The sequence below is a fragment of the Corynebacterium sp. 21KM1197 genome (assembly GCF_033783015.1).
Taxonomy (GTDB): domain Bacteria; phylum Actinomycetota; class Actinomycetes; order Mycobacteriales; family Mycobacteriaceae; genus Corynebacterium.
Genome location: NZ_CP123907.1, coordinates 1 through 56,983 on the forward strand (window position 1 = coordinate 1; position 56,983 = coordinate 56,983).

52 protein-coding genes, 3 tRNA genes and 2 pseudogenes (1 of these 57 cut by a window edge) are annotated in these 56,983 nt (G+C 63.3%); 30 read left to right on the forward strand and 27 right to left on the reverse strand.

The window, feature by feature from the left end; translation table 11 throughout:
- The 5 genes from dnaA to gyrB all read left to right on the forward strand — a co-directional run bounded on the left by dnaA (position 1) and on the right by gyrB (position 8,075).
- Positions 1-1,599: a chromosomal replication initiator protein DnaA gene (dnaA, locus tag OLW90_RS00005; RefSeq protein ID WP_319650247.1), complete on the forward strand. Its 1,599-nt coding sequence runs from the start codon at positions 1-3 to the stop codon at positions 1,597-1,599.
- A 771-nt stretch (positions 1,600-2,370) separates the two neighbouring features.
- Positions 2,371-3,558 carry a DNA polymerase III subunit beta gene (gene dnaN / locus OLW90_RS00010; protein WP_319650248.1) on the forward strand — a complete coding sequence of 396 codons (1,188 nt, stop codon included), beginning with the start codon at positions 2,371-2,373 and terminating at the stop codon, positions 3,556-3,558.
- A gap of 113 nt (positions 3,559-3,671) precedes the next feature.
- Entirely contained in the window at positions 3,672-5,099 is a 1,428-nt protein-coding gene (gene recF, locus OLW90_RS00015; protein ID WP_413464477.1) for a DNA replication/repair protein RecF, read from the forward strand.
- On the forward strand, positions 5,092-5,811 hold the full coding sequence (locus tag OLW90_RS00020) for a DciA family protein (RefSeq protein WP_319650249.1): 720 nt from the start codon (positions 5,092-5,094) through the stop codon (positions 5,809-5,811). Before recF ends, OLW90_RS00020 begins: the two co-directional genes overlap by 8 nt.
- 203 nt (positions 5,812-6,014) lie before the next feature.
- Entirely contained in the window at positions 6,015-8,075 is a 2,061-nt protein-coding gene (gyrB, locus tag OLW90_RS00025; protein ID WP_319650250.1) for a DNA topoisomerase (ATP-hydrolyzing) subunit B, read from the forward strand.
- Between the two features lie 13 nt (positions 8,076-8,088).
- Here gyrB and OLW90_RS00030 read toward each other — a convergent pair whose 3' ends face one another.
- Entirely contained in the window at positions 8,089-8,865 is a 777-nt protein-coding gene (locus tag OLW90_RS00030) for a hypothetical protein (protein ID WP_319650251.1), read from the reverse strand.
- Positions 8,866-8,880: 15 nt separating this feature from the next.
- Between OLW90_RS00030 and OLW90_RS00035 the strand changes: the two genes are divergently transcribed.
- Entirely contained in the window at positions 8,881-10,338 is a 1,458-nt protein-coding gene (locus OLW90_RS00035) for an NAD-dependent succinate-semialdehyde dehydrogenase (RefSeq protein ID WP_413464478.1), read from the forward strand.
- On the opposite strand, the gene OLW90_RS00040 is transcribed toward OLW90_RS00035, so the two are convergent.
- The 4 genes from OLW90_RS00040 to OLW90_RS00055 form a co-directional block, all read right to left on the reverse strand.
- Positions 10,335-10,775, reverse strand: a complete 441-nt coding sequence (locus OLW90_RS00040; RefSeq protein WP_319650253.1) for a DUF6918 family protein — start codon at positions 10,773-10,775, stop codon at positions 10,335-10,337. The genes OLW90_RS00035 and OLW90_RS00040 overlap by 4 nt on opposite strands.
- A 242-nt stretch (positions 10,776-11,017) precedes the next feature.
- Positions 11,018-12,406: a YPDG domain-containing protein gene (locus OLW90_RS00045; RefSeq protein WP_319650254.1), complete on the reverse strand. Its 1,389-nt coding sequence runs from the start codon at positions 12,404-12,406 to the stop codon at positions 11,018-11,020.
- A 75-nt stretch (positions 12,407-12,481) separates the two neighbouring features.
- On the reverse strand, positions 12,482-12,796 hold the full coding sequence (locus tag OLW90_RS00050; protein ID WP_319650255.1) for a hypothetical protein: 315 nt from the start codon (positions 12,794-12,796) through the stop codon (positions 12,482-12,484).
- Positions 12,793-12,996 (reverse strand): CopG family transcriptional regulator, encoded by a 204-nt coding sequence (locus OLW90_RS00055; protein ID WP_319650256.1) that lies wholly within the window; start codon positions 12,994-12,996, stop codon positions 12,793-12,795. Before OLW90_RS00055 ends, OLW90_RS00050 begins: the two co-directional genes overlap by 4 nt.
- A 100-nt stretch (positions 12,997-13,096) precedes the next feature.
- Between OLW90_RS00055 and gyrA the strand changes: the two genes are divergently transcribed.
- The 7 genes from gyrA (at position 13,097) to OLW90_RS00090 (ending at position 18,589) form a co-directional block, all read left to right on the forward strand.
- Positions 13,097-15,694, forward strand: a complete 2,598-nt coding sequence (gyrA, locus tag OLW90_RS00060; RefSeq protein WP_319650258.1) for a DNA gyrase subunit A — start codon at positions 13,097-13,099, stop codon at positions 15,692-15,694.
- A gap of 12 nt (positions 15,695-15,706) precedes the next feature.
- Positions 15,707-16,048, forward strand: coding sequence for a DUF3566 domain-containing protein (locus OLW90_RS00065; RefSeq protein WP_319650260.1), 342 nt, complete (start codon positions 15,707-15,709; stop codon positions 16,046-16,048).
- A gap of 242 nt (positions 16,049-16,290) precedes the next feature.
- Positions 16,291-16,367 (forward strand) — tRNA-Ile (locus tag OLW90_RS00070).
- Between the two features lie 9 nt (positions 16,368-16,376).
- Positions 16,377-16,449: transfer RNA gene (locus OLW90_RS00075), tRNA-Ala, on the forward strand.
- Positions 16,450-16,573: 124 nt separating this feature from the next.
- On the forward strand, positions 16,574-17,230 hold the full coding sequence (locus tag OLW90_RS00080; protein ID WP_319650261.1) for a Fic family protein: 657 nt from the start codon (positions 16,574-16,576) through the stop codon (positions 17,228-17,230).
- Positions 17,231-17,282: 52 nt separating this feature from the next.
- Positions 17,283-17,651 carry a DoxX family protein gene (locus OLW90_RS00085; protein WP_319650262.1) on the forward strand — a complete coding sequence of 123 codons (369 nt, stop codon included), beginning with the start codon at positions 17,283-17,285 and terminating at the stop codon, positions 17,649-17,651.
- A gap of 152 nt (positions 17,652-17,803) precedes the next feature.
- Positions 17,804-18,589 (forward strand): SDR family oxidoreductase, encoded by a 786-nt coding sequence (locus OLW90_RS00090; protein ID WP_319650264.1) that lies wholly within the window; start codon positions 17,804-17,806, stop codon positions 18,587-18,589.
- Here the strand turns inward: OLW90_RS00090 and OLW90_RS00095 are convergent.
- Positions 18,586-19,869, reverse strand: a complete 1,284-nt coding sequence (locus OLW90_RS00095) for a DUF3500 domain-containing protein (protein WP_319650265.1) — start codon at positions 19,867-19,869, stop codon at positions 18,586-18,588. The genes OLW90_RS00090 and OLW90_RS00095 overlap by 4 nt on opposite strands.
- Before the next feature lie 160 nt (positions 19,870-20,029).
- Between OLW90_RS00095 and OLW90_RS00100 the strand changes: the two genes are divergently transcribed.
- Positions 20,030-20,827: an SDR family oxidoreductase gene (locus tag OLW90_RS00100; protein ID WP_319650267.1), complete on the forward strand. Its 798-nt coding sequence runs from the start codon at positions 20,030-20,032 to the stop codon at positions 20,825-20,827.
- A gap of 12 nt (positions 20,828-20,839) precedes the next feature.
- On the opposite strand, the gene OLW90_RS00105 is transcribed toward OLW90_RS00100, so the two are convergent.
- Positions 20,840-21,124, reverse strand: coding sequence for a hypothetical protein (locus OLW90_RS00105; RefSeq protein ID WP_319650269.1), 285 nt, complete (start codon positions 21,122-21,124; stop codon positions 20,840-20,842).
- Positions 21,125-21,146: 22 nt separating this feature from the next.
- On the opposite strand from OLW90_RS00105, the gene OLW90_RS00110 reads away from it, so the two are divergent.
- The 4 genes from OLW90_RS00110 to OLW90_RS00125 all read left to right on the forward strand — a co-directional run bounded on the left by OLW90_RS00110 (position 21,147) and on the right by OLW90_RS00125 (position 24,428).
- Positions 21,147-21,515 (forward strand): hypothetical protein, encoded by a 369-nt coding sequence (locus OLW90_RS00110; protein ID WP_319650270.1) that lies wholly within the window; start codon positions 21,147-21,149, stop codon positions 21,513-21,515.
- A 38-nt stretch (positions 21,516-21,553) separates the two neighbouring features.
- A complete protein-coding gene (locus OLW90_RS00115) occupies positions 21,554-22,522 on the forward strand; it encodes a substrate-binding domain-containing protein (protein WP_319650271.1) in 969 nt (322 codons plus the stop codon).
- Between the two features lie 224 nt (positions 22,523-22,746).
- Positions 22,747-23,700: an ABC transporter permease gene (locus OLW90_RS00120; RefSeq protein WP_319651887.1), complete on the forward strand. Its 954-nt coding sequence runs from the start codon at positions 22,747-22,749 to the stop codon at positions 23,698-23,700.
- A complete protein-coding gene (locus OLW90_RS00125; RefSeq protein ID WP_319650272.1) occupies positions 23,697-24,428 on the forward strand; it encodes an ATP-binding cassette domain-containing protein in 732 nt (243 codons plus the stop codon). Before OLW90_RS00120 ends, OLW90_RS00125 begins: the two co-directional genes overlap by 4 nt.
- On the opposite strand, the gene OLW90_RS00130 is transcribed toward OLW90_RS00125, so the two are convergent.
- A complete protein-coding gene (locus OLW90_RS00130) occupies positions 24,425-25,138 on the reverse strand; it encodes a hypothetical protein (RefSeq protein ID WP_319650273.1) in 714 nt (237 codons plus the stop codon). The two genes, OLW90_RS00125 and OLW90_RS00130, sit on opposite strands and share 4 nt — an antisense overlap.
- 59 nt (positions 25,139-25,197) lie before the next feature.
- On the opposite strand from OLW90_RS00130, the gene OLW90_RS00135 reads away from it, so the two are divergent.
- Both OLW90_RS00135 and OLW90_RS00140 read left to right on the forward strand, forming a co-directional pair.
- Positions 25,198-25,722: a peptidylprolyl isomerase gene (locus tag OLW90_RS00135; RefSeq protein ID WP_319650274.1), complete on the forward strand. Its 525-nt coding sequence runs from the start codon at positions 25,198-25,200 to the stop codon at positions 25,720-25,722.
- Positions 25,723-25,821: 99 nt separating this feature from the next.
- Entirely contained in the window at positions 25,822-26,487 is a 666-nt protein-coding gene (locus OLW90_RS00140; protein ID WP_319650275.1) for a rhomboid family intramembrane serine protease, read from the forward strand.
- Between the two features lie 652 nt (positions 26,488-27,139).
- Here OLW90_RS00140 and OLW90_RS00145 read toward each other — a convergent pair.
- From OLW90_RS00145 to OLW90_RS00185, 9 genes are all read right to left on the reverse strand, one after another.
- Positions 27,140-28,483: an IS256 family transposase gene (locus OLW90_RS00145; protein ID WP_319649700.1), complete on the reverse strand. Its 1,344-nt coding sequence runs from the start codon at positions 28,481-28,483 to the stop codon at positions 27,140-27,142.
- Between the two features lie 340 nt (positions 28,484-28,823).
- A complete protein-coding gene (gene crgA, locus OLW90_RS00150; protein ID WP_319650276.1) occupies positions 28,824-29,096 on the reverse strand; it encodes a cell division protein CrgA in 273 nt (90 codons plus the stop codon).
- Positions 29,097-29,208: 112 nt separating this feature from the next.
- A complete protein-coding gene (pknB, locus tag OLW90_RS00155) occupies positions 29,209-31,188 on the reverse strand; it encodes a Stk1 family PASTA domain-containing Ser/Thr kinase (protein WP_319650277.1) in 1,980 nt (659 codons plus the stop codon).
- A complete protein-coding gene (locus OLW90_RS00160; RefSeq protein WP_413464515.1) occupies positions 31,185-32,684 on the reverse strand; it encodes a protein kinase domain-containing protein in 1,500 nt (499 codons plus the stop codon). Before OLW90_RS00160 ends, pknB begins: the two co-directional genes overlap by 4 nt.
- Before the next feature lie 91 nt (positions 32,685-32,775).
- The gene (locus OLW90_RS00165; RefSeq protein ID WP_319650279.1) at positions 32,776-34,212 is read right to left on the reverse strand and encodes a penicillin-binding protein 2; all 1,437 of its coding nucleotides are present in this window, start codon (positions 34,210-34,212) and stop codon (positions 32,776-32,778) included.
- Complete coding sequence (locus tag OLW90_RS00170; RefSeq protein ID WP_319651888.1) at positions 34,213-35,604, reverse strand: FtsW/RodA/SpoVE family cell cycle protein; 1,392 nt, start codon at positions 35,602-35,604, stop codon at positions 34,213-34,215.
- A 7-nt stretch (positions 35,605-35,611) separates the two neighbouring features.
- Positions 35,612-37,120, reverse strand: coding sequence for a PP2C family protein-serine/threonine phosphatase (locus OLW90_RS00175; protein ID WP_319650280.1), 1,509 nt, complete (start codon positions 37,118-37,120; stop codon positions 35,612-35,614).
- Positions 37,120-37,581 (reverse strand): FHA domain-containing protein, encoded by a 462-nt coding sequence (locus OLW90_RS00180; RefSeq protein ID WP_319650281.1) that lies wholly within the window; start codon positions 37,579-37,581, stop codon positions 37,120-37,122. The genes OLW90_RS00175 and OLW90_RS00180 overlap by 1 nt, the downstream gene beginning before the upstream one ends.
- Positions 37,582-37,599: 18 nt before the next feature.
- Positions 37,600-38,496 (reverse strand): DUF3662 and FHA domain-containing protein, encoded by an 897-nt coding sequence (locus OLW90_RS00185; protein ID WP_413464516.1) that lies wholly within the window; start codon positions 38,494-38,496, stop codon positions 37,600-37,602.
- A 332-nt stretch (positions 38,497-38,828) separates the two neighbouring features.
- Here OLW90_RS00185 and OLW90_RS00190 point away from each other — a divergent pair.
- Positions 38,829-38,913: transfer RNA gene (locus OLW90_RS00190), tRNA-Leu, on the forward strand.
- Between the two features lie 99 nt (positions 38,914-39,012).
- On the opposite strand, the gene OLW90_RS00195 is transcribed toward OLW90_RS00190, so the two are convergent.
- Positions 39,013-39,183 carry a hypothetical protein gene (locus OLW90_RS00195; RefSeq protein WP_319650283.1) on the reverse strand — a complete coding sequence of 57 codons (171 nt, stop codon included), beginning with the start codon at positions 39,181-39,183 and terminating at the stop codon, positions 39,013-39,015.
- A 300-nt stretch (positions 39,184-39,483) separates the two neighbouring features.
- Between OLW90_RS00195 and OLW90_RS00200 the strand changes: the two genes are divergently transcribed.
- Entirely contained in the window at positions 39,484-39,798 is a 315-nt protein-coding gene (locus OLW90_RS00200) for a CHY zinc finger protein (RefSeq protein ID WP_319650285.1), read from the forward strand.
- A gap of 33 nt (positions 39,799-39,831) precedes the next feature.
- On the opposite strand, the pseudogene OLW90_RS00205 reads toward OLW90_RS00200, so the two are convergent.
- From OLW90_RS00205 to OLW90_RS00220, 4 genes and pseudogenes are all read right to left on the reverse strand, one after another.
- A pseudogene (locus OLW90_RS00205) lies at positions 39,832-41,581 on the reverse strand (DUF5635 domain-containing protein).
- 90 nt (positions 41,582-41,671) lie between these two features.
- Entirely contained in the window at positions 41,672-42,991 is a 1,320-nt protein-coding gene (locus OLW90_RS00210; protein WP_319650286.1) for a M20/M25/M40 family metallo-hydrolase, read from the reverse strand.
- Between the two features lie 40 nt (positions 42,992-43,031).
- Positions 43,032-43,451, reverse strand: a complete 420-nt coding sequence (locus tag OLW90_RS00215) for a hypothetical protein (RefSeq protein ID WP_319650287.1) — start codon at positions 43,449-43,451, stop codon at positions 43,032-43,034.
- Between the two features lie 49 nt (positions 43,452-43,500).
- A pseudogene (locus tag OLW90_RS00220) lies at positions 43,501-44,980 on the reverse strand (peptide MFS transporter).
- A 40-nt stretch (positions 44,981-45,020) separates the two neighbouring features.
- Between OLW90_RS00220 and amn the strand changes: the two are divergent.
- Positions 45,021-46,406: an AMP nucleosidase gene (gene amn, locus OLW90_RS00225; RefSeq protein WP_319651889.1), complete on the forward strand. Its 1,386-nt coding sequence runs from the start codon at positions 45,021-45,023 to the stop codon at positions 46,404-46,406.
- A 4-nt stretch (positions 46,407-46,410) separates the two neighbouring features.
- Here the strand turns inward: amn and OLW90_RS00230 are convergent, their stop codons facing one another.
- Positions 46,411-46,728, reverse strand: coding sequence for a hypothetical protein (locus OLW90_RS00230; protein WP_319650288.1), 318 nt, complete (start codon positions 46,726-46,728; stop codon positions 46,411-46,413).
- Between the two features lie 380 nt (positions 46,729-47,108).
- Here OLW90_RS00230 and OLW90_RS00235 point away from each other — a divergent pair, with 380 nt between their 5' ends.
- The 7 genes from OLW90_RS00235 to OLW90_RS00260 all read left to right on the forward strand — a co-directional run bounded on the left by OLW90_RS00235 (position 47,109) and on the right by OLW90_RS00260 (position 54,017).
- Complete coding sequence (locus tag OLW90_RS00235; protein WP_319650289.1) at positions 47,109-47,882, forward strand: enoyl-CoA hydratase; 774 nt, start codon at positions 47,109-47,111, stop codon at positions 47,880-47,882.
- An 85-nt stretch (positions 47,883-47,967) separates the two neighbouring features.
- Positions 47,968-49,560 carry an AbgT family transporter gene (locus OLW90_RS00240; protein ID WP_319650290.1) on the forward strand — a complete coding sequence of 531 codons (1,593 nt, stop codon included), beginning with the start codon at positions 47,968-47,970 and terminating at the stop codon, positions 49,558-49,560.
- A 58-nt stretch (positions 49,561-49,618) separates the two neighbouring features.
- On the forward strand, positions 49,619-50,947 hold the full coding sequence (locus tag OLW90_RS00245) for an ATP-binding protein (RefSeq protein ID WP_319650291.1): 1,329 nt from the start codon (positions 49,619-49,621) through the stop codon (positions 50,945-50,947).
- Positions 50,948-50,953: 6 nt separating this feature from the next.
- The gene (locus OLW90_RS00250; RefSeq protein ID WP_319650292.1) at positions 50,954-51,553 is read left to right on the forward strand and encodes an RloB family protein; all 600 of its coding nucleotides are present in this window, start codon (positions 50,954-50,956) and stop codon (positions 51,551-51,553) included.
- Between the two features lie 50 nt (positions 51,554-51,603).
- Positions 51,604-52,932, forward strand: coding sequence for a M20 family metallopeptidase (locus OLW90_RS00255; protein WP_319650293.1), 1,329 nt, complete (start codon positions 51,604-51,606; stop codon positions 52,930-52,932).
- Positions 52,933-52,939: 7 nt separating this feature from the next.
- Positions 52,940-53,188: a hypothetical protein gene (locus tag OLW90_RS11615; RefSeq protein ID WP_413464517.1), complete on the forward strand. Its 249-nt coding sequence runs from the start codon at positions 52,940-52,942 to the stop codon at positions 53,186-53,188.
- An 82-nt stretch (positions 53,189-53,270) separates the two neighbouring features.
- Complete coding sequence (locus OLW90_RS00260; protein ID WP_319650294.1) at positions 53,271-54,017, forward strand: MBL fold metallo-hydrolase; 747 nt, start codon at positions 53,271-53,273, stop codon at positions 54,015-54,017.
- Here OLW90_RS00260 and OLW90_RS00265 read toward each other — a convergent pair.
- From OLW90_RS00265 to OLW90_RS00280, 4 genes are all read right to left on the reverse strand, one after another.
- The gene (locus tag OLW90_RS00265; protein WP_319650295.1) at positions 53,991-54,569 is read right to left on the reverse strand and encodes a DNA-3-methyladenine glycosylase; all 579 of its coding nucleotides are present in this window, start codon (positions 54,567-54,569) and stop codon (positions 53,991-53,993) included. The genes OLW90_RS00260 and OLW90_RS00265 overlap by 27 nt on opposite strands.
- A 78-nt stretch (positions 54,570-54,647) precedes the next feature.
- Positions 54,648-55,040, reverse strand: a complete 393-nt coding sequence (locus tag OLW90_RS00270; RefSeq protein WP_319650296.1) for a phage holin family protein — start codon at positions 55,038-55,040, stop codon at positions 54,648-54,650.
- On the reverse strand, positions 55,037-55,579 hold the full coding sequence (locus OLW90_RS00275) for an N-acetyltransferase (RefSeq protein WP_319650297.1): 543 nt from the start codon (positions 55,577-55,579) through the stop codon (positions 55,037-55,039). The genes OLW90_RS00270 and OLW90_RS00275 overlap by 4 nt, the downstream gene beginning before the upstream one ends.
- A 108-nt stretch (positions 55,580-55,687) precedes the next feature.
- Positions 55,688-56,983 carry the 3' portion of a dicarboxylate/amino acid:cation symporter gene (locus tag OLW90_RS00280; RefSeq protein ID WP_319650299.1) on the reverse strand. It continues 15 nt past the right edge of the window, so 1,296 of the gene's 1,311 nt are visible here — the last part of the coding sequence; its start codon lies beyond the right edge, outside the window; the stop codon is at positions 55,688-55,690.

Genomic DNA, 56,983 nt, shown 5'->3' on the forward strand with positions numbered 1-56,983 from the left:
GTGACAGATGACGCCGCGGCGCTGCACCACACATGGCACGAGGTACTAGCGGAATTGCTCCGCCAAGCAGATCTTCCCGATTCCGCAATCCCCACGCTGACCGCCCGCCAACAGGCATTTTTGAATCTGGCCAAGCCCATCACCATCGTTCAGGGGTATGTGCTGCTGGCGGTGCCCCACAAAATGGCCAAGGACGTGGTGGAAAACGAGTTGGGCCAGTACATCACCCAGGTATTCTCCGAGCGGATGAACCAGCCTTGCGGCCTAGCCGTCAGCATTGATCCGCAGAGGGCCGGAGAATCCGCCCCGGCATCTCCCGCCACCCCACCCGCACCCAGCACACCGGTGGAACCGACCCCCGCTCCTCAGCAAGAGCCCCCGACCACCACCAGGGAATTTGAGCCGTATTACCGCAGCAGCCAGGAGTGGCAGACCAGCCACGCCCCGGCACAACCTCCCCAAATGGCTCCCCACCAAACCATGGTGGCACCCGGAGACCCCACTCAAGCAGTCACCGGGCAGAGAATCCCCCGTGAGACTCCCGCTCATAATCCCAATAAGGAAAATTCCCTCAATCCCAAGTACACTTTTGAATCCTTTGTGATCGGTTCCTCCAACCGCTTTGCCAATGGTGCCGCCGTGGCCGTGGCGGAAAATCCTGCCCGGGCCTATAATCCCCTTTTCATCTCTGGGGGTTCCGGCCTGGGAAAGACCCACCTCCTCCACGCCGCAGGTAATTATGCCAAGGTCCTTCAACCCACCCTGCGCATTAAATACGTTTCCAGTGAGGAATTTACTAACGACTATATTAATTCCGTCCGAGATGACCGCCAGGAATCCTTTAAACGCCGTTACCGGAACCTCGACATCCTGATGGTGGACGATATTCAGTTCCTCCAGGGCAAGGAGGGAACCCAGGAGGAGTTCTTCCACACCTTCAACGCCCTGCACCAGGCAAACAAGCAGATCATCCTATCTTCGGACCGCCCACCCAAGGAACTCACCACCCTGGAGGATCGCCTGCGCACCCGGTTCCAGGCCGGACTCATCGCGGATATTCAACCGCCGGACTTAGAGACCCGCATTGCCATTTTGATGAAGAAGGCTGCGGCCGACGGCACCCGCGTGGATCGCTCGGTTCTGGAACTCATCGCCTCCCGGTTTGAATCTTCAATCCGTGAATTAGAGGGTGCCCTCATCCGTGTTTCCGCATATTCCTCTCTCACCAATGAACCCATTGATATGCAGATGGCAGAAATCGCCTTGCGCGATATTCTCCCCGAGGCTGCCGATGTGGAAATCACCCCCACCACGATCATTGAGGTCACGGCGGAATACTTCGGTATCACCACGGAGGCCCTGTGCGGCGTGGGAAAGACCCGCGCCGTGGCTCATGCCCGCCAGCTCGCCATGTATCTGTGCCGGGAACTCACGGATCTCTCACTGCCGCGCATTGGCGCTCAGTTCGGGGGCAAGGACCACACCACCGTTATGTACGCAGACCGCAAGATCCGCAAGGAAATGAAGGAAAAGCGCGATACATACGATGAGATCCAGCAACTCACCCAAACCATCAAGTCCAGGGGGCGGGGTATCTAGGCAGTATCTAGCCGCCACCTAACGCCCCGACCGAGCCTCTGCGGCAGGATCACGCAGAGGCTCTTCCCTTGCACGGCCCCATACCGAGAGCCTCCCTCGCTGCCGGGGAATCACACGTTCCACCCAATCCCACTCCGAGGCTCCCATAAGGGCTTTCCACCCCCATTAAAAGCCCCTCAGCAGGGGCATCATCGCCCTATCCACAGTCTCCACAGGCCTATCCACACCTGTGTAATTACAAGAATGTAACTCCATGACGTTCATCACCTTGACACCTCGCTAACCTTCACCCCAACCATGTGGATAACACCCCTGAGCACTGTGAATGATCTGTGTACAAGGAAGCCCATCGTGGGGATAAAATCCGTCGCTTCAGAGTTATCCACACTCGCCCCTAGTTATCCACAGTCGCTTCACACTGCGCTTCACACCCGGGAATCACGGCACTACCTTGTCATTTACGGCCTCATCCACAGAGTTCACAGGACTTACTGCTGTTGCTCTTTTATTTCTTGTACTTACCTAGAGGAAAGAGGGGGTGTGAGGAAATGACAAGAATCCTCGCTCCAGGCGCGCTCCCAGCGGCGCCTTGGCGCCGCGCCTGGAATAACAAGACTTGCTCACCCCCGGGAGTGTCCCGGTACTTTGGAGATGTTGTTATTCACCGCGCGTCGCGCACGATCCCCGCGCACTGCCCGCGCGGCACAGGATCGTGTGATTCGCTTACCCGCCCACCCGAATCACACGTTGTGGTCAAGGAGCTGAGAAAACATGGAATCAGAGCAGGTTTCCTTCCGAGTAGCCAAGGATGACCTCGGAGATGCCGTGGCATGGGTGGCGCGTAACTTGCCCTCTAAGCCAGCCCAGCCGGTACTTCGTTCCTTGGTGATTCACGCGGACGAGGATGGTTTGGAGCTAGCAGGCTTCGATTATGAGATTTCCACCAAGGTTCGGCTTTCTGCCGAGGTCATGAGCCCTGGACGAATCGCCGTGGCGGGCAAGCTCATCGCGGAAATCGTTGGCAGCCTGCCCAACAAGCAGGTGGACATGACGGTAGATGGCTCCAAGGTGTTGATGACCTGCGGGCAAGCGCGTTTTGAGCTGCCGCTGATCCCCTTGGACGATTACCCTCAGTTGCCCGCCTTGCCGGAGGTCACGGGCACCATTGATCCTCGGTTGTTCACGGAGGCTGTCACGCAGGTCGCCGCGGCGGCGGGCAAGGATGACACGGTTCCCATGCTCACGGGTGTGAACATGAAGGCCACGGGTAAGAGCATGACGCTCACGGCTACTGACCGCTTTCGACTGGCATTGCGCAAGTTGGAGTGGAACCCGGCTTCGGAGGACGTGGAGGTAAATCTCCTCATCCCGGCCAAGACCCTGCTGGATAATGCCCGCACCCTGGACTCTCATCGCAACGATCCCATTGATTTTGCCGTGGGCACGGAGGATCAGGTGGGCCGCGAGGGCCTCTTTGGCATTCACACGGATAACCGGGAGACCACCACGCGCCTGCTCGACGCCGAGTTTCCCAACGTTCAACCCCTGTTGCCCAAGAACCACACCTCGATGGCACTGGTAGAGATCGCTCCGTTGCAGGAGGCCATTCGTCGCGTTTCCCTGGTCACGGATCGCAACGCGCAGATTCGCATGCAATTCTCTGAGGGCCAGGTGATTCTTTCCGCCGGTGGTAATGATTCCGGGCACGCGGAGGAGGTAGTTCCCTGCACTTTCCAGGGCAGCGAGGAACTTCTCATCGCCTTCAACCCGGGCTATCTCAAGGACGGCCTGGCCGTGGTGAACACGGAACGAGTGGTCTTTGGCTTCACGGAGCCTTCTCGCCCCGCGATTATGATTCCGGAGCCCGAGGAGATGCCGCAGCGCAATGAGGAGGGGGTTTTCCCCACTCCGGATACGTACTTCACGTATCTGCTCATGCCGGTGCGGCTGCCTCAATGACGCAGTAACGCGGTACTTCGAACATTGCAGGCACACGGCGCGCGGTAACCCACGCCCGGCGAAATAACCAGGGCAAGCATTCTGACCAGGAAAAATGAGGGGAGGATCGGAAGTTGTATCTATCTGAGCTTTCCCTGCGGGATTTCCGTTCCTGGCCGGAATTGTCCCTGAGCCTTCAACCCGGCGTCACCCTTTTTGTGGGCCGTAATGGCTTTGGCAAGACCAACATCGTGGAGGCCGTGGGCTATCTGGCTCACTTATCCTCTCACCGGGTCAGCCATGATGCCCCGTTGGTGCGGGTAAACGCCAACAATGCCAGGATCTCGGCTACGGCCATCAACCAGGGTCGGGAACTCACCGCCCATGTGTTGATTAAGCCACATGCGGCCAATCAGGCGCAGATCAATCGCACCCGGCTCAAAAGCCCCCGGGAGATTCTGGGCGTGGTGCGCACGGTGCTTTTTGCACCCGAGGATTTGGCTCTTGTGCGCGGCGAGCCAGCGGAAAGGCGCCGCTACTTGGATACCATCATTGCCACTCGTTCCCCGCGCCTGGCGGGAGTCAAGGCGGATTATGACAAGGTGTTGAAGCAGCGCAATGCGTTGTTAAAGTCCGCGCAGTATGCGCTGCGCCGGGGTTATTCCTCGGAGGAGGGCGCTGCGGCCCTGAGCACGCTTGATGCCTGGGATGGCCACCTTGCGTATCTGGGCTCGCAGATCATCGTGGCCCGCCAGGAGCTGGTCCATCGTCTTAATTCCGAGGTCCACGAGGCTTATGCGTCCCTCGCCCCGGAATCTCGTCCGGCTTCTTTGAGTTATAAGAGTTCGGTTACTCAAAGTACCCAGAACATCCAGCGCTCTGACAAAGCCGACAACGCCGACAAGACCGGTAAAGCCGATAACACAGATAACGCCCATGAGCACACGGAGAATCACCGCGAGGTGGTTGAGGCCGCCATGCTCGCGGAACTCGGGGTTAAGCGTCAGCGCGAGATCGAGCGGGGTATGTCCCTAGTGGGGCCGCATCGCGATGACCTGGAATTGCTGCTCGGGCAGCAGCCCGCCAAGGGGTTTGCCAGCCACGGGGAAACCTGGTCTTTCGCCATTGCCTTGCGTTTTGGCGAGTTTTCTTTGTTGCGCAGCGAGGGCTCGGACCCCATTCTCATCTTGGACGATGTTTTCGCGGAACTTGATGCCAAGCGGCGGGTCAAGTTGGTCGATCTTGCCGCCCAGGCGGAGCAGGTGCTTATCACGGCAGCGGTGGACGAGGATTTGCCAGAGAATCTCAGCCGCAAGGTGGTGGCGAGACACCGGATCGAGGTGCGCACGGAGCAACCCGCGCCAGGGGCAGCAACAACGGCAACAACAGCAACAGCGGAAACAACCGAGGTCACCGGAGAACCCCACCACACAGCGGCGCAGCGATACTCGGTGTTGGCGAGTACCGCCGAGGCCACTGCGAAACAGCAGGAAGAACCACGCAGCGGTCACCCACCGCACGCTCACCCAGCGGCGGAAGAAGGGGGAGAGAGCCATGTCTAGCGATTCCCTCGATCCCATCGGACAGGCCTTTGAGGCCATGCGCAGCGCGGCGCTCAAGCGCAATGGCTCGGTGCCCGATCTCTCCCGCCAATCACGCCGGGGCAGGGGAAATGGTTGGGGCAAGAAGAGTGGTGGCAATATCCTCGGTGACCCCACCTCGGAAGCCGCCGAGCAGGTGCGTGTGCCGGGATTGACTGGTGATTCTTCAGATCAGGGCGTACACGCCCAGAGTGCGCAAACACGGGGCGTGCCCCTCAACGCCGCACAACAGGGCACCACAGAACAAGGCAACACGCAGCAGCGCCGCAGGCGGCGCGGCATTCCCACGGGCCCGGACGGGCGCAGGCTCCCGCGCCGTCGGGACGTCGATAGGCTGGGCAGCATTGTGAACCGGGAGATTCGCCATCGCGGGTGGACGCGGGAGATCGCCGGTGGGTGGGTCACCGGGCACTGGCCGGAGTTGGTGGGGGAGAAGATCGCCGCGCACACCAAGGTGGAGATGCTCAAGGGCAGCACGCTGTTTATTTCCTGCGATTCCACCGCCTGGGCTACTAATCTGCGCATGATGCAGCGCGAGATTTTACGCACCATCGCCGCCAAGGTGGGCCCGGATGGGATCACGGAGTTGAAGATCTTTGGCCCCAAGGCACCCTCGTGGCGGCACGGGGCGCTGCACGTTGCGGGTCGGGGCCCGCGCGATACCTACGGCTGAGGCGGTCTATGGTCAGGATGTTTATGGTTACGGCGCGCACCGTGCCTGCGAACTGCGCCACCCGCACCGTCTCAAGGGCGATCACCGCGCAGCCGGGCGAGAAAGCCGCTGCAACGCACCGATGGCGCGGTTCCGGGGCGGGGTACGTGCGTGTAGAATGAAACGGTCTAGAACCCTTTTAATGCGAGGAGTGCACGTTTCACGTGGCTACCACCGAACACGAATATGGCGCCTCATCCATCACGATCCTTGAGGGGCTCGAAGCCGTCCGTAAGCGGCCCGGCATGTACATCGGCTCCACGGGCACCCGCGGCCTGCACCACCTGGTGTGGGAGGTCGTGGATAACTCCGTGGACGAGGCGATGGCGGGTTACGCCACCAAGGTGGACGTCACCTTGCTCGCCGATGGCGGTGTCCAGGTCGTCGATGATGGTCGCGGTATTCCCGTGGAGATGCACGCCTCCGGCATACCCACCGTCCAGGTGGTGATGACGCAGCTTCACGCCGGCGGCAAGTTCGATTCCGATTCCTATGCCGTCTCTGGTGGTCTGCACGGCGTGGGTATTTCCGTGGTGAATGCCCTGTCCACCCGCGTCGAGGCCAAGATCAAGCGTGACGGCAAACACTGGGAGCAGAACTTCACCAACGCCATCCCCGAGGACCTCATCGAGGGCGGCAACGCTCGCGGCACCGGCACCTCCATCCGTTTCTGGCCGGACGCGGAGATCTTCGAGACCACCACCTTCGATTATGAGACGATCTCGCGCCGTCTCCAGGAGATGGCCTTCCTCAACAAGGGTCTCACCATTACGCTTACCGACGAGCGTGCCACCGCCGAGGAGGTAGAGCTAGAAGCCCTTGCGGAGGCGGGGGAGAACGCCACCTCCCTGGAGGATCTTGATTCCGCTGCCGACGCCGCCACCGGTGAGAACAACGCCGATGAGACCGCCGAGGCCACGCCCAAGAAGCGGGAAAAGAAGCGCGTTTTCCACTATCCCAACGGGCTAGAGGATTACGTCAATCACCTCAATAAGTCCAAGAACCCCATCCACCCCTCCATCGTTTCCTTTGACGCCAAGGGCGACGATCACGAGGTGGAACTGGCCATGCAGTGGTCCTCCGGCTTTAACCAGTCGGTGCACACCTTTGCCAATACCATCAACACCATTGAGGGTGGCACCCACGAGGAGGGTTTCCGCTCCGCGCTGACCTCCTTGATGAACAAGTACGCCCGCGAGCACAACATGCTCAAGGCCAAGGACAGCAACCTCACCGGCGAGGACTGCCGCGAGGGCCTGGCCGCCGTGATCTCCGTGCGCGTGGGCGATCCCCAGTTTGAGGGCCAGACCAAGACCAAGCTGGGCAACACGGAGGTGCGCTCCTTTGTGCAGCGCATGACCAACGAGCACGTGGGCCATTGGTTGGAGGCCAACCCCGCGGAAGCCAAGGCGATCGTGAACAAGGCGATCTCCTCCTCCCAGGCCCGCCAGGCCGCGCGCAGGGCGCGCGAGATGGTGCGGCGTAAGTCCGCCGGAGATATGGGTGGCCTGCCCGGTAAGTTGGCGGATTGCCGTTCCAAGGATCCGGTGAAGTCCGAGCTTTATATCGTGGAGGGTGACTCCGCCGGTGGCTCCGCCAAGGGTGGCCGCGATTCCATGTACCAGGCCATTTTGCCGCTGCGCGGCAAGATCCTGAACGTGGAAAAAGCCCGCCTGGATAAGGTGCTCAAGAACGCCGAGGTCCAGGCCATCATCACCGCCCTGGGCACGGGCGTGCACGATGAGTTCGATATTGCCAAGCTGCGCTATCACAAGATCGTGCTCATGGCCGACGCGGACGTGGATGGCCAGCACATCGCTACCCTCCTGCTCACGCTGCTCTTCCGCTTCATGCCGCAGTTGGTGGAGGAGGGCCACGTCTACCTGGCCAATCCGCCGCTGTACAAGCTCAAGTGGCAGAAGGGTGAGCCGGGCTATGCCTTCTCCGACGCCGAGCGCGACGAGCAGTTGGCCGAGGGCCTGGAAAAGGGCCGCAAGATTAACAAGGATGACGGCATCCAGCGCTATAAGGGTCTGGGTGAGATGAATCCCAGCGAGTTGTGGGAGACCACCCTCGATCCCACCACCCGCATCCTGCGCCGCGTGGATCTGCACGATGCCCAGCGCGCCGATGAACTCTTCTCCGTCCTCATGGGCGATGACGTGGTGGCTCGCCGCTCGTTCATCACCCGCAACGCCAAGGACGTGCGCTTCCTCGACGTCTGATGGCTAGGGGCGACTATTGCCCGAGGCGAGCCAGGAGTTCCTCCCGCTCATCGCAGGAGAACTCCACCCGCCGCACCTCGACCTCCCCGAGGAAGAGATCCCGCGCCCTCGCGGGTTCCGCGAGTTCCACCACGGTATTGACCTGGTTGAGAATGGGGAGGCGGCACAGCCCCGCCTCGTCCACGCTGATATTTGCCCCGTCGCCGGGCCGTTGGGCCCCGGAGCGGGCGATGAGGTTCCGGGGAATCGCCAGTTCAAAGCGGTGCCCGGAGCGCAGGATCAGTGCCTCCTCGGTGAGGCTGTGCGGCTGCTGGCGCAGGGAGGCGTAGAATCCGAGCAATACCATCAGGCCGTAGACGCTGAGCACGGCGAGGATAACTCGCCAGGTGGCACTGGGTAGGACCAGGTGCACCACCACGATCTCCACGATGACCAGCGCGCTGATCGCCCACACGATGGTGCGCAGCGGGCCGGAGTAACCAAAGGTCGCGCCACCGGGCCGCTTGCGCGCAAAGCCGCCGAGCATGAGTATCTCGGATACCCAATAGCTCAGAGCCTTGCGCGGCAGCCCGAAGCGGGAGGCGGTGGCGTCGATAGCCACCAGCCAGTCCCGTTCCCTGTGCGCGGTGAGCAGCAGCCAGGAAAGCGGAAAGGCCAGAGCGGAGAGTATGAACCCGAGGACGAGGAGGAAGGTCCACGCGGGCGGGGAGTGATTGGTCAGCGTGAGCGTGACCAGCAGAATCTCGCCCGCGATGGCCCCTAGGAGGACTGTGCGGAATAAGGCCTTCATAAGCACAAGCGTACAGTGGGCCCCGTGACACTCTTAGCTGCCGATACGCCCACCAATCTCTGGATCGGCGCCCAATCGCGCCCGGCCCTCAGCGGAAAGACCTTCGAGGTGCACAACCCCGCCACCCAGGAGGTTCTGGCGGAGGTGGCAGACGCCGCCGCGCCCGATGCCCTCTTGGCTCTCGACGCCGCCGTGGCTGCCCAGCAGCGATGGGCGCAGGTGCCTCCGCGAGAGAAATCTCGCCTGCTCAGCGAGGTTTTCCAGGGTATAGAAGAACGCAGCGAGGACTTCGCTCGTACCATGACGCTGGAGATGGGCAAGCCCCTGGCGGAATCGCGCGGGGAGGTGGCCTATGGCAACGAGTATTTCCGCTGGTTTGCGGAGGAGGCGGTGCGCTGGCCCGGGCGTTTCCAGCATGCTCCCTCGGGTAGCGGATCGATCCTGGTCACTCGGGCATCCGTAGGCCCGGTGCTGGCCATTACCCCGTGGAACTTTCCGCTGGCTATGGCCACGAGGAAGATCGCCCCGGCCCTGGCTGCCGGGTGCCCCATCATCCTCAAACCGGCCAAGGAAACCCCTTTGACCATGCTCTTATTGGGGCAGGTGCTCAGCGAGGTCCTGCCCGAGGACTGCTCCGGCCTGGTATCCATCCTGCCCACCACGGATTCCTCCGGGGTGGCCTCCGCGCTCATGGCGGATAAGCGCCTGCGCAAGATCACCTTTACCGGTTCCACGGGGGTGGGCAAGCACCTGGTCAAGCAGTCCGCGGAGAATCTGCTGCGCACCTCGATGGAGTTAGGGGGCAACGCCGCCTTTGTCGTGGCGGAGGACGCGGACATGGATATGGCTATCGACGCCGCTATGCAGGCCAAGATGCGCAACGGCGGGGAGGCATGCATCGCGGCCAATCGCTTCCTGGTACACGAGGAGATTGCCGAGGAGTTTAGCCGCAGGCTGAGCACCAGAATGGCGGCTATACGCTGCGGAAATGGCCTCGAAAAGGGCGTGGGATTGGGGCCCATGATTAGCCGCGAACAGCGCGATAAGGTGGCGGAGCTGGTCCAAGAGGCCGTGGCGGAGGGGGCCACCCTTACTACCGGTGGGGAGATTCCCGATCGACCGGGGTGGTTTTATCCGGCCACCGTGCTCGTGAACATTCCCGAGGGGGCTCGGATCCTCCGCGAGGAGATCTTTGGGCCGGTGGCCACGGTGAGTACCTTTGCCACGCTGGAGGAGGGGGTGGCCAAGGCCAATGACACGGATTTTGGTCTGGCCGCCTATGGGTTTAGCCGCAGCCTGGAGGGGGCTCGGTACCTTGCGGAGAACCTCCGGGCGGGCATGGTGGGGATCAATAGGGGTGCTATCTCCGATCCCGCCGCCCCCTTTGGGGGCATAAAAGAGTCAGGTTTTGGCCGCGAGGGCGGCACCGAGGGGATAGAAGAATACCTGGATACGCGGTATATTGCGCTTTAGACCGCGTGCTTTTCCAGGATCGCGCCTAGTTCGGGCAGGGTGGGCTCGATGATCTTGCTCGCCTTGCCCCGGAGGGCGGAGTAGGCGGTGCCCAGCGGCCCGCCCAGTTTTTCTGCGTGGCGGTCGGCCACGGCGAGTAGGGCATCAATGGCCTGGGCGGAGTGGGCGCCCAGGTAGACGCCGAAGTCTTGTTCTTCCGCAGAATCTGAATAGTCCTGCCACAGCGGATTGAGGGCCTCCACCACGTCCGGCAGGAGGCGAGTGACGCCGCGCGGCACGATCTCAGAGTCCACCTTGCGGGCGGCCTTGAGACCGGTTTTGAGGGTCATTCCCGTCATTCCAGATTGGTTCTGGGCCGTCTTTTCCGCGAAGGTGGAGAGGTCCGCGATGGCGACCGAACGCTGGGGATCCTCAAGAATGGAGTTGAGGGTGGGCATGGGTGCTCCTAGTGATAGAGGAAAGAAAAAGGCGATTCCCACAGTTGAACCCCCTATGGTGGGGAATATCAACAACGGAAATCGCTGATGGTTGTGGACCTTCCGCCACAGTAAATGTCACAAGAATTAACTGTAACCACAACAACCTCAATTCTACCTAAGCGCTACTCAAGGAACAAGTGTGTGCATGAAAAAACCGCCGCGCTCAGCGCGGCGGTTCCTCTGTGTGGTGAAGGTGGGTATTACTTCACCGTGGCGGTGAAGCGCACGGACTCGGTGGAGCCATCGGCGTACTTCACGATCACCGGGATGAAGAGCTTGGAGCCCTTCACGGTACCGGCAGGAGCCGTCACAGTGGCGGTACCGTCCTCGGCCACGGCCACGGTCCAATCGGTGCCCTCGGTGGTGGGAGCGATGTACCGGGTGCCCTCGGGGACGGAGCCGCTCTGCTTTACCTCCACGGACTCACCGGCGGCAACCTCCACGTCCTCGTAGGCGGGGGCGTTCTCGGCGGCATCGGCCATCGGGTTCTCCGGGGCACCGATGGTGGCGTGGAACACCACGTAGTTCACGGAGCTATCGGAGTAGGTGACCTTGATGGGAACCCACACGCCGGTGCCGCGCTTGGCCTCGCCGGACTTCACGGTGAGGGCGCCGGTGGAGGAATCAATGGCAAAGTCCATGCCTGCGTAGGACTCGTGCACCAGCTCGAAGGTGGCACCGTCAAGGTTGCCGCCCTGGACGGTGAGATCCTTGGTCACCTCGCCGCCAAAGGGAACCTCAATGTCCTCGTAGCTCAGTTCCAGCTGCTTGCTGGGGGAATCCTCGGCGGCCACGGCCTTCACCGGCACCTTGTGCTCCTGGGTGGTGCCGTCGGGGAACACCACTACCAGGCCCATGTTCCAATTGCGGCCCACCTTGGCGTCCGCGGGCAGGGTGGCGGTCACGGCACCCTTATCGTCCACCTGGAAGGTCCAGTTGTCCTTGTTCTTCTCGTTCATCACGAACTTGGTGCCGGAGGGAATGGTGCCCTCCACGGTGGGCGTGATGGTGGCGGACTCGCCGGGGGCGATCTCGGTGGCCTCGGTGGGGTAGGTGAGGGTCACGTCATCGCTCTGGGAGGTATCGCCCTTGACCACGGTGGCCACGATGTTGATCTGGCTGTAGTTGGTGGTGGTGCTCACCAGGATCGGCAGGCTCAGGGTGGAGCCGGGGCGACGGCTCTCCTCCGCCTTGATGGTCAGCTTGCCGGTCTTTTCATCGACCTTGTACTCCCAGCCCTCGATCTTCTGATCCGGGGCGATGAAGCGGGCGTTGGGGGCAACGGTGCCCTGGATCTCAAACTCCTGCTCGGTGTTCCAGGGAATCTCCACCTTGTTATCGGTGCCGTAGCTCAGGGTGTCATCGGCGGCGTAGGTGGTAACCTTCGGTGCGTCCTCGGTGGCTTCGACAGCCTCCACGGCCTCGGGGGTTACCTCGGCAACTTCCTGGGTAGCCTCCTCGGCGCCCTCGCCCTGGGTGACTTCCAGAACCTCAACGTCGGTTTGATCGTCGGCAAAGGCCAGGGGGGTGGCAAAGGCCGACCCTGCCAGCGCGAGGGAAATGGCGGCGGCGGAAACGCGCTTGCGCATGTATTTCTTCCTTTTGGGTCGAATTAAAGAGTCAAATGTACTGTTAGAGAATAATAAACGTCAGACCTGCGCTTGTCACGCTGAGCGTGAGGGATAATGAGCAGGTGACGGGGGTGTGGGCGGGGATACAGCGTTGAGATCTTGCAAAATATCCGCTACCACGTGGGAAAACACATCGTTGTGATGCGTGAGCGGGCGCAGCGCGCGGATATGGTCTTGGAGGGTTTTGATCATCTGCGTGAGGCGATGATGCAAAGGTACTCCGTGGAGGCGGGCGCTCGTGGTGGCCGCGCAGGCGGCAAGGGAGGGGTAACTGCGTATGCGGGAATCGGTGTGCGCGCACACCTCGTCCGCGATGAGCACCATCTGTTCAAAACTAAGACCCCTCATGGGTGCAGGCGCCGTTCCGCGTCGAGGTATTCCCGGAGGGATTGGCGGGCGAGGTGGGCCACGTGGGCGTTGTCAAGCATCCTAGTGGCGGCGGCGAGGATGGCGCGGGTGGCGGCCTCCTGTTTGCTGCAATTCTGGGTGCGGGCGAGGAGGCTGAGGGCGCGGTCCTGCTCGTCGGTGAGTCTTAATGTCATGGCCACGGTATCAAGATGATACCGCTAGCGGGGGAGGAATGAGCGTAAAAGGCACTGAGGGCACTAAACTAGGCCGGAGAAGAATCATCATTAAGAAAAGGTGAGTATGAGCGACGATCTGTTTGATCGCGTCCATCCCATCGACATCAATGAGGAAATGCAGTCGAGCTATATCGACTACGCGATGTCGGTGATCGTGGGACGCGCCCTGCCCGAGGTGCGCGACGGCCTCAAGCCCGTGCACCGCCGTATCCTTTACGCGATGTTTGACTCCGGGTACCGCCCGGAACGCGGCTACGTGAAGTCCGCGCGCCCTGTCTCGGACACGATGGGTCAGTTCCACCCGCACGGCGATAGCGCCATCTATGACACCCTGGTGCGCCTGGCGCAGAGCTGGAACATGCGCTACCCGCTGGTGGATGGCCAGGGTAACTTCGGTTCCCGCGGTAACGACGGCCCCGCCGCCATGCGTTATACGGAGTGCAAGCTCACCCCGCTGGCGATGGAGATGGTGCGTGACATTCGCGAGAATGCCGTGGACTTCTCCCCGAACTACGACGGCAAAACGATGGAACCGGACGTGCTGCCGTCGCGTGTGCCCAACCTGCTGATGAACGGCTCCGGCGGTATCGCCGTGGGCATGGCCACTAACATTCCCCCGCACAACCTCAACGAACTAGCCCAGGCGATCTACTGGCTGCTGGAAAACCCGGAGGCGGGGGAGAAGGAGGCCCTGGAGGCGTGCATGAAGTACGTCAAGGGGCCGGACTTCCCCACCGCGGGGCTCATCGTGGGCGATCAGGGGATCAAGGACGCCTACACCACGGGGCGCGGCTCCATCCGTATGCGCGGCGTGACCAGCATTGAGGAGCAGGGTAGCCGCCAGACTATCGTGATCACGGAGCTGCCGTACCAGGTCAATCCCGATAACCTGGTGTCCAACATCGCGGAGCAGGTGGCCAACGGCAAACTCGCCGGAATCTCCAAGATCGACGATGAAACCTCCGACCGCGTGGGCCTGCGCATCGTGATCACCCTCAAGCGCGACGCCGTGCCGCGCGTGGTGCTCAATAACCTCTACAAGCACTCCCAGTTGCAGACCAACTTCGGCGCCAACATGCTCTCCATCGTGGACGGCGTGCCGCGCACCCTGCGCCTGGATCAGATGCTGCGCAACTACGTGGCGCACCAGATCGATGTCATCGTGCGCCGCACCCAGTTCCGCCTGGAAAAGGCCGAGGAGCGCGCCCACATCCTGCGCGGCCTGGTCAAGGCCCTCGACGCCCTCGACGAGGTCATCGCGCTGATTCGCCGCTCCGCCACCGTGGACATCGCGCGCACCGGCCTGATGGACCTCCTGGACGTGGATGAGGTGCAGGCCGATCACATTCTGGCTATGCAATTGCGCCGCCTAGCGGCCCTGGAGCGCCAGAAGATCATTGATGAATTGAACGAGGTCGAGGCGGAGATCGCGGATCTCAAGGATATTCTGGCCTCCCCCGCGCGCCAGCGCAGCATCGTGCACGACGAGCTGGCGGAGATCGTCGATAAGCATGGCGACGAGCGCCGCACGCAGATCGTGGCCGCCTCCGGCGATGTGTCCGAGGAGGACCTCATCGCCAGGGAAAACGTGGTGGTGACCATCACCTCCACCGGCTACGCCAAGCGCACCAAGGTGGACGCTTATAAGTCCCAAAAGCGCGGCGGCAAGGGAGTGCGCGGCGCGGAGCTGAAGTCCGACGACGTGGTGCGCCACTTCTTTGTGTGCTCCACGCACGACTGGATACTCTTCTTCACCAACTTCGGCCGCGTGTACCGCCTCAAGGCCTACGAGCTGCCCGAGGCCTCCCGCACCGCGCGCGGGCAGCATGTGGCGAACCTGCTGGAACTCCAGCCGGAGGAGCGCATCGCCCAGGTGATCCAGATTCAGTCCTACGAGGACGCGCCCTTCCTGGTGCTTGCCACCGCGCAGGGCCGCGTGAAGAAGTCCCGCCTGGAGGACTATGAGACAAACCGCTCCGGCGGGCTCATCGCGATCAACCTCGGGGAGGGCGACCGCCTCATCGGCGCGGCCCTCTGCGGGGAGGAAAGCGACCTGCTGCTCGTCTCCGAGGAGGGTCAGGCGATCCGCTTTACCGCCGACGACGAGCAACTGCGACCGATGGGCCGCGCCACCGCCGGTGTGAAGGGAATGCGCTTCCGAGGCGAGGACCAACTGCTGGCGATGTGCGTGGTGCACGACGGCAACTACCTGCTGGTGGCCACCTCCGGTGGCTACGGCAAGCGCACCGCCATCGAGGAATACAACTCTCAGGGTCGCGGCGGCCTGGGCGTGGTGACCTTCAAGTACACCCCCAAGCGCGGCAAACTCATCGGAGCCATCACCGTGGACGATGACGACGAGATCTTTGCCATCACCTCCGCGGGCGGCGTGATCCGCACCGAGGTGGCGCAGATCCGTCCCTCCTCCCGAGCCACCATGGGCGTGCGCCTGGTGAATCTGGAAAAGGACGTGGAACTGCTGGCCATTGACCGCAACGTGGAAGGCGAGGGCGAGGAAGAGGCCACCGCCGTGGCCACCGGCAAGGTGGGCGGCCCCGTGCAGCAGCAGGCCGCCGCCGAATCCTCTAGCGCGCCGAGCGGGGTAGAATCTGATTCCAACTCCGGCGCTCCTACCTCCGATAGCTCCGACGGCGAAGAGTAGAGGAACAATCAGATGGCATACAGAGAAGTAGTGGTATCGCGCATACCCCCCATGGCGGCCTTTCGCGTGGCCCTGGCGCTCTCCCTCGTGGGGCTCGTGGCGTGGATCCTGTGCGTGGTGCTCCTTTACATCGGGCTCAACGCCGCCGGGGTATGGGACAGCCTCAACTCTGTGATCGGCGGAATCGGTGGCGATGGGATCATCAGCTTTGGGGTGGTGATCAGCGTGGCCGCGCTGGTGGGCGCCCTGGGTGCCATCCTCACCACGCTCCTCGCGCCGCTGTGCGCGGTGATCTATAACTCCGTGGTGGACCTCTTTGGTGGGCTCGCCGTGGAGGTGGAGGATATTCGCTAGGGGTTTGGCGGCTTTCGTGTGGTCTTGATGGAAGCCGCCCTTTTTTGTGGAGCCGGTTTCGCACTGGTTTCGCACCGTTTTCGCACGAGGCGGACACGGGTGACTGAGGTTGTTGCCTGGTGCCGCTGCGGGCGGAGCCGGGCAGGCGCCGGGCACCGCTCGTGCTGCGGGCACAAAACCCTGGGTGACCTGGTGATTTGTGCCCCCGGAGGGCGGGTATGTAAAGTACATACTCGTTCCAAGGGCCTATAGCTCAGTCGGTTAGAGCGCATCGCTGATAACGATGAGGTCGCAAGTTCGATTCTTGCTAGGCCCACCAAGGGACAATGGGGCATTAGCTCAATTGGTAGAGCATCTGCTTTGCAAGCAGAAGGTCAGGAGTTCGATTCTCCTATGCTCCACAGTCATGTAGGGCCTTGCGGAAAAATCCGTGAGGCCCTTTTGTGTTGATCTGCGGAGCTGATGGGTATGGCGCGTACTTTCCGGGATTTCTCTTACCAGGGGGATCTCCCCAAACTGCCCCACGTGGGTTTTGGGTCGGCTTATCACGCGCTATTGAAGAATCATCCCTTTGCTACCTGGTCCACGGCCCGCCTTGAGGGATTGAACTTCACTTTTCCCGAGGTGCAGACCATCGTGTCCGGTATGACCGTGGGTGGCCACCCCCTCCATGACCTTGATGAGGTACGTGCCATCGCGGCGGGGTGGGGTCTGGTGGTAGGGGCGGCTAAAGAACAAAAATCGGTGACTCGGGAACTGGTGGAGGAAATTAACGGTACGGTTTCGCGCACCGTGTCCCTTGACCCCGGTACCTTTCGTTCACGTTCCCACATCGGGGGAGCGGATGGAACGGTGCGCACCCCCGAGGGGGATTATCGGGCCCCGGGCCGCGAGGAACTGGAGGATCTCTGGGAGTGGTGGGAAGCCCATGCACCGGGGGAAGTGGTAGAGCGGGCGCTGATCCGGGTGCCTTTCATGGCGCGCTCACAGTTTTTCTGGGACGGGAATAAGCGCACGTCGGTGATGGCGGCCAGCCTGGAATTGGTCACTCATGGTTTTATGCCCCTGACGGTATCGGGCAACCGGCAGTTGGAATGGCACCAGGCCCTCACGGAACTGTTTATCCGGGACGACGCCACCGACCTCATCAGTGTGCTGGGCGACTCCGCGCAGCCTCTGTGAGGTACGGCTGATATGCTGCGGTACAGGTATATCCGCCGATCAGGAGGGGTCTATGACCACCATCAGTATCGTTCTCACCTACGTTCTTGCGGCCGTGCTGGCCGGGGACGCGCTGCTTTCCATTAAGCCGCCGGCTTTCATCTCCCGGTGTCTTTCCGGGGTGAACTTCCCCAGGGATTGGTGGTGGGCGCTCATCGGAATCAAGACGCTCGCCGCCTTGGCCCTGGTGGTCGGTGCGTTGCGTCAGGATCCCAGTATCGCGGCCACGGCCTCCCTCGGAGTGGTGGGGTACTTCCTCTTTGCCATCGTGGCGCATATCCGGGCGAAGTTTCTGGGCAGCGAGTTCTGGCTTAACTGTTTGGGCATGACGGCCCTGAGCGCCGTGGTGGCGGCCGTGAACGTGAGCCAGGTTCTTTCCTAAGGGAAAAATCGCTGCGATCCGCAGTGGATGGCTAGATATTTTCTAAGAAAAATAGAGAATTTCCGCAGGTGAGAGCGAATATTGCCTGCGGGGCAGGATATTTTTTTCTCAAAAAACTCCCGGGGGAGCGCTGAGGAAGTTATGGTGAATACATGACTTCCTCAGTTTTTATTTCCGGGGCCGCCCGTGGCATTGGCCGCGCCACGGCCCTGATCCTCGCCCGCCGAGGTTGGATCGTGGGTGTATATGACATTCTGGATGATTTTGGCTGGGCCCAGGGCGAGGGGAATATCCACACCGGGTACCTGGACGTGACTAATCCCGAGTCCTGGGAGGAGGCGCTGGCGGACTTCACCGCGCACACCGGGGGGAGGTTGGACGCGATGGTCAATAACGCGGGGATTCTCTATGCCGGTTCATTTACGGGAGCTGGTTCCTACGCTCAGGATTCCACCACCGTGGACGTGAATGTGAAGGGCGTGATGTATGGGGCGCGGGCGGCGTATCCGTATCTGCGGCAGGTGAGGGGTTCTCGGCTGGTTAATTTGGCCTCCGCCTCGGCTATTTATGGGATCCCGGACCTCGCGGTGTATTCCGCCAGCAAGTTTGCGGTGCGGGGTATCACGGAGGCCCTGGAGCAGGAGTGGGAGGAAGAGGGGATCATTGTCTCCGACGTGTGGCCGCTCTTTGCCCGCACGGCGCTGCTGCACGGGGTATCCACCACCAGCACCTCGCGGCTGGGGGTGCGGCTGGAGGCGGAGGATGTGGCCTTGGCCGTGGCTAACCGGGTGGAGGAAAAGCGTTCCCGCCCGGTGAAGGTGCACCAGCCGGTGGGGTTGCAGACGAAGATCCTTTACGCGCTCTCCAATTTCAGCCCCAACTGGCTGGTGCGGTACGTGAACGCCAAACTCACCACGGACAGGAAGATCAAGGTTTAGCGTCGGGGAGCGCCGCTGGGCGGGGTGCCGCCCTCGCTCGGGGCACCGGGTCCACCGGCACCGGGTCCACCGGCGCCGGGCCCGCTGCCCTCCTGCTGCTCCACGGAGTTGGCGTAATCGTTGCTGGGGTCGCGGTAAATGGTGTGCACGTGCCCCCAGCCGGCGGTGATCACGCCCTCCACATCCGCCCCGGCGGAGCCGTTCTGGTTGGCAAACTCGATGTACACCTTGGGGCCGCTGATCTGGAAGTAGATTCCCTCGCCGGTGCTGGTGTCATAGGTGGTGGCGCCGGACCAGTTCACGTAGGTGTCGTCGAGGGTGGCGCGGATGGCGTCGAGTTGCGTGGCGGTGGTTTCCTCGTCGGCCATGCCTGCCCAGTTCGCCACGACGTCGATAAGCAAATCCTTTTGCTCATCGGTGAGGTCGGAGCCCTTGAGCCCGGTGCCGGTGGGGTAATCGCAGGTGCTGCCGGGGGCGCAGACCATCGTGGCCACCTGTTCGCCCTGGTAAAGCTGGTTTTTCTGCTCCTCGCTGAGGCTATCGTAGAAGGCAAAGGCGCTGGTGTACGTCTTGTCCATCGTGGTGATGGTCTGGCCTTGTTCATTGATCCACTCGGTGGGTTGGGTGCCCAGGTGGGTGGGGGCGAAGGTGAGGGAATCGGTGTCCATGGTGGCGTTGAGGCCCAGGTGGTGCCCGCCGAATTGCAGCGTCCACGCCTCGGTATCGCTGGGGTTGCCGTAGAACGCGATGTAATACTGCCCCAGGGAGTCCTCGGTGGTGTTGCTGTTGTTCAGCAGGTACTCATCGCCCGCCATGATGTTGGTGACGGTGGCGTAGGCATCGTCGTTGAGCAGCGCCTTGAGCACGTTCATGGCGGCGGCGCGCTGCTCCTCGCTGAGGTCCTTGAGGTTGATTCCGGCGCGCTCTACGAAGGTGACGGGGAAATTGGACCAGGTGATGGACTTATCCTCGTCCGCATAATCCTTGACCACGGTGGCTTTTTGTTCCTCGGAGAGGGTGTTCAGGAAGTCCTGGGCGGCGGTGGCGGTGGCCTGCACCGTGGCCTGGGTGCTGGTGTTGCTGCTTGCCGACGCCGCACCGGTGGCGGCGATATTTGACGTGCTTGCCGTGGTGGACGTGCTCGTGGCGGCGAAATCAGTGGAGGTGTTTGTGGTGTTCGCAGTGTCCGCAGTATCCGCGGAGGAACAGGCGCCGAGCGTGAGGCCCACGATGAGGGCGGAGGCGGCGAGGGGCAGGAGGCGACGGTTCTTTGATGTCATGTCCACCACTATGCGGCATGATCCTAGGTAGATACAGGGTAATTCCTGTGAGTTAGCGGAATGGTTACGGTGCGTTTACTTGATGGAAATTACCCCCTGATGGGGGAACTTTTCCACAAGGTCTCCCGCCGATACGTGGGGTATGCCTAATCTGGGAGGCATGTCTCCCTCAGTATTCATTTCTGGTGCGGCCCGCGGAATTGGTCGCTCCACCGCCCTGACCCTTGCCCGCCGAGGTTGGACCGTGGGTGCCTATGACCTCGCGGATGATTTTGGCTGGACCACCACGGAACATCTGGGCCACGGAAAGGTCTATTCCGGCTCCCTGAACGTGACCGAGCCGGAATCCTGGACCAAAGCCCTGGAGGACTTCACCTCCCACACCGGCGGCAGGCTGGACGCCGTGGTGAATAACGCCGGTATTCTCTACGCTGGCCCCTTCATGGAGGAGGGTTCCTTTGAGCGCGACGCCGCCCTGGTGGACGTGAACGTCAAGGGCGTGCTCAACGGCTCCCGGGCCGCCTACCCCTATCTGAAAAAGACCCCCGGTGCTCGCCTGGTGAACATCGCCTCCGCCTCCGCCATCTACGGCACCCCGGACATGGCCGTGTACTCCACCACCAAGTTTGCGGTGCGCGGTCTCACCGAGGCGCTGAACCTGGAGTGGGAGCAGGATGACATCACCGTCTCCGCCGTGTGGCCCCTCTACGCCAAGACCGGCATGCTCGACGGCGTGGCCACCAGCGGCACCAAGAAGATGGGCATTAGGCTCACCGCGGATGACATCGCCGTGGCCGTGGCCGACGTGGTGGAGCGCGAGCGCGGCAAGGTGGCCAAGGTCCACCAGCCGGTGGGCTTGCAGGCCAAGATCATGTACGCGGGCTCGCACTTCTCCCCGGCCTGGCTCACCCGCTTTGTGAACGCCAAGCTCACCACCGATCGGCCGGTGCGCCCCTAAAGCTTTAGCGTTTTAGGCCCATTGCAGGGCCGCGACGACCCCGATCATGGAGCACGTCCACACCAGGTGCGCGATGATCGGGGCGATGAGCCCGCCCGTGTGTTTGCGCAGCAGGTGCATGGATAGCGCCAGGAATATCGCTGCCAGCGGCAACAGGATCACGCCAAAGACGGTGGTCATGGCCGCATAGAGCGCCGTGGGGGCGGCGATGGGGTGCCGGGGAAAATAGCGGGAGGGTGCCTCGGAAGAATAATTCCTCCCCCGTGGCGTTGAGGAGAACCACGGCGAGCAGGCCAAGGGCCGTGACCGTGCTGGGTGGGTGATCGCCAAGGAGGCCGCTCACCTGGGCGGCGAGGGGCGCAAAGATCGGGACCTTCCACAGCAACACCGCTCCCAGGGCGGAGGGAAGCAGGAGGAGGACGCCTACGGCGAGCCCGAGGGGGACGTCGATAAGCCGCGCGGAGCGCCGAGAATCCACCGAACCCAGGAGCAATGCGAAACCACAGGTGATGGTGGCGGGGAAGAACCAGGGGCCGCCGAGGCCCGAGCGTCCGGCGAGGAAGAGGCAGGCGGCGGCGAGGAGAAAGCACAGGGCGGGGCGCATGGGGATAGTATTCCACCCCCGGATACCCCTTCTGTAACGATCAAGCAGCGGTGGGATCAGGGTGATTCCGTGCTGACCTGCTAATACGTTAATGGGTGAGATCATCAACCTTAAGGCGGTACGTGGGTGCCGTCCTCGCCTGCCTCTGCCTCACCGCCTGCTCCGCCACGGGCGGGGCACCCCGCTCCACCCCGGGGGAGGAGGGCGTCGCCGGGACGGTGGACACCCCGCGCCTGGTGGTGGCGATGGTCAGCCACGGGGCACCCGGCGATACCTTCTGGGACCTGGTGCGCAAGGGCGCGGAGGACGCCGCGCGTAAGAACAACATCGAACTGCGCTACAGCGCCGACCCGCAGGCCCCCAACCAGGAAAACCTGGTGCGCACCGCCATCGACTCCCACGTGGACGGCTTGGCGGTGACCATGCCCAACCCCGACGCCATCGGGCCCGCCGCCCGCGCCGCGATCGAGGCCGGGATCCCCACCGTGGGGCTCAACGCGGGCATGAGCCGCTACCGCGACTTTGGACTCTCCGCATTCTTTGGCCAGGAGGAACGCGCGGCCGGAACCCAGGCCGGGCAACGGCTGGGCGCGGAAGGGGCGCGGCGCGTGCTGTGCATCATTCACGAGCAGGGAAACTCCTCCCAGGAGGAACGCTGCGCGGGAGTCAAGGAGGGCACCCAGGGGGCCGAGGTGGAAACCCTGTACGTCAATGGCATGGATCTGACCAGCGTCCACTCCACTGTGCAGGCAAAGTTGGCCCAGGATAAGGCGATCGACTGGGTGATGGGTCTGGTCACCCCCGTGGCGCTCACCGCCGTGGACGCGGCGCGGGCGGCGGGCTCCCAGGCCAAGATCGCCACCTTTGACACCAACGCGGAACTGGTACCCGCGATCCGGGAGGGGGAGATCCAATTTGCCGTGGATCAGCAGCCCTACCTCCAGGGATACATGGCGGTGGACGCGCTGTGGCTGGCGCACCGCAACGGTTCCACCGTGGGTGGCGGGAGGCCCGTGTACACCGGGCCGAGCTTTGTGGACGCCACGAACATCGACGTGATTGCGGAGGCCGCGGAAAAGGGGCTGCGATGAGTGCTGGTGGTGCGGAAAACCCTGCGGGTGTGAACGGCGCGGGTGACGCGAGCGATGGGGGCCGTGTGGGCGGTGCGGGTGGTGCGGGCCGCATGGACCCGGTGGGCCGTGCGAACGGCGAGGGAAGCGCGGCGGGAGGCCGCGTGGCGTCGAAAGTAGCGGGTGGGGGTGCACGAGGTACGTGGTGCGGGCCCTGGGTGCAGGGCCTCAGCCGCCGCCCGGAGATGGCGGGACTGATGGGATTGGTGCTGGTGGTGGCGCTTTTTACCGTGCTGGCCCCGGCCATGCGCTCCCTCGATGCGATGTCCACGGTGCTTTACGCCAGTTCCACGATGGGCATCATGGCCCTGGCGGTGGGGCTGCTGATGATCGGCGGGGAGTTTGACCTTTCCTCCGGCGTGGCGGTGACCAGCACGGCGCTGGCGGCCACCATGCTCAATTACAATTTCTGGCTCAACTCCTGGGCGGGCGCCGGACTCTCCCTGCTGCTGGCCCTGGGGATAGGGGCGTGGAACGGCTTTCTGGTCACCCGCACCGGAATCCCCTCCTTCCTCATCACCCTGGCCACTTTCCTCATGCTTCAGGGCCTCAACCTGGCGCTCACCAAGTCCGTGACCGGGCAGGTGGCCACCCCGATCATCTCCGATATGGAGGGCTTCCCCTCCGCGCGGGCGGTCTTTGCCTCCACCATCGAGGTGGCCGGGGTATCGGTACGGGTGACGGTGCTGTGGTGGTTGCTCTTTGTGGCCCTGGCCACCGTGATGTTGCTGCGCACGCGGTGGGGCAACTGGATCTTTGCCGTGGGCGGCGATGAATCCGCGGCCCGCGCCTCCGGGGTGCCCGTGCGCCGGGTGAAGATCGGCCTGTTCATGCTGGTGGGCTTTGCCGCCTGGTTCATGGGAATGCACAACCTCTTTGCCTTTGATTCCGTGCAGGCGGGTCAGGGCGTGGGCAACGAGTTCCTGTACATCATTGCCGCCGTGATCGGCGGTTGCGCGCTCACCGGTGGCCGAGGCAGCGCCGTGGGCACGGCCCTGGGTGCGCTGATCTTCGGCGTGATCAACCAGGGCATCGTGTACGCGGGCTGGAACCCGGACTGGTTCAAGTTCTTCCTGGGAGGCATGCTGCTCGTGGCCGTGATCTCCAATACCGCCGTGACCAAGGGGGCCAAGCGATGACTGCCATCGAACTCCGCGACGTCACCAAGGCCTACGGCGCCGCCGCACCCGCTCTGCGCGGCGTCAGCCTCACCATCGCCCCCGGCGAGGTCACCTGCGTGCTCGGGGATAACGGCGCGGGAAAATCCACGCTCATCGGTATCCTCTCCGGGCTACACCAGCCCACCGAGGGCACCATGCTTATCGACGCCACCCCCGCCCACTTCTCCTCGCCCCGCGACGCCCTGGCGGCGGGGATCGCCACCGTGCACCAGAACCTAGCGGTGGTGGGCGACATGAGCGTGTGGCGCAACTTCTATCTGGGCCGGGAAAGCACCAATCGCTGGGGAATCCTGCGCGCCGCGCACATGAAACGGGAAACCCGCCGAGCCCTGGCCGAACTGGGGGTGAGAATCGAGGACGTGGACGTACCGATCTCCGCGCTCTCCGGGGGACAACGGCAGGTGGTTTCCATCGCCCGCGCCGTACACAGCGGGGCCAGGGTGCTGATCCTCGACGAACCCACCGCGGCCCTGGGCGTGCGCCAATCCGGCATGGTGTTAGACCTCATCGAGGCCGCCCGCGAACGCGGGGTGGCGGTGGTGTTTATTACGCATAACCCCAGGCACGCGGAGCGCGTGGGCGACTCCTTTGCGGTCCTGGGGCTGGGCCGACAAATTCTTGCCGGCCGACGCGGCGAGGTGAGCCTGGAGGAACTCACCGCCGCGATGGCGGGGGAAGAGGTTTAATCCTCCTTGCGGTGACGCTCCAACTGCTCATCCAGGGAGGCGATGAGATCCTCGCCCTCGGCGGTGAGGCCCTCCTCATTGTTTTGCTGGGCCTGCTCCTCCTGCTTTTGCTTCTCCTCCTCCGGGGTGGGGGTGGTGGTGGAGTAAATCAGCTCGGACTGCGTGGGGCGGGAGGAGGCGAACTCCTTGATGCGCGGGGGCATGGGGCCCACCTCGGCGGGCTTGCGGAAGTAATTCCACAGCGCGGCACCGACACCGGCCAGCACGCTCAGCACGAAGAAGATGCCAAAGGCGCGGCGCACGGGGCCCTTCTTCTTGGACTTCTTGCTCTCCTTGCGATCCAGCTTCTTCTGCGCCTTGGCGGTGGCCTTAGCGGCAGCCTTCTCCGCGCGGCGCTTGGTGCGACGGCTCATCTTCTTAGCCTCCTTGGTGTTCTTTTTCTGTGCCTCGGCGGCGGAATCGTAGAGATCCTTGCCCTTGGACTCCAGGGTCTCCACGGCGTTGTTGAGGCGGCGTCGGGCCTGCTGGGCCACCTTGCCGGCGTTCTCCTTGAAGCTCTCGGCGGCGTCCTCGTAGTTGCGGGAGGCGGTCTCGGCGGCGTCGGCCAGGGCGTCGTACGCCTCCGAGGCCTTGCGCTCGCGGAAGTCACGGTACTTGCTCCACGCATCGCGGCCGGTGGAAAGGGCCATCTTCATCACGGTGGTGTTCATAGCATCCTAGAATAATCGTGTTCCGCGTTTCATGCGGCAAAAGCGTTACACTTATCCCTATGAGTTTTAAGACCTCTACTGCGATTCTGCACACGAACCGCGGCGATATTTCGATTGACCTCTTTGGCAATCACGCCCCGGTGACCGTGGATAACTTCGTGGGCCTGGCCAAGGGCACCAAGGAGTACCGCACGGAAAACGCCTCCGGCACCACGGAGGGCCCCTTCTACGATGGCGCGGTGTTCCACCGCGTGATCAACAACTTCATGATCCAGGGCGGCGACCCCACCGGCACCGGCCGTGGCGGCCCCGGGTACATGTTCGAGGATGAGTTCCACCCCGAGCTGCGCTTTGACCGCGCCTACCTGCTGGCCATGGCCAACGCGGGCCCCGGCACCAACGGCTCCCAGTTCTTCATCACCGTGGCCCCCACCCCGCACCTGAACAACGCCCACACCATCTTCGGTGAGGTCACCGACGAGGCCTCCCAGAAGGTCGTGGACGCGATTGCCACCACCGCCACCGACCGCATGGATCGCCCCACCGAACCCGTGGTGATCGAGTCCGTGGAGATCGTCGAGTAATTTCTGCTCACCGCTTCCGGTGATTCCTTACCCCGTGATTCCCGTGGCCCCGGTGGCCTCGGGGCACGGGATTTTTTCTACCCCGCGTAACCTGGCCGCATGAATACTGCGATAGTCAGGCGCTTCTTCCGCGGAGCCCCCGTGACGGCCGTGCTCTGCCTCCTCATCGTGGCGGTGTGGATCGCCTCCGCCATCCAAAACGGCTCCCTGGACACCAGAAACGCCCCCATCACCCGTGACGGCTTCCTGCTCGCGCCCCTCGTGACCACCGGGGAACCACTGCGCCTACTGAGCAACATGTTCATTCACCTAGACATAGGCCACATGGCGGTGAATACCCTGATGATCGCGCTCATTGGCCGGGAATTGGAGCGCTCCCTGGGCAGCGTGCTCTTCCTCGCGGTGTACCTGGTCAGCGGCTTGGGCGCTTCCTACGCGGTGGTGGAAATGTCGCCCCTGACCCCCACCGCAGGGGCCTCGGGCGCGCTGTACGGGTTGATGGCGGTGCTCGTGGGTTCCGCTATCCGACGCGGCGGGGACATCGTGGCTCCCCTTTCCCTGGTGGGCGTGAACCTGGCCTACACATTCCTTTCCACCGGAGTTTCCCTGTGGGGGCACCTGGGTGGTTTGCTCACGGGCGCGGTGCTGGCCGGGGTGCTGCTCCCGCGCTCGCCCAAGGTGCGCGGTGCGGGAACGGCGGTGGTGGGGGCCGTGGTGCTGGGTCTGCTGGCGAGGTTTGTGGAGAACGGGGTTTATCCACAGTAGTTATCCACACTGTGGATAGTTACGGTCTTGTAATTTACCGAACAGGTAGGTTCGAATGTTCGTGATGTGACGGATGTGCCTGGGGAGATGGAGATTTACTCGAACAGGTGGCCGGGTTGTGGAAGTAGTGCACAGAGTTATCCACAGGGTGTGGGATTCTGGTGGTTGCGGGGGAATTTGGTGGGGTGTGGTGTGAGGTGCTTGCCGACGACGCTAAGGGGTGCCACTGAGCGGGGGTTGGGGGTTGGTGCTGCATTAGTGGCACCCCTTGGGGCGGATTGGTGGGTTTTGTGGGGAATCAATGCGCACCAATGTGTGCCAACATGCACCAACCCCAAGGGGTGCCAGTGGGGCGTGGGGAGGCTGGGGGATCGAGATAATGGCACCCTTTGGGGGAAGAGATCAGTGTGTGAGTATCGGGGTGGGTATTGGTTGCTCGGCCATTGCACTAAGGGGTGCCATTGGGAGGGTAGAGGGGATGGATGAGGGGGTAATGGCACCCTTTAACGCGATGCCGGGTGCTGTGGGTGAGGATGCGGATGCGGCCGTGAGGTTGCGCGGTCAGGATTGAGCCCTTGGCTATTTGGAAGATCGACGCAGAAGCGCCGAAAGGGTGGAGCGTGTCAAGTTGTTTGTGTGTGGGGCGGTTTTCTTAGAGGTATTGGTCGAAGCGGTCGGGGTAGGCCACGGCCATCTGGTTGATGGCTTGCTTCCAGCCTGAGACTTTCGCTCCTTCCACAAGCCTCCCGGCGGTAGCCGCGGCCTTTTTACCTTCCTTGGCCCTGCGAGCAGCGCGTTTGTCTTCAATATTGCAGATCATCAACCACAAGGTCTTCAACGCGGATTCGTCGTTCGTAAACTGCACGCGGTTGCGGGTGGCTTTGCGCAACTCGTTGTTAAACGACTCGATGGAATTGGTGGTGTAGATGACTTTGCGCGCTGCCGGAGGGAACTGCAAAAACGGCACGAACCTCTCCCATGCGTCCTGCCACACCTTGACTGACCTGGGATATTTCTGGCCAAGACCCGAAGAAGCAAACTCCTCGAGTGCAATGGCAGCACTGGAGCCATCAGGGGCGGTATAGACCTTCTTCAAGGCCGCTGAAACCGCCTTACGGTCCCCGTAGGCAACCCACCTGTTAGCAGCACGAATCAAGTGCACAACACAGGTTTGTACCATCGATCCCGGCCAGGATGCCTCCACAGCCTCAGGCAGGCCTTTGAGCCCGTCACAGCAGACAATGAAGACATCTTTGACCCCGCGATTAGCCAGATTCGAGCACACATGGGCCCAAAACGACGCGCCTTCTTCCCTCGCGATCCATAGCCCCAAGATGTGTTTGATGCCGTCGAGATCCACCCCAATGGCCATATACGCGGACTTGTTGACCACGCGCCCGCCCTCACGGACTTTAATGCGCAGCGCATCAAGGAAAATGACGGGGTAGAACTCATCTAACTGGCGGTTCTGCCACACCATGACCTCATCAAGGACAGCGTCAGTCACCGCAGAAATCGTCTCGTGGGAGATATCAACACGCATGGCAGTAGCCATATGGTGTTGGATATCGCGCACTGTCATGCCCCCGGCATACAAGCTCACAATCATGTCGTCAACATCGGTCAAACGCCGCGAGCCTTTCGGGACCATGGTCGGAACAAACGTCCCGGCCCGGTCCCTGGGAACCTCGACAGTTACCGGACCGTAGTGAGAATCCACGGTCTTTGGATACGCCCCGTTGCGGTGGTTGTCTGTGCCTAGTGCTGCTTTAGCGTCTCTATCCCCTGGCCGGTAGCCCAGGTGGGCATCCATCTCGGCGTTTAAACCCCTGGTAATCGAGGCTTGCAACATCCCACGCACCAAATCGTTGGCGTCGGTGGTTGAGGTGCCTAAATCATCAATGAGCTTCGCGATCTCAGGGTTTGCAAGCAGCTTTTTCTCAATCGCGTCAATCTTGGCCTTATCAGCCGGATCTCGTCGTGTCACAGTAGTCATTCTGGCTTGTCTCCTTATGCGGGATGGAATCCCACACACAAACCATCAGACACTCTCAAAGGGTGCCATTAGGGGTGATGAGAGGGCCGGGGAGCGGCCAGTGGCACCCCTAAGTGGTGTGCGAGAACCAGAGGGTGTTCACGGGACGTCGGACGGTGCGAGAAGAAGCGCGAGAAAGACCAAAGGGGTGCCACCTACGCGGAGGGAGGCGCGGAAACCCCGCCAGTGGCACCCCTTAGAGCCGCAGCCGCCACTGATCGAGGGAAACGAAAACAGGGTAAAAGAAACCGGCTCGGTCCCCGCGCCACGCAAGGAACCAAGCCGGAATGGCTAATTGGGATTAGCGCCAGCCCATCGTCATGAGGAGCCCCACGATAAAGAGCCCGAAGCCCACTAGGTAGTTCCAGGCTCCCAGATCCTGCATGAGGGGAATGTGGCCACCGGCCAGGTAATTGACCACCAACCAGGCCAACCCCAGCAGCATGAGGCCGAACATGAGCACCTTGTACCACATGGGCGTGCCGCCGGTGTTGATCTTCACCGGGGTGCGGTCCACCGTGTTCGGCGTGCTGGCTATGGGGCTGTTAGCGGACGTGATCTTTGACTTGGGCATCAGTCACCTCTGGGATTTGCTGTATAAAAACGTCGATGGCGCTGGCCGAGGCGGGCGCGCCCTTGTGCTGCCTGCACAGTTTAGCAGGCGGGTGCGCCCGCCCCCGGTCTGGTTAGGGGGCCAGGGCGGTGAGATCGAACTCGTAGTAGCGCACCGTGATCCGGGCGTCCTTGCGCAGGGTTTGACCGGCTTGGGGCTCGGTGGCGGCGATGAGTTTGCGATCGGTAATTAGGCCCGTCTTGACCTCAGAGCCGGCGACCAGGGAGGAATCCGGTGCCGTCCAGCCTGCGGAGCGCAGTTTGGAGAGCGCCTGGGACTCGGAGGAGCGGGTGAGGTCGGGCATCTCGAAGAGTTGTCCGTTGGATACCTCCAGGTGTATCGAGGATTGGGCATCCACCATCGAGCCCTGCTCGGACACGCTGAGAATCTTGCCTTCTGGCTCCAGGGAGTCCACGTAGGTGATCTCGCTATCCAGGTCGAGGGAGTCCAGTGTGGATTGGGCCTGGTTGAGTTGCAGTCCGGTGAGGTCGGGAACGCGCACCTGCTTGGGGCCGGAGGAGATCGTCACGCTGATCTGAGAGCCCTTGGAGATCTGGGTTCCGGCGGCCGGATTCTGCTGGATGATCTGTCCCTCGGGCACGGTATCGGATTCCTCCTCCGTGGCCTGGGAATTGAGGGAGAGGCCCGCCGCCTGCAAGGTGGAGGAGGCTTGTTGCAGGGTCAGGCCGGTGAGGTTGGGGACGTCGGTGACCTCCTTGCCGGAGGAGACGGTCAGTTGCACCGAGGTGCCCTCTTGCAGGGTGGATCCCGCCGCCGGGTTGCTGCGGATCACGGAACCGCGCTCCACCTCGGGGCTGGGTTCCTCGCTGGTATCCACCTCAAGGCCCAGTTCCTCCAGGGCGGAGCGGGCCTCGTTGAGGGGCAGACCCGCCACGTCCGGCACCTGCACGGTGGTATCGCGCTGCTCGATGGCGGGGGCACTCGCGTTATCGGGAGTGGAGGAGCGGTTGCTTAAGAGGTCATAGGCAAAGGCACCACCCACACCGATCACGGTGAGGCCCAAGATTGCGGCGATCCAGGCGGGCCAGCGGGACTTCTTGGTGGGCTTGCGGTGGCGGCGCGGCTTTGAGCGGGGGGCGTCGGGAGTCGGTGCCACGGCGGTGGGAGCGGTGGGAGCCGCGGGAACCACCTCGGTGGGGGCGGAGGGTGCGGGCTGCGCGGCCACGTGGGAACGCGCCGCCTGGGTCACCGCGTTACGGGAGAGCAACTCCAGGTCCTCGGCCATCGCGGAGGCGGACTGATAGCGATCGGCGGGGTGCTTGGCCATCGCCGTGAGCACCACGGAATCCACGTTCACCGCGGCGGTGGGGCTGAGGTCGGAGATGGAGTGCGAGGGCGGGGTGGCCTCCTCCTGAACGTGCTGGTAGGCCACGGCAAAGGGGGTTTCGCCCTGGAAGGGCGGGGTGCCGGTGAGCAGTTCGTAGAGCACGCAACCCAGGGAATAGACGTCCGAGCGGGCGTCGGCGTTGCGGCCCCGTGCCTGCTCCGGGGAGAGATACTGGGCGGTGCCGATCACGGCGGCCGTCTGCGTCATGGCCGAGGTGGAGTCATCGAGGGCCCGCGCGATGCCAAAGTCCATCACCTTGATCGCGCCGGTGTTGGTGATCATGATGTTCGCGGGCTTGATGTCCCGGTGAATGATCCCGGCGTCGTGCGAGGCCTGGAGGGCGTGGGCGGCCGGGATCATCGTCGCGGCGGCCTCGGTGGGGGGCATGGGGCCGTCCTCGCGCACGATCTCGCGCAGGGTGCGGCCAAACACGCGCTCCATCACGATGTAGGGGACGCTGATCCCCTCGATCGTCGTTTCGCCGGTGTCATACACCGCCACGATGGCGGGGTGATTGAGGCGCCCGGAGTTCTGGGCCTCGCGGCGGAAGCGCTCGCGGAAATTGACGTCGCGGGCCAATTCCATGCGCAGTACCTTGACGGCCACGCCGCGCCCGAGCAGGGTGTCCTGAGCGGAGTAGACATCGGACATGCCGCCGGTGCCAATGACCTCGCCTAGCTCGTAACGGTCAGCGATCATCGTCATTGCACATCTCCCTCGGCGTCCTCCGAGAGGTTGCCCGACGCTTCGGAGGTGAGCAACTGCACATCCGAGTTATCTTCATTGACCTGCGCCGGGGTATCCGGCGTGTTGCTGGCCTGCGGAGCCTCCTGTTCCGGCTCCTCCACCACGGTACTCTGCGCCGGGGCGACGGTGGCCGCCTCCTGCTCGCGCTCGCCCGAGTTTTCCTGCTCCGCCTCGCGGGTCTCGCGGGTGGAACGCTGCTGCGGCTCCTGCTGCGTGGCGCTTTGGGCCGACTGACCAGAATTATTGTTGCCTTGCGCGGGGGCTTGCTGCTCCACGTACTGCGTGACCACCGCCGTTTCCTGCGTGGGCACGGCGGAACTGCTCTCCGGCGCGGAGGAATCGGTGCTGAAGAAATCCATGCGGTACAGGGCAAACCCCACCACCAACAGCACGGCCAGGGCGGCCGCTAGGGCCAGGCCCACGCTCATGCCCTCGCGCTTGGGTTCCTCCTTGGGCTTATCGACGACCTTGCGCGCCGGGGGCACCGGCGGGGAGACGATCTGCCGCTTGGGTGTGGCCGCGGGCTGCACCGTTGTGGGCTGAGCGACGGCCCCCAGGGCCACCGTGGCGGCCGTGGGCGAGGGCTCCGGCGCGGGCCGGGTGAGCACTGCCGAGCGTGGCTGCGGGGGTCGGTTACCCAGGCGCACCTGGGAGATGGCCTGCGCCATCTCGTTGCCGTTGGTGAAGCGTCGGCCCGGCTCCTTGCGCAGCGCGATGCCGATCAGTTCGCGGGTCTGCGCGCTGATGGACGTCGATAGCGCGGGCGGGGCCTGGTTGATGTGCGCCAGCACCACGGACACCGAGGAATCCCCGGTGAAGGGGCGCTTGCCGCTGAGGACCTCGTAGCCCACCACGCCCAGGGAGTACACGTCCGAGGTGGAGCCCACCTCCTGGCCCTGGGCCTGCTCCGGGGAGACGTACTGGGCGGTGCCCACCACCATGCCGGTGCGGGTGAGGGGAACGGCGGCGGCGGCCTTGGCGATGCCAAAGTCCGTGATCTTTACCTTCCCCTCCTGGGTGACCATGAGATTTCCGGGTTTGATGTCCCGGTGCACCATGCCCAGGGCGTGAATGGCGGCGAGGCCGTGGGCGGCCTGCTCCATGACGTCCAGGGCCATCGCCTCCGGGAGGGAACCCTCCCGGGAGAGGAGATCCGCCAGGGATTCCCCGCGCACGTACTCCATCACGATGAAGCAGAAGATGGTGCCGTGGGAATCGGAAACCTCGCGGTAATCGTACGTGTGTACCACGTTCTCGGAGGTGATGTTCTCGGCGGCCTGCGCCTCGTTGCGGAAGCGCTCCAGGAACTCGGTGGAGTTGGAGAACTCCGGGCGCAGGGACTTGATGGCCACCTCGCGGTCGTGGCGGGCGTCGTCGGCAAGCCACACGGTGGACATGCCGCCGTGGCCGATCACCCACTGGAGGCGATAATCGTCCCCGATGAGGTATTGCAGCCGATCCCGCTGCTCATCGTGGGAAAGCCCCGAGCGGGAATGGGGGGTGGAAGCGTTCTTCTGGTTTTCGTCCGTCACCTTCTATTCCTCCTCACTGGGCTGCCTGCAAAGCGGCATTGAGTACGGCGCGGCCCACGGGGGAGGCCACCTTGCCGCCCGTGGCTCCATAGCCCTGGTTGCCGCCGTCCTTGACCACCACGCCCACGGCCACGTCCGCGCCCTCGCTGGGGCCAAAGGCCACGTACCAGGTGTGCGGGGGCACGCCATCGCCGTGCTCGGCGGTGCCGGTCTTGGAGGCGATGTCCTGGCCGGAATAACCCGCCGTGGAGCGCTCGGAGGCGCGCATGAGCTCGGTGAGCTGGGCGGCGATCTCGGGACTCACGGCCTGGTTCAACTCCTTGGCGTTGATCTTTTCTAACTCGCGCAGATCCGGGGCGGTAATGCGGGAGACCACGTGCGGCTCCATGCGGGTGCCATTATTGGCCACCGTGGCCGCCATCACGGCCGCCTGGAGGGCGGACATGGTGACATCGCGCTGGCCGATGGCGGACTGTCCCAGGGAGGCATCGTCGGGCAGATCACCCAGGGAGCCGGGGGCCATGGGCAGGCCCAGATCGTACGTCTGGCCCACGCCGAAGGCATCGGCGGTGCTCCGCAGGGAATCGCTGCCCACGTCGATGCCCATCTGTACAAAGGCGGTGTTGCAGGAAAGCGCAAAGGCCGTTTGCAGGGTCACGTCACCGCCGCCCCCACAGGCCTGACCGGCGTAATTGGTGAGGGTCTGCGCGGTATTGGGCAGCGTGATCTCCGCCGCCCCGGTGAGCGTGCTCCCCGCGGAGTACCCGGCCTCCAGGCCGGCGGCCGTGGTGATGATCTTGAAGATCGAGCCGGGCGGCAGCGTCTCCTGGGTGGAGTGGTTAAGCAGGGGATTGCCGGGATCGGCGTTGAGTTCCGCCCAGGCCTCCTGGGCCGTCTGCGGGCTCACGATGGAATTGGGGTCATAGCCGGGGCTGGATGCCATCGCCAGGATCTCCCCGGTGGAGGGGCGGATGGCCACCACGGAACCCTCGTAGCCGTTATTGACCAACTGATCGTAGGCCACCTGCTGCACCTCCGGCACCAGGGTGAGTTCCACGTTATTTCCGGTGGGATCGGCCCCGATGATCTGATCGAGCACCCGGCCGGGGGTGGCGTCCGTGCCATTGAGAATGCCGTTATAGGCGGACTCGATGCCCGCCGCCCCGTACACGTCCGAGAGGTAGCCCACCACCGGGCTGAAGGCCACGGGTGCGGCCTCGTAGCTGCGGTGGTACAGGCCGTCCTCGTCCGCGTAGGAGGAGGCCAGCACCTGGCCCCCGGCGGTGATCTGACCGCGCGGAATGGACTTGGTTTCTAAGAAATTGCGTTGATTAAGCGGATTGGCCGCGTACTCATCGTGGCGGAACACCTGAATCACCGTGAGGTTAATCAGCAGCACCAGGGTAAGCACCAGCGCAAAGACCGCCGTGAAACGAATGGAGCGATTCACCTAACTCACCTTCCCTACGGACGGCATGTACCCGGTGCCATCGGCCTGATCGGCGTCGCCCACGGGGGATAGGCGGGAGGAACCATCGGTGGATTCCGCGGGGACCTCCGTGGGCCGACGCGCGGAATCGGAAATGCGCAGCAGAATGCCCAGGAGCATGTAATTGGCCATGAGGGAGGAGCCACCGGCGGACATAAACGGCGTGGTCAGACCGGTCATGGGCATGAGCGCGCTGATCCCGGCCACCACCACAAACACCTGAATGGCGATGGTGAGGGATAGCCCCGAGGCCACCAATTTGCCATAGGAATCCCGCGCCAGCAGGGCCGTGCGGAAGCCGCGCGTGACCAGCAGCGCAAAGAGGATCAACACCCCGGACAGGCCAATCAGACCCATCTCCTCACCCACGGCGGCCAGGATGAAGTCCGTCCACACCACCGGGATGATGTCCGGGTGGCCCTGGCCGATACCCGTGCCGGTGATTCCACCCCAGGACATTCCAAAGAGGGAATTGGCCAGCTGGAAACCGGAATTATCGTAATCCGCAAAGGGGTCGAGGAAGTTGCTCACGCGGGCCTGGATCTTGCTGGAAATCATGTACACGCCCGTGCCGCCGATCATCACCAGCACCACGCCGATGAGCAGCCAGGACGTCCGGCCCGTGGCCAGGTACAGCATGCCCAGCACCGTGGCAAAGAGCAGCAGCGCCGGGCCGAAGTCATTAGTACCGGCCATGATGAGAATGGCGATGGCCCACACCGCCAAGATGGGGGCGAGATCGCGCAGGCGGGGGAAGGAAAGCCCCAGGAAGCGATACCCGGCCACCGTAAACAGCGCCCGCTTATTCACCAGGAGTTGCGCGAAGAAGAGCAGCAGCAGAATCTTGGAAAACTCGCCCGGTTGCAGGGAAAACGGCCCGAGTTTAATCCAAATGCGGGCCTCCGCGTCATCCGGCTGCGGCCACACCAGGGGCAGGGCCAAAAGCCCCAGGCCCACCAGCCCCAGCAGGTAGGAATACCGCGATAGCGAGCGATACTCGCGCAGGAATACCAGCACCAACACCAGCAGCACCACGCCCACAAAGGTCCACAGCACCTGGCGGGTGACCAGGGAGGTCCCATTGGCCTCATCAATGCGATAAATCATCACCAGCCCCAGGCCGTTGAGCGTGGCCGTGACCGGCAGCATGATCTGATCCGCGTGCGGAGCGGTGAGACACAGGGCCCAGTGCGCGGCCAGGAAGATCACCACGAAGCCGCCGATCACCCACGCCAGCTCCGAGGTAAGGGTATTGCCCTGGGAGAGCTCCAGGTTCACCAGCATCGCGGAAACAAAAAGCGCGGAAAGCAGCAGCAGGCCAAGCTCCGTGCGGCGGCCAAGAATCCGGGACAACGCCACGCTACTTCACCTCCCGGCACTGCACGCCCGGCTGGGGAAGGTCCTCGGGGAGGGGCCTTTCCGTGGCGCTTATCGACGCCGTGGGTTCCGTGGTCACCGTGGGCTCCGCAGATTCCGTAGCCTCTGTGGTTTCCGTGGCTTCTGCGGTTTCTGCGGCTTCCGGGTGCAGGGTCACGCAGGCGGGCAGGGCCTGATCGGCCAGGCGGCGCAGCTGCTGATTGATCTCCTCATAGCTGCCCGCCGGCATGGACTCCACCGAGGAGCGCGCCGATTCCGGTAGGTCGCTGAGGCTAAAGCGGTGACAATCCTGGTTTGCGCCGGGCTCGGTGAGCCGCACCGAGGCATCCTCACCCAGGCAGGCATGCTGGTACGGCTCGTGCAGGGAGGTACCCAGCACGCTGTAATCCAGGCCCTGTTCCACCACGATGGCCTGGGAATCATCCGTGGCCAGGAAGTACTGCTCCTTGGCGGAGTGATACACCCACCAGCCGCCCACGATCAGGCCGATGAGGGCCACCAAAGCAACGATGAGCGTGCCCCAGCGCCACGCTGAACCACGCCCCGTGCTTTCCTTGGACTCCTCCGGGTCCTCGGCGGCCTCCGGGGGATCGGGCACACCGGCCAGAGGTTGGGAACTCACCTGACCATCGGGGGAGACGGTGGTGACCTTGGTGCGCAGGGCAGCGGCGCGCCCGGCGGCGGTATCCGGGTGGGATTCCTCGGAAGGCTCGCCGCACAGGGCACCGGCTGTGGCGGGCTTGGTGGGCAACTCGGCCAGGGCCTTCTTATCCAGGCCCTCCGCGTCCACGACGTCAGCCACCACCACGGTCACGTTGTCCGGGCCGCCGGAGCGTAGCGCCAATTCCACCAGTTTCTGGGCGGCCTCGGCCGGGGTGCCCTGGGCGAGGTTTTCCTCGATGGTGGAATGCGTGACGGGATCGGAAAGACCATCCGAGCACAGCAGGAGGCGATCGCCGGGGAGGGCGTCGATAGTTTTCAGCGTGGGCTCCACCTCGCGGCCCGTGTACGCCTTGAGAATCAGGGATCGCTGCGGGTGGGTGGACACATCCTCCGGCAGCAAGCGGCCCTCATTGACCAGGGACTGCACGTACGTATCGTCCACCGTGATCTGTTCGAGCTTGCCCTCGCGCAGCCGATACCCACGGGAATCGCCCACGTGGCACAGCCCAAACTCCCGGCCATTGAAGGCCAGGGCCGTCAGCGTGGTGCCCATGCCCTGCGTTTCCGGGCGGGCCCCCACCTCGTCCGCGATGGCGCGGTTGGCCTCATCGGCCCCGGCCGCCAGCAGCGCCAGCATGTCATTGTCACCCATCTCCTGATCCAGGTGTTCCAGGTGGGTAATCATGATCTGCGAGGCCACCTCGCCCGCGGCGTGGCCGCCCATGCCGTCCGCCAGCGCCAGCAGGTGTGGCCCTGCGTAGGCGGAATCCTCGTTGTTGCCGCGTACCAGGCCACGATCCGAGGCCACCGTGTAATTCAAACGAAGCATTATGGCACCAACCTCACCGTCGTCCGGCCCACGCGTATCGACGTCCCCGTGTCCACTCGCTCGGGTTGATCAATGCGGGTACCCGCCACGAACGTGCCGTTGCGGGAATCCAGATCCTCCACAAACCAATCCGAACCACGCCGGAACAGGCGTGCGTGACGTGCGGAAGCGAAGTCGTCGCCAAGCACAAAATCGCAATCCTGGCTGCGGCCCATCACCACCTCGCCCACAGAGGTGATCTCCATGTACGAACCCTGCAACGGGCCCTCCACGATGGTGATCCGCTGCGCCGGGGCGGCCTTGCGCGGGGTGGCGGCCTTGCTCCGGCGGGAACCCTTGCCGGATTGCGGGCCGCTGACCAGGGCGGTATCCCGGCGCATGGCGCGCAGGGCCACCAGGATGAGGAGCCACAACAGCACCAATACCCCGATGCGGAACCCGGTGAGGACGAGTGAGTCCATGAGTGCTCTCCTTGGGTACTAGTTCTGCGGCCAGATAACGCGCACTTCAATATGGGAATGGCCGATGGTGATGATGTCACCGTCCGCCAGCAGCCAATTATCCACCGGGGTGTCATTGACCGTGGTGCCATTGGTGGACTGCAAATCCACCAGCACCGCGTCCTGACCATCCCAGGTGACCTCCGCGTGCTGGCGCGATACTCCCGTGTCCGGTAGGCGGAAATCGGCATCGTGGGAGCGGCCGAGGATATTCGAGCCCTCCTGCACCAAGTACGTGCGCGAGGAACCGTCCTGGAGCAACAGGCTCACCGTGGGGCGATCCGGCTGCGACATCTGCCGTGGAGCTTGCCCCTCCCGCTGGCGAGGAATGAACTCCGTGGCGGCGTCGCGAGCCGCTTGGCCGGGCTGGGGGTGACTCATCTGTTCTCTTTCCTTGGCTTGGGTGGGGGCCTTGGTTGTGGTTTTGGGGGCGGTTTTGGGGGGAGGGTTGTGGGACTGGTTGTGAGAAGCGGGCGTGCCGATCCAATCGAAGCCGCTGCTCTGATCCGGGTGAGGATCGGTATAGGAGGACACCCGCAACTGCCCGGTGCGCATGCCCGACTCCTCCGCGATCCGCACCACCACCGGGCCGGGCAGGGCCAGACCCTGATTGCGGCAATAGCGGCCCATGCGATCGGCAAAATCCTCGGGCAGGGCGGCGTTCTGGGCGAGATTGTGCACGTCATTCTTGGACAGGCCGACCAGGAACACGTTGGGTGCCTCCGGGCGGCCATCGGTGGCCGCCACGTTGTCCTGAATCTCCTGCTTGAGGAGTTCCTCGATCTCCGCGGGTACCACGCTCCCGCCGAAAACGAGGGCAAAGCCATTGTCTAAACCGCGCTGCATGGCGCTATCGAACTTGGCAAAGCGAGCCATGATCGACACAGGCTGACCTCCTCTTGCTACTCCTTAACACTTCTGCCCCAAAACCGCGCTGACGGGGGATTTCCCGTCGTGGCTGGGAGGCGGCCGACGCCATCCCGGCGGGAGCCTCGGGCACATGGAAAGCCCTATAAAGAACCCGTGCGCCTAGATGAGGCGCACACACGTATCCACCAGTATAAGGGGAAGGGGTGGGTGATGGATAGGCGCCGGAGGTGCGCGCGGGGGTGTTGCGGGGTGGATAAATGGTACTTGAACTGCGTATTTGTCTTGGAATGGGTGCTGCGTATAGAGTCTAAGAAGTCGCAAGCGCGGCCACTTGATTTGGGCGAGTGGCGGAATTGGCAGACGCGCTGGCTTCAGGTGCCAGTGTCCTTTTTGGACGTGGGGGTTCAAGTCCCCCTTCGCCCACAGAGTATCCCACCTGCTCCCGAGAAGGGAGTGGGTGGGATTTTTCTATGTTCGGGGTGGTGGGGGTTCTGGGTGGTTTCTGTCTTGATCCGGTGATGTTCAGGAATCGAGGGGATCGTGGCCGAGGTCGTGCCGGGAATATCGGCGCCTTTGCCCCAACTGGCGATTCACCGCAGCGGGATCGCGGGTGGCGCGACCGGCGCCACGGCGCTTGTGTGGTTTGCACAAGGCGCAGCCGCGCCAACTCCGAGAGGGGTGGTGATTGGGCATGAGGCAACCTTTCGGGGACTCCGCCGGGTTTGTTTCTTCTGTGGCTTTGATTTTTTGGTGCCTTGACCGGCGAAGATGATGATTCTATCAGGGCCACAGCGCTAAGGGGTGCCATTGCGGGGTGGAACGGGCCTGGATGGGCGGAGGTGGCACCCCTTGGGTGGTGTGTGGTGGAGGTGGTGACGGCGAGGAAGGCCCGTGTTGTCACACTCAACAACACTAAGGGGTGCCGGTGGCGTCGATAAGCGCCACGCGGGCGGCGCACTGGCACCCCTTAGTGTGCGGGCTAGGCTGAAGCCCATGTTTCTGGCGGAGGAAATCTGTGGCAGCGAGGTAGATGCGCAGGGGCGCTGCGCGCACTACCGGCAGTATTGGGACGTGGTGGCTAATCGGTGCGCTACCTGCGGAAAGTTGTGGGCGTGTCACCGCTGCCATGAGGAACGGGCCGATCACCCCTTTGGGCGGGCGAGCAAGCAGCGGGCCGATGCCGTGCTGTGCGGGGTGTGCGGGAAGAAGATGGGGTACGCGGAGTATCACGGGGCGGCGGGGTGCCCGGGGTGCGGTCATGCTTTTAATCCGGGGTGCGCGGCGCACGAGGGGTTGTACTTTTTGTGAGATTAGGTACCCCCTTAATCTCACAAGGAATTGTCAGGCGTCGATTCCGTGTGAGTTTTTCTCAAAGCGGCTCGACCTCCCGGCACCCCGGGCAATGAGGGCGCCGTCCTCCACCAAGGTGTCGAGGGTTCTCTTGGCGGTGCCCCGCGAAGTACCGGTGAGCAGGGAAAGATCGCCCGTGGTGATGGAGCCATGAGTGTTCAACCAGGAATAGACGGTGGTGTTTTGATCCTCGACCTCGGTGGAGAGGTAGTCCATGAGGGGATAGGTGCTGGTGGCGTCGTAGGCTTGAACCATGAGGCGGCGCGCGCTTTGCCCTAAAACCCAAGTGTGCTTGTACCGCTGAATGAGCGGTTCCGAGCGCACCGTGGATTGGCGGGCGGCCTCAAGGGCAATGAGTGCAGCCTCGCGGTCAGATTGGAGGGCCGCTGCGGTGGTTTCCACCGTGATAAACGGAGAGCGCAGCAGGAGATTTAACACGATGGCCACGCGATAATCCCGCTGCCGCTCCGCCGGAGTGATGGCCCGCACGCAATCGAGCACCGGATAGACGGGTTGCCCTCCGTGGAGAGAACATTCCACGTGCGGGCCCGCGACCTCCTTGATGGTGGGCGGGCGGTGCCCGAGCACGATCATGTCCCGGTACATGCGATCCACGCCCACCCCCTGCTTATCCACCAGGCCGAGGGCCCGGAAGAGATCAGCCAGGGCGGGATAGCGGGCCTCGCGGTTGCTCAGGACGTTGTTCTCCGTGATGGCTCCGGGAAACGCGCCGGGGCTGCGGACGATGAGGGAACTATCGAGTTCTATCCAGCGGACGTCGGTGGCCTCGCTGCGGTTCCAATCGCGGTGAATCACCCCGTTGAGGAGGGCCTCACGGATAGACTGCTCGGGTACGCGGCGCACAAGTTCGTGGTGCAGCCCGGTGGGCAGGGTGGTGAAGGTATTAACGGCCCCGAGGGTGCGTTCCACAAGATCGACCTGCTCGATCAGGGAGAACTCCGCCGGTGGTGTCACCCGGTTCAGGATGGAACCGCCGGGCACGTCAAAGACTGTGACCTCCAGGGTCACCTTATTTAAGGGGCAAAAAAGCAGGGCACCGGCCTGGGTGAGGAGGCCATCAGAGCGCAGCGCGCCGGAGCGGCGCAATAAATCGGTGGTGGTGAGGGAGCCGTCCTCGGGGGGTGAACCAGCGTCGAGCAATATCGACGGCCCCCGGGCGCACATCGCTTATGCCCAGGCGGGAGGGCTGCGCCATGACGTCGGCCTGGGAGACGGCATCGCGGTGCTGCCACCATTCGGCGCGGTCCACGGGTTTGCAGGAATCGCCCACCCGCCAGCGGATCTGACCGCTGGTGTTCTCCACTGGCTCGCGGGCTTCGGCCACATAAACAATGAGTAGGCGCAAGCCCTCCACGTGAGTGGCCACGATGTCCGGGGCGATGGATATGGCGGAATAGACGCGCTGGCGCAGCCAATCAATATCCAATTCCGTGCCGATGATCCGCCCGGAATGATCCTCCACGCCATAGATGAGCGCCCCGCCGCCGGGGGAGTTGGCCATGCAGGCCACCTCATCGGCTAACTTCGTGGCGGCCGTTTGATTGGTGGGCTCACCCGGTTCGATGGTGCCGCCCCGGCTGCGCCGCCCGGCCTCCTCCTTGAAGTCCACCTGCTGGGTTTCCGCCGTGTGGGTGAGTTTTCCATGAGCGGAGGTGGCGAGAACGGCGGCCACTTGCTCTTCGAGGTGGTGGCGCAGGGAGGCCGGTCGGGAGAGATGCATAGGTGCAGCGTAGCAGTGGATTGTGAGATTAGGTACCCCCTTAATCTCACATCAAACCGTCGCGCGTCGATTTCGTGTGAGATTAAGGAGCTACGCGCCGAGGAAGCGGCGCACGAGGCGTCGATAAGCGTGGACGGTGAGGCGCAGGTCCTCCAGGTGAATGTGCTCGTCGTGGGAGTGCAGTTGCTTATTGGCCTCCGCTAGGGTGCGCTCGCGGGCATGGAGGGCAAAGCCGTAGCCCACGCCGCCGAGGCGTCGGGCAAAGCGCAGGTCAGAGCCCCCGGTGGCGAGCACCGGCACCACGGCGGCCTCGGGGAAGTCCTCGCGCACGGTATCCACCAGGGCCTCCCACAGCGGCCCCTCGGCGGGGGACTGGGTGGCGGGCTCGGTGATGAGGTGCTCGATGCGCACCTGCTCGGCGAGGTCGCCCAGGGCGGCGCGCAGCAGGGAGTCGATCTCCTCCTGCGTGGTGCCGGGGAGGGGGCGAATGTCCATGTCCAGCCAGGCGTGCGAGGGCAGGACGTTGATCGCCCCGCCCGCGCGCAGTACCGTCTGGGCCAGCGTGACGTGGGAAAATGCCTGGGCATAGGCGGCTAGATCGCCAAAAACCTCGTAATCGCCGGCACCCGCCAGCAGGGCCTGCTCGGTGGCGGGGTCGAAGCGGAACGCCCGCACGAAGCCCTGCCACAGGGCATTATCCGTGATCGGCGGCTGCGCGGCGGCGATGCGGCGCGCCACCTCCCCGATCCGCACGATCGCGGAATCCTTGCCGTGCGGAGTGGAACCGTGGCCGGCGTCGCCCGTGACGTGCAGCCGCCGCTGCGCCGCGCCCTTCTCCCCGACGTTAATCACCACGGCGTCCGAGCCGTCGCGCACCGGTAGGTGCGAGCCGCCCGTCTCCGAGAGGCAATTGCGCCAACTAAAGGCCTCCGGCATGTGCTCCGCGATCCAGCCCGCGCCCAGGCCACCGCGCGCCTCCTCATCGGCCAGGGCCACAAAGGTGAGGGTGCCCCGTGGGCGGCCGGTGCGCGCCACCTCGCGGGTTACCGCCGCCATCGTGGCGGTGATAAACAGCATGTCCATCGCGCCGCGCCCGTATAACTTGCCGTCCCGGATCTCCGCGCCGAAGGGCTCGGCGCTCCACTGGGCCTCGTCCACCGGCACCACGTCGATGTGGCCGAGCAGGGTCAGCGGTTCCGCCTCCGGCTCGCTGCCCTCCACGCTAAAGGCTATCGACGCCCTCCCAGGCCGAGGTTCGAAGCGCCGGGCGGTTACGCCGAAACCGGCAAAGAAGCGCTCCAGTGTTTCCACGTTGCGCACCTCCTGGCCGGAATCCGGGGTGAGGTCATTGACGCAGGCGTTGCGGATCAACTCCTGGAGCAGGGCGAGGGTGTCATCGTAGAGGGACATGGGCTCCATTATGGGGGTTGCCGCCGTGCGGCGAGTGGTTTTATTGGGTGTATTCGCGGATCTTGTCCACGGCGTACTGCTGAGCGTCCCGTTCCAACTCCTCCTGTTCCTCCGGGCTCATGGTGGTGGTGTTGGCGTTCTTGAGGCGTTCGTGCAACTCGTATTCGTGCCGTTCCTCCGGGCTGAGCGTGGAGGGATCCCAGCCATAACCGTTGCCGCCGTCGCCGCCATTCATGCCGTCGCCGCCGCTGCCGGGGCTCTGGCCGGGTTCGGTGGCATCGGCACCGTCCTGTCCGTTCTGATACGGCTCGGTGGCGTCGGCGCCATCGGGGGCGGGGGTTATGGCGGTGGCGGAGGCGCTTTCCGACGGCGCCGGGGCAACGGCGGGATCTGTGCCGCACCCCGTGAGGCAGATCCCCGCGACGATCGCGGTGGCGAGAGCAAAGGTACCGTTCTTCATTCCTCCTGTGTACCGTTTCCCGCCGGTGTGGGTGGGCGAGGAGCCAGTCCTACCTCACGTCCCCGAACTTCCGCACCACCCAGCCGCGCAGCATGATCAGGAGCACGCCCAGGCCAATCGCTATGCCCGCGGCGGTGAGGAAGAAGGCGCGTTCGGCGGCGGGGCCGGCGTCGATAGCCGCCTCGTAGCGCGTGCCCAGCACTCCGGCGAGGGAGGTGCCCATGGAGAGGGCCATCAGCCACACGGCGAACATGCGGGACTTGAAGGCCTGCGGGGCGACCTTGGTGGCCAGCGAGTTACCCACTGGGGAGAGCAGGAGTTCGCCCATAGTAAAGAGGAAAAGCAGCGCCACGATGATGAGCAGCGGCGTGGACCCCGCGCCGCCCCCGGCGTAGGGGAGGAAGAGGAACAGGGAGACGCCGATGATGAGATTAGAGACGCCGAACTTCACGGGGCTGGACCACTGGCGCTCGCCAGGCGCGTCCAGGTGGCGGCAAAGACGCCGGAGAACAGGATGATGAAGAAGGGGTTGATGGACTGCACCTGGCTGGGCTTGATCTGGAACTGGGTGAAGCCGAGGTTGATGTCCAGGTTCACCCGCGTGTCCGTGTACAGCGCCAGGATGGTGAACTGCGATTGGAAGATGGCAAAGAACATCACGCAGCCAAAGAGCAGCGGCAGGTAACCCACCAGGCGGGAACGCTCCTGTGGGGTGGTGTGTGTGGGGAGCGGAACATCTGCACCAGCAGCACCACGGCGGCCAGGAACGCGAGGGCGGCCATGTAATGCGAGAGGTTCTTTAAGGGGATGAAACCGAAGATAAAGGGGGAGACGAGCAGGGCGGTGAGGAGGATTCCGCCGAGCGCCCACGGCAGGTATTGGCTGCGGGGTAGGGGATTGGGCACCCGGCGGCTATCCGGGTTGATGGTGCCCTTGCGCATGAGAATGTACTGCGTGAGCCCGATGAACATGCCGATGGCCGCCAGACCAAAACCCCAGTGGAATCCACCCCGGCCCCAGGCCGCGCCGGTGGCCAGCGGGCCAAGAAGCGCGCCGATATTCACCGCCATGTAGAAGATGGAGAAGCCGGCGTCGCGCTTGGGATCGGTGCGGGAATACAAATCCCCCAGCACCACCTGGGAGGCGGTTTTCACGCCGCCGGAACCCAAGCCGATGAGCGCCACGCCCAGGCCCAACCCCGCGAATCCGGGAATCAGAGCCAGGGCGACGTGCCCCGCCATCACCAGGATCGCGGAGAAGAACAGGGTGCGCTCGGGGCCGAGCAGGCGATCGCTGAAAAACGACGCCGCCACGGCCGTGATGTACACGAAGCCACCATAGGCGCCCACCAGGGAGAGCGCGGTGCCCTCGTCCATACCCAGGCCGCCGTCCGTGGCCGAGTAATAGAGGTAATACCCCAGGATGGTGACCATGCCGTAGTAACTGAAACGCTCCCACAGCTCAATGCCAAACAGATTGGCCAGGCCCCACGGCTGGCCTAGAAAGGTGCGGCCCTCAGCGGTACTCATGGGGATAGTGTAATGAGTACCCTCGGGGAACATGGAAAAGATGCCTGGAGTGGGGGAGGCGATTAACCGCCTCATAGAGCTTTACGACGCCGCCACGGCCCGCGCAGCAGCGATCTTCCGGGAGGGCACGTACGGGGATTACCGGGAGGTCACCTACCCCCGCCTGGAGGTAGACGTGAAGCAGTGGCGGCCCATTGATCGAGGAGCACCCTTCGGATACGTGGACGAGGCCGGGCGCTACGCCGCCGAACTGAGCAAACCTCGTCTGCTGCGCGATTATCTCACCGAACAACTCACCCAATTGGTGAGCAACTATCCCTGCGACATCTTCGTGGGGCCCTCCACCACGCGCATACCGCCCGAGTACATTCGCGGCCTGGAGAATGTGGACGAGGTGCGCCGGGCGGGTGACCTGGGGGACGAGGTGCCCAGGCCGACGCTGGACGAGGTGGATGACGGGATCGTCGATGGTAATTGGGAGATTTTCCATAGCCCCGTCAAACCACTCTTTCACTTTGGGCCACAACGCTGCGATATTGCCTGCGCACGCATTGAGCATTACACGGGCATTGCGGTGGAGACGCTGCAAAAGTACATTCTTTTTACCAATTACCCCATGCACACCAGCGAGTTCGTGGACTTCGGGCTGCGGCAACTGGGTGAGGAGGGCACCCGATACACGCACCTGGTGCTGCCCAATGGGCGGCGTATCACCGCGCGGGATCAGGAAATAGATACGGCCTCCACCCGACAAATGCCGCGCTACGATCTATGCACCGAGGCGGGCGACGGTATCAGCATGATTAACATCGGCGTGGGGCCCTCAAATGCCAAGACAATCACCGATTGCTTGGCGGTGCTGCGCCCAGAGGCATGGATCATGATTGGCCACTGCGCCGGACTAGACGGCCGCATGAGAATGGGCGATCTTATTCTGGGCAATGCCTATCAGCGCGAGGATCACATCATGGACGGGCGTATCCTCCGCGATGTGCCCATTCCCGCCGTGCCGGAGGTGCAACGCGCCCTGGAATCCAGCGTGGCGGATATATACGGCAGTGATAAATCCCTCATGCGCACCGGCACGGTGCTTTCCACCGATGATCGCAATTGGGAATGGCGCACCAGTCGTGAACTCTGGGAATGGCTACGTGGTTCCACCGCCGTGGCGGTGGACATGGAATCCTGCACCTTGGCGGCCAATGGATACCGTTACCGCGTGCCTTATGGCACCCTGCTCAGCGTTTCTGACCTGCCCCTACACGCCGTGCCCAAACTCCCCGCGCAGGCGCAGGCCTTTTACTCCTCCTCCAAGGAGGCACACGTGATGTGTGCGGTGCGGGCGATGGAATACCTGGCCCAGGACCCGCAGCGACTGCGTACCCGTAAATTGCGGCGCACCATTGGGGAGGTGCCGTTTAGGTGAGGCTTTAAGCGGCGCTATCTCTGGTGAGGGAGTAGCCCGCTTGTCCCAGGGCGGTGTGCAGGGCGTGGACAAGGGCTCGTTGTTCTTTTTCCTCGGCGTCAAGATGGAGGAAAGAGAGAAGGATATGCCGGGCAAATGCCGAGGTGGGCTGCTCTCCCGCGGCGTTGGTGAGTAATTGAAACTCGTCCTCGGATAGGCGGATTTGTAGCGTCTTGCTCCGTGATATACCGGGGCGAGAGATAGTGGTATCTGCTCGGACGGGGTTTCCTGCTTCGATCTGTTCGGTTTCGTCGATAGCCTGTTGCAACTTTGCTGGAATCATGTTCGCCTCCTTATATCGTTCTGTAGCGTGCTTGGTCGGTGGTATTAGAACGCCAGCAATTTACTCCATAGGTCACGTTATCTTCGGTGACGGTGATAACGGTTAAAATGGCAGTTGCGCTGGGGGAGAACCCAATTGTTCGGTCGCTCACACCGCTGAGGCTCGCGGGGTCTGGGGAATAGGTCACTGCACGGGGATCGCTGAGCGCCTCGTTTGCTTGGGGGACGCTGACTCCGTGTTTAGCGATGTAGCGGGAGCGATGCGACCAATCAACCACAAGACAACTGTACTACTTGTGTACTACGAGTGTAGTGCTGTGTGTGGAGGATTCTCATCCCGCCACCCCTACCCCCGTACACTGGCCGGGGAAGGAGGAAAATATGACTCAGCACACCATCATCGAGGAAATCCACGGGCGCGTAGCGCTCATCACCCTCAACCGCCCCAAGGCCCTCAACGCCCTGAACAATGAACTCATGGGGGAGGTGACCGAGGCGATCACTCGCCTGGATCAGAACCCGGAGATCGGGGCCATCGTGATCACCGGTTCCGCCAAGGCCTTTGCCGCCGGTGCGGATATTAAGGAAATGGCGGACAAGGGCGCCACGGAGATGTACAACGCCGATTGGTTTGGCGGTTGGGACGCCCTGACCAGGGCCCGCACCCCGATCATCGCGGCGGTGTCCGGCTATGCGTTGGGGGGTGGCTGCGAGTTGGCCATGATGTGTGACTTCATCATCGCGGGGGAGAGCGCTCGTTTTGGCCAGCCGGAGATCAACCTGGGGATCTTGCCGGGCATGGGTGGTTCCCAGCGTCTGACCCGCGCCGTTGGAAAGGCCAAGGCGATGGAGATGTGCCTGACGGGGCGCATGATGGACGCGCAGGAGGCGGAGCGCTCCGGCCTGGTGGCCCGCGTGGTGGCGGACGAGGATCTGCTGGAGCAGGCCCTGGAGACAGCTCACACCATTGCTGGGAAGTCCAAGGTGGCGGCCACGATGGTCAAGGAGGCCATTAACACGGCTTTTGAATCGAATCTTTCTCAGGGGCTGCTCTTTGAGCGTCGTCTGGTGCACTCCGTGTTTGCCTCGGAGGATCAGAAGGAGGGCATGGCGGCGTTCGTCGATAAGCGAAAGCCAGAGTTCAAGGGAGCTTAAGCGCGCCTTGCCGGGTCTTGCTGTGTATGGTGTACCACATCGCATGCGCGATGGTGAAGCAAACACGTAACCGGAAGGCCCCTTTATGTCCACGGAGACTACGGCAGAACCGCGCAGCACCCTGGGGAAATGGGGTGATCGCTTCCTTGGCACCATTGAGGCGGTGGGCAATAAACTGCCCACGCCCTTCCTGCTCTTTTTGATTCTTTTCTTTATTACCGCCGTGGCGTCCTCGCTCATGGCGTGGTCGGGGGCCTCCGTGCAGGTGCCGGGCTCGGGGGAAACTCTGAGCATTAAGGGCCTGTTCACCGGCGAGGGGCTGGTGTGGTTCACGGAGAATATCGGGGAGAACTACATCGGTTTCCCGCCGCTGGTGACGGTGCTACCGATCATGCTCGCGGTGGGAATCGCGGAGCGCTCGGGTATGCTCGCCGCGCTGATTCGCAAACTCTTTGGCTCCGCGAACAAGACGGTGCTGCCCTATGCGGTGGGCGTGACCGGCGTGACCGCCTCCGTGATGGCCGACGCCGCTTTCGTGGTGGTGCCACCACTGGCCGCGATGGTGTTCAAGGCGGCCGGTAGGCATCCCGTGGCGGGCCTCCTCGGGGGTTTTGCTGCCGTGGGCGCCGGGTACTCGACCTCGCTGGTGCCTAGCAGCCTGGACGCGCTCTTTGCCGGAATCACCAACGCCGTGATGGAGGGGCTGCCGGGGCTGGGTGCCCAGGAGGTCAATCCGGTATCAAACTATTACTTCAACATTGCGTCCGCGATCCTGCTGGGCCTCATCGCGGGATTCCTCATCGACCGGGTGCTGGAACCGCGCATGACGCGCCAGCAGGTGCCCACCGAGCAGCAGGCTATCGACGAGGACGATACCCAGGCGGCAGGGCAGGAGGACCTTTCGGCGGAGTTGGAGCCCAAGGAATGGCTGGCGCTGAAGGTCTCCCTGTGGGCCACCCTGCTGGCCACTGCCTTGGTGCTGGTGGCGGTGCTCCTGCCGGGTTCCCCGTGGCGCAACGAGGAGGGCGGTTTCCTGCCGCAGTCTCCGCTGCTGAACTCCATTGTGTTCCTGGTGATGGTGTTCTTCCTCGTCATGGGCATTACTTATGGCGTGGTAGTGGGCTCGATTCACAGCGTGGATGACGCCGTGGCCATGATGACGGAATCCCTCAAGGGAATGCTGGAGTTCCTGGTGCTGGCTTTTATCCTGGGGCAGTTTGTGGCGCTCTTTAACTGGACGGGCATTGGCACCTGGACTGCCGTGAAGGGTGCGGCGGGCCTGGAGGCCGTGGGTCTCACGGGTTTTGCCGCCGTGCTGGCTTTCATTATTTTGGCGAGCTGCCTGAACCTGTTGATCATCTCCGGTTCCGCGATGTGGACGCTCATGGCGGCGGTGTTTGTGCCCATGTTCGCGCTGTTGGGTTACGAGCCCGGCTTTGTGCAGGCGGCGTTCCGCGTGGGCGATTCCGCCACGCAGATCATTACTCCGCTGAATCCGTACATGATTGTGATCCTGGGTATGCTGCGCCGCTACGAGCCCCAGGCCGGGTTGGGCACGCTGATGTCCCGCATGTTCGTGTTCGTCATTCCCTTTGGTCTGACCTGGGTGCTGCTGCTGGCGCTGTGGTTCTATGCGGATCTGCCCCTGGGGCCGGGGGCGGAGATTTTCCTTGGTTGATGGGAGATAATGGGATAAAAAATCCCTATTTCACTTAACTTGGCCTATTATAGGGGCTATGTTGCTGAGTTTTGCGCTGACCAACTTCCGTTCCTTTGCCGCGCGAGCAGTGTTGGATATGCAGAAGCGAGGCTTTCAGAGGAACCTGCCCAAGGGGGAAGGGTGGATGGAGGTGACGGAGCGGTTGGCGGGTCTGTATGGCCCCAATGCCTCGGGAAAAACCACCGTGGTGGGGGCGTTGGGCGCTTTGAGCAATGCGGTGCGGCACTCCATCACTACGCCGGGGGTGGGGAGTTTTTTGCGTACACCGCATATGTTTCACGTGAAACGCCCCACGGAGTTTGAGGTGGAGTACGTTGCGCAGGAGCGTCGTTACCTGTGGACACTCGTTCTGGATGATCTGGGGGTGTCCGAGGAACGATTGGAAACGGTAGCGGGTACGGGGCATTGGCGCATGCTCTTTCATCGGACGGGAGATGCGGTGCGCTTTGGTAAGGAGATCGGGATACCGCGCGCGGGGCAAGAGATCATTGGTCAGTTCCTGAGGCCCTGGTCATTAGTGCTGAGTGCGTGGGAAATGGTGAAGGAAAAGGGGCCACATGAGGGGGCCGTACGCTGGTGGTGGGAAAAGCTCCAGATATTTGGTTCACCCGGAAATCCAAGGCTGCCGGGAGAACGGGATGGGCAACTTCTCACTATGCTTAGCAACTCTGAGTGGACGGGTATGAGTGAAGCGGTTTTGCGTGCGGCCGATGTGGGGCTGACTGGCGTGGAGATACGGGAGGAAGAAATCCTGCCGCAGTTGAAAGAAATCCTTGAGCAGAGTGGTGTTATGGGGGCAGAGGAGGGCCAGCGCACCAAGGGGATGTTCTCTGGGGAAGAGACGGCAGAGATGATGAAAATGCTGGATTTTACCCATGAGGGGAATGGACGCTCCTTTACCCTGCGTGAGGGCGATGAATCGGAGGGAACGCGCACGTGGCTAAACCTGGCAATGCAGGGAGTTAAGGCTCTGGTGGAGGGAAACGTACTAGTGGTGGATGAGGTGGACGCTAGCCTGCATCCCACGCTGGTGCGGTTTTTCCTTTCCCTCTTTGAGCGGGAGAGCACTAACCCTGATGGTGCTCAATTGATATATACCGCTCATGATGTGGCGAGTTTGGGTAATGCGGTGGGAGAGCGTCTGCCGGTATCCGCTGTGTGGTTGGTGGATAAGATTGAGGCGGAATCGGAGTTGATAAGCCTGGACGAGTTTTCCATTAGGGGAAGCAATAATGTGGAAAAGAAGTATTTGGAGGGGGAATTTGGGGCGTTACCGAGCATGGGTACGGATATTGACCGGGCTATCGAGGAGATTCGTTATGCTCGTAAGAAAAAGAAGGGGTAGGGGATCATGGGGCGCGATTCGCGGAGGCGCAGGCAGCGTGAGGGAAGAGCCCAAAAGGGCGTTAAAACGCTAATTTTTTGTCAAGGAACACGGACGGAGCCTGATTACCTCAATGCGCTCAAAAGGCTAGAACGGTGGCCGCATATGAGGGTATCGGCTGAGGCGCTCGATCCGGTGAAGGCAGTGGAAACAGCGGTGGTCAAGGCACGTAGAGAGGACTTTCGTGAGATCTATGTGCTGGTAGACGTGGATGATACTTCGCGGTCAGAGTTGGATCGAGCGGCCGCGCTATGCCGGAAATGCACGAACAAAAAATTAACTTTTAATCTGGTGGTATCGCACGAAAGCTTTGATTGCTGGCTCTATGCGCATGTGAGTAAGGGGAGGGTGCCTGATCAGAGCAGGGAGTGGTTTCAACGGAAGCTGCGGGAGGGTGGCCATCTGGTGGGGCCCACTGGCAAGGCACTGAGTGGAGGATTTCCGGTGCAGAGATGGCAGCAGGCCACGGATAATATCATCGAGCTGGCCTTTGGCGAGGTGGGAATCAATCCTGCCAGCGCGATGGGGCTTATGCTGAGGCACCTTGCCACACCAACAGGCCACTAATGCGGGAAACATATACCCTGGGGTGAGCACCGGCACACGAAAGGACTCCCATGCTCCCCCAACCCTCCACTGCTTACCTTGACGCGATGAGGGAGGGGATAGAGCGCCGGGCCGCCGCAGCCCGAGCAAAGGTGCAGCGGCTGAAAGAGGGGGAATCCTATCCCGGTCAGCAGCAAGCCTGGCGACACATCACCCAGGTCGGGGAGGCGCTGCGCGGTGACCTGCGAAATCTGGCCTTTGACCTGCATGATCACCCTGAGGAGGCCTTTGAGGAGCACTACGCGGCGGCGACCATCGCGGGCCTGCTGCGTGCTCGTGGGCACGAGGTAGAGGTGGGCGTGGGTGGCCTGGATACCGCGCTGCGTGCGGAGATTGCCTCGCCGGGTTTTGATCCGCGGTGCGATCCCACGGTGGCGATCCTCGCGGAGTATGACGCCCTGCCCGGTATCGGGCATGGTTGCGGGCATAATATCATCGCGGCCTCGGGTGTGGGGGCATTTTTGGCGGCGTCGCAAAGCATAAGTGCGGTGCGCGGGCGGATCGTGCTGCTGGGCACCCCCGCCGAGGAGGGGCACACGGGAAAGGAGTACCTGATTCGCGGCGGTGCCTTCGCTGGCGTGGATGCGGCGATGATGGTGCACCCCTTCTCCTTTGACCTCGCGGAGCACGCTTGGGTGGGGCGGCGCACCCTCACCGCCACCTTTCACGGCGTGGCTGCGCATGCCTCCTCGGAGCCCTTCATGGGGCGCAACGCACTCGACGCCGCCACCCTCGCCTACCAGGGATTTGGCCTGCTGCGTCAGCAAATGCCGCCCTCGGATCGCCTGCACGCCATCATTACCGAGGGCGGTCAGCGTCCCTCCGTGATCCCGGACACCGCCACCATGACCATCTACGTGCGCTCGCTCATGGCGCAGACTCTCAGCGACCTCTCCCAGCGTATCGACGCCGTGCTCGACGGCGCCGCGCTCATGGCCGGGGTGGAGGTGAGCAAGGAATGGGACGAGCACCCCGCCAGCCTCCCGGTGCGCAACAACCACGTGCTTTCCGCGCGCTGGGCCGCTACCCAGGCGGAACGCGGTCGCCGCGCGCTGCCCGGCGGCGTGGTGCCCGATACCCTCGCGGCCTCCACGGACTTTGGCAACGTCTCTCATCTGCTGCCCGGGATTCACCCGATGGTCAAGATTGCCCCGCAGGGGGTGGCGCTGCACACCCGGGCGTTTGCGGAATACGCGCGCTCCGAGGCAGCGGTGGATACCGCCGTGGATTCCGCGATTGGTCTGGCGCAGGTGGCCCTGGATACGCTTGGCGATCCTGATCTCCTGCGAGCCGCGCGCGAGGAGTTTGAGGAGGCTGGGGGTGCGCTGCGGGTGGAGTGATGTGTCGATGGGATCGACATGTTGGGGGGATGTGTCGAAATTGTGGGGAAAAATCGACACGTCAGGCGTTGGTGAGGCCACAACGCCCATTGATAGTCGGGGTGCTCAAACGGGCCTAGCACAGCGCCAGACGGCCTCCGCTTGGTTAGGTAGCGTCGCAGAATTGGGTCTGCTAGATGAGGCGAAGGTGGGCCGGGAGAAGATCTTTATTAATCGCCTGGCTATGGAGGCGCTGACGGGAGATTCTGAAGTATAATTTGCTCCCGTATAAGTTAAAGCTTCACCCACATAAAAGAAAGAAATAACAAATGAAAATACACCACCTAAATTGCGGAAGCATGAATGCGCCCGGTGCCCCGTTGGTGTGCCATATTCTTCTCATCGAAAGCGCGGATAGGCTCATACTCGTGGACACCGGCTTTGGCCTGGCGGACATTGCGCACCCGTGGCGGCGCATCGGGGCCTATCACAAGGTGTTGCGCCCCGTGCTGGCGGAGGAGCAAACCGCCGTGCGGCAGATGGAAAAACTCGGCTTCAACCCCAGGGACGTTCGAGATATTGTGCTCACGCACGGCGACTCCGATCACGCGGGTGGCCTCAGCGACTTTCCCTGGGCCACGGTGCACGTGAGTACCACGGAGGAATATGCCATTACCCAGCGTCCCACCTGGTTTGAGCGGCAGCGGTATAACAAGCACCAATGGGCCCATCGCCCCCGCATCGTGGGCCATGCGCCCAAGGGGGAAGAGTGGCGCGGTTTTACGGGGCTGACGCCACTTGATGATCTCGCCCCCGGCCTCTTTTTCATCCCCATGCCGGGGCATAGCCGCGGCCACTCCGCGGTGGGAATCAGCGATGGTTCCCGCGAGGTTCTGCACGCCGGTGATTCCTTTTATCAGCGCGATACCCTCATCGGGGGCGAGGGCGTGCCGCTATTCCTGAAACTCCAGGAGGCGGCGTTTGCGCAGGATCGCGCCGCCCTGTGGGAGAATCAACGGCGGCTCAGAACCCTCGTGGACGATCCCTCGGTTCTGCTGATCAATTCCCACGATCCCGAGTTACTTCGCACCGCGCTTGCGGGGTGAGGCACCCCGCCGCGCGCTCACCGTCCTATCCCCCGGAATCCAGAACCGCAGGGGAGCCTCCGCGTTCTTGGATATGCCAATGCGCGGCCCGCGCACCCACTCCGGCTCGCTATCTCGCGGGCGCAGCACAAAATCGGGCCCGGTGATCGGCGCGCCGTTATCTTCAAGGTCTAGGCCCAGCGCCGAGCCGAGGTTGCCGGGTCCCTGGGCGAGGCGGTGGAAGGGGACGTCGCCGCGGCGTCGCCAAGCAATCTCCTCGCCGTCGATTACCTCGCCGGCGCGCAGCAGGCAACCCTGGCCGATTCCCTCCGGGGCGCACACGATATTGCCCGCGCGGTGGATCCCGTAGGAGAGGTAGACGTACATGCGGCCGCCGGGGCCGAACATCGCCTGGTTGCGGGGCGTTTTCCCCCGATAGGTGTGCGCGGCGGCGTCCTCGGCACCCAGGTAGGCCTCCACCTCGGTGAGCCGCACGGTCACGCCCGCGTGGGTGAGCAGGCAACCGAGCAGTTGGGGTGCCACTACGTCGGCCGGGGCGGAGAAATCAATCACGGTGGCACCCCTTAGCGTTGCTGCTGTTCGACGCCGCCGCACCGGCCAGCCACTCAGCCCTCACCACCGACCGCCTCATCACCGCACCCGCAGCGCCCCGGTGAGCGGCCCGAGCAGCCAGTTCACCAGCCCCATCACCAGGGCGCCCCAGAAGGCCGCGCGGAAACTGTCCACGGTGAGCCCCAGGCCCAGCGCCTCGGAGAGGGAACCGGCAAAGAGGAACACGCCGGCGTTGATGATGAGGGCAAAGAACCCCAGGCTGAGAATGGTCAGCGGCAGGCCGATGAGCCGCAGCACCGGGCGCACCGTCATGTTGAGCGCCACGATGAGGGCGGCGGAGCCGAGGAAGGCGATCAGGCGATCCTCCTGTGTCGCGCCGTAGATGGACACCCCGGCGATGAGTTGGGTGACCGCCCACAGGGCCACCGCCGTGCCCGCCGCGCGGACGAGGAAGTTCCATAGTCCGCTCATGCCTCCTCCCTTCCCGAGCCTTTCCCCGAGTCCCGGTCGGAGAGGGGTTCCACCTCGCCCTGGGGAATGGGGGAGCCGTCCAGGGAGAGGCCCAGTACCTCCACCTGCGCCCCGGCCTTGCGCTCTAGGCCCAGGCGGAGATCGGGGGCGGGCTGGAACCCAAACTTGTGGTAAAAGTCCGCGTTGCCCAGCGCGGCCACCCCGCCGGTGTGCGCGGCGCGGAGGGTTTCCAGGGCGCGGGAGAGCAGGGCGGTGCCGATTCCGCCGTGGCGCGCCTCCGGCTCGATGGCGAGGGGGCCGAGCACACACCAGCCGCTGGTGCCGTCGCTACAGCGCACGCGGGTGGCCCCGAGGAATCCCACGATGTCCATATCCGCGATCGCCACCAGGGAGAGGGAAAGTTGATCTGCGTCGCGCAGCCTTTCCACCAGCTCCTGCTCGTTATGCCAGGAGTGGTAGTCATCGGCAAAGGCGCGGGTGATGAGGGAACGAATGGCGGTGATGTCCGCTTCCGTTTCCCGGCGGATGGTCAATTCCATGTGCACATCCTACGAAAGAGCATAGGAGCACGCTTATCGACGCCCCGCAGAGCACACCGGAAGATCACCGGAAGAATCCCGGCCACGCCCCAAGCCAGGGCCACGCCACTAGGCCGAGGCGTTGGCCCGCCACGGCTCCTCGTTGAGGATTCCCGCGCGCTTGGACACCACGGCCGCCACGAGGGCCTGGCCGGTGACATTCACGGCGGTGCGGCCCATGTCAATGATCGGCTCGATGGCCAGCAGCAGGCCCACGCCCGCCAGGGGCAGTCCCAGCGTGGAGAGCGTGAGGGTGAGCATCACCGTGGCCCCGGTGGTGCCGGCGGTGGCCGCCGAGCCGATCACGGAGACGAAGATGATGAGCAGGTAGTGCGTGAGGTCGAGCTGAATACCGTAGAACTGCGCCACAAAGATCGCGGCCACGGCCGGGTACACGGCGGCGCAGCCGTCCATCTTGGTGGTGGCACCCAGGGGAATGGCAAAGGAGGCGTATTCGCGCGGCACGCCCAGGGCCTCCTCGGAGACGCGCTGAGTGACGGGCATGACGCCCATCGAGGAGCGGGTGACAAAGCCGAGGGAGGTCACCGGCCACACGCGGCGGTAGAAGCCCACCACGGGCAGCCCCGCAAAGCGCAGCACCACCGGGTACACCACGCCGAGCACCAGGGCCAGGCCCACGTAGATGGCGATGACGAACTTGCCCAGGGAGCCCAGGGCGTCCCAGCCGTAACTGGCCACGGCGTTACCGATGAGCGCGGCGGTGCCGATGGGCGCGAGGCGAATGATCCACCACAGCACCTCCTGGATCACCTTGAGGAAGGACTCGGTGAAGCCCAGGAAGGGCTCGGCGGCCTTGCCCGCGCGCACGGCGGCCACGCCGATGGCCAGGGAGATCACCAGGATTTGCAGCACGTTGAAGCTGAGCGAAATATCCCCAGAGTCCCCGGAAGCGGAAAGCCCCAGGAAGTTCACCGGCACGATGGATTGCAGGAAGCCCAGCCAACTTCCGGTGCGGGAGGGATCGGCGGCGGTGGCGGGGTCGATGGAGGTTCCCTCGCCGGGCTTGAGCACCAGGGCCACCAGGATTCCCACCAGCACGGAGAAGAAGGCCGTGATGGCAAACCACACCAGGGTGGATACCGCCAGCCGGGCGGCGTTGGTGACCTTGCGCAGGTTGGCCACCGAGGTGACCACGGCGGCGAACACCAGCGGCGGGATCAGTAGTTTGAGCAGTTGCACGTAGGTGGAGCCGATGGCGTCCAGGGTGGTGGTGAGCCAGTTACCCTCGGCCATCGCGCGGGCCGCGAAGCCCAGCACCAGGCCCAGGATCAGACCCACCACCACCTGCACGCCAAAGTTGGTCATCCAGGAGGGCAGCCGCCGGGTGGGGGCGGCTGCGGGGGA

Bases quoted from the DNA above. Each gene is read 5' to 3' on its own strand.
- OLW90_RS00085 (WP_319650262.1), top strand. From the start codon at position 17,283: ATGACCACCATCAGTATCGTTCTCACCTACGTTCTTGCGGCCGTGCTG.
- gyrA (WP_319650258.1), top strand. From the start codon at position 13,097: ATGAGCGACGATCTGTTTGATCGCGTCCATCCCATCGACATCAATGAG.
- OLW90_RS00145 (WP_319649700.1), bottom strand. From the start codon at position 28,483: ATGACTACTGTGACACGACGAGATCCGGCTGATAAGGCCAAGATTGAC.
- OLW90_RS00095 (WP_319650265.1), bottom strand. From the start codon at position 19,869: ATGACATCAAAGAACCGTCGCCTCCTGCCCCTCGCCGCCTCCGCCCTC.
- OLW90_RS00135 (WP_319650274.1), top strand. From the start codon at position 25,198: ATGAGTTTTAAGACCTCTACTGCGATTCTGCACACGAACCGCGGCGAT.
- OLW90_RS00050 (WP_319650255.1), bottom strand. From the start codon at position 12,796: ATGAGGGGTCTTAGTTTTGAACAGATGGTGCTCATCGCGGACGAGGTG.
- OLW90_RS00030 (WP_319650251.1), bottom strand. From the start codon at position 8,865: ATGAAGGCCTTATTCCGCACAGTCCTCCTAGGGGCCATCGCGGGCGAG.
- OLW90_RS00175 (WP_319650280.1), bottom strand. From the start codon at position 37,120: ATGCTTCGTTTGAATTACACGGTGGCCTCGGATCGTGGCCTGGTACGC.
- dnaN (WP_319650248.1), top strand. From the start codon at position 2,371: ATGGAATCAGAGCAGGTTTCCTTCCGAGTAGCCAAGGATGACCTCGGA.
- amn (WP_319651889.1), top strand. From the start codon at position 45,021: ATGCCTGGAGTGGGGGAGGCGATTAACCGCCTCATAGAGCTTTACGAC.
- OLW90_RS00180 (WP_319650281.1), bottom strand. From the start codon at position 37,581: ATGGACTCACTCGTCCTCACCGGGTTCCGCATCGGGGTATTGGTGCTG.
- pknB (WP_319650277.1), bottom strand. From the start codon at position 31,188: ATGACGATGATCGCTGACCGTTACGAGCTAGGCGAGGTCATTGGCACC.
- OLW90_RS00130 (WP_319650273.1), bottom strand. From the start codon at position 25,138: ATGAACACCACCGTGATGAAGATGGCCCTTTCCACCGGCCGCGATGCG.
- OLW90_RS11615 (WP_413464517.1), top strand. From the start codon at position 52,940: ATGGGATCGACATGTTGGGGGGATGTGTCGAAATTGTGGGGAAAAATC.
- OLW90_RS00185 (WP_413464516.1), bottom strand. From the start codon at position 38,496: ATGGCTCGCTTTGCCAAGTTCGATAGCGCCATGCAGCGCGGTTTAGAC.
- crgA (WP_319650276.1), bottom strand. From the start codon at position 29,096: ATGCCCAAGTCAAAGATCACGTCCGCTAACAGCCCCATAGCCAGCACG.
- OLW90_RS00250 (WP_319650292.1), top strand. From the start codon at position 50,954: ATGGGGCGCGATTCGCGGAGGCGCAGGCAGCGTGAGGGAAGAGCCCAA.
- OLW90_RS00275 (WP_319650297.1), bottom strand. From the start codon at position 55,579: ATGGAATTGACCATCCGCCGGGAAACGGAAGCGGACATCACCGCCATT.
- OLW90_RS00245 (WP_319650291.1), top strand. From the start codon at position 49,619: ATGTTGCTGAGTTTTGCGCTGACCAACTTCCGTTCCTTTGCCGCGCGA.
- OLW90_RS00045 (WP_319650254.1), bottom strand. From the start codon at position 12,406: ATGCGCAAGCGCGTTTCCGCCGCCGCCATTTCCCTCGCGCTGGCAGGG.
- OLW90_RS00255 (WP_319650293.1), top strand. From the start codon at position 51,604: ATGCTCCCCCAACCCTCCACTGCTTACCTTGACGCGATGAGGGAGGGG.
- OLW90_RS00195 (WP_319650283.1), bottom strand. From the start codon at position 39,183: ATGCCCAATCACCACCCCTCTCGGAGTTGGCGCGGCTGCGCCTTGTGC.
- OLW90_RS00065 (WP_319650260.1), top strand. From the start codon at position 15,707: ATGGCATACAGAGAAGTAGTGGTATCGCGCATACCCCCCATGGCGGCC.
- OLW90_RS00090 (WP_319650264.1), top strand. From the start codon at position 17,804: ATGACTTCCTCAGTTTTTATTTCCGGGGCCGCCCGTGGCATTGGCCGC.
- OLW90_RS00235 (WP_319650289.1), top strand. From the start codon at position 47,109: ATGACTCAGCACACCATCATCGAGGAAATCCACGGGCGCGTAGCGCTC.
- OLW90_RS00230 (WP_319650288.1), bottom strand. From the start codon at position 46,728: ATGATTCCAGCAAAGTTGCAACAGGCTATCGACGAAACCGAACAGATC.
- OLW90_RS00125 (WP_319650272.1), top strand. From the start codon at position 23,697: ATGACTGCCATCGAACTCCGCGACGTCACCAAGGCCTACGGCGCCGCC.
- OLW90_RS00210 (WP_319650286.1), bottom strand. From the start codon at position 42,991: ATGTCCCTCTACGATGACACCCTCGCCCTGCTCCAGGAGTTGATCCGC.
- OLW90_RS00240 (WP_319650290.1), top strand. From the start codon at position 47,968: ATGTCCACGGAGACTACGGCAGAACCGCGCAGCACCCTGGGGAAATGG.
- OLW90_RS00270 (WP_319650296.1), bottom strand. From the start codon at position 55,040: ATGAGCGGACTATGGAACTTCCTCGTCCGCGCGGCGGGCACGGCGGTG.
- OLW90_RS00200 (WP_319650285.1), top strand. From the start codon at position 39,484: ATGTTTCTGGCGGAGGAAATCTGTGGCAGCGAGGTAGATGCGCAGGGG.
- OLW90_RS00140 (WP_319650275.1), top strand. From the start codon at position 25,822: ATGAATACTGCGATAGTCAGGCGCTTCTTCCGCGGAGCCCCCGTGACG.
- OLW90_RS00260 (WP_319650294.1), top strand. From the start codon at position 53,271: ATGAATGCGCCCGGTGCCCCGTTGGTGTGCCATATTCTTCTCATCGAA.
- OLW90_RS00120 (WP_319651887.1), top strand. From the start codon at position 22,747: ATGGCGGGACTGATGGGATTGGTGCTGGTGGTGGCGCTTTTTACCGTG.
- OLW90_RS00040 (WP_319650253.1), bottom strand. From the start codon at position 10,775: ATGCCCACCCTCAACTCCATTCTTGAGGATCCCCAGCGTTCGGTCGCC.
- OLW90_RS00100 (WP_319650267.1), top strand. From the start codon at position 20,030: ATGTCTCCCTCAGTATTCATTTCTGGTGCGGCCCGCGGAATTGGTCGC.
- OLW90_RS00215 (WP_319650287.1), bottom strand. From the start codon at position 43,451: ATGAAGAACGGTACCTTTGCTCTCGCCACCGCGATCGTCGCGGGGATC.
- OLW90_RS00020 (WP_319650249.1), top strand. From the start codon at position 5,092: ATGTCTAGCGATTCCCTCGATCCCATCGGACAGGCCTTTGAGGCCATG.